This window comes from Arthrobacter sp. UYEF20, assembly GCF_040546335.1.
Taxonomy (GTDB): Bacteria; Actinomycetota; Actinomycetes; order Actinomycetales; family Micrococcaceae; genus Arthrobacter.
This window is the reverse complement of sequence record NZ_JBEPNP010000003.1, coordinates 1-57102: the sequence shown is the minus strand read 5'-3', so window position 1 is coordinate 57102 and position 57102 is coordinate 1. Positions and strand designations below refer to the sequence as shown.

The 57102-nt window shown below is 63.8% G+C and carries 47 protein-coding genes and 4 pseudogenes (1 of these 51 only partly in view); 23 read left to right on the top strand and 28 right to left on the bottom strand.

What is annotated here, in order from left to right:
• Both ABIB26_RS04405 and dcm read right to left on the bottom strand, forming a co-directional pair.
• Positions 1 to 1231: the 5' portion of a type II restriction endonuclease gene (locus tag ABIB26_RS04405; RefSeq protein WP_354239950.1), read on the bottom strand. The gene continues 20 nt to the left of window position 1, outside the view; 1231 of the gene's 1251 nt are visible here — the first part of the coding sequence; the start codon lies at positions 1229 to 1231; the stop codon falls past the left edge of the window.
• A gap of 111 nt (positions 1232 to 1342) precedes the next feature.
• Complete coding sequence (gene dcm, locus ABIB26_RS04400) at positions 1343 to 2593, bottom strand: DNA (cytosine-5-)-methyltransferase (RefSeq protein WP_354239948.1); 1251 nt, start codon at positions 2591 to 2593, stop codon at positions 1343 to 1345.
• A 334-nt stretch (positions 2594 to 2927) separates the two neighbouring features.
• On the opposite strand from dcm, the gene ABIB26_RS04395 reads away from it, so the two are divergent.
• Genes ABIB26_RS04395 through ABIB26_RS04380 form a run of 4 tightly spaced genes read left to right on the top strand, consistent with a single transcriptional unit; the run spans position 2928 to position 10204 of the window.
• Positions 2928 to 4403: an ATP-binding protein gene (locus ABIB26_RS04395; protein ID WP_354239946.1), complete on the top strand. Its 1476-nt coding sequence runs from the start codon at positions 2928 to 2930 to the stop codon at positions 4401 to 4403.
• Positions 4400 to 7138, top strand: a complete 2739-nt coding sequence (locus ABIB26_RS04390; RefSeq protein ID WP_354239944.1) for a Z1 domain-containing protein — start codon at positions 4400 to 4402, stop codon at positions 7136 to 7138. Before ABIB26_RS04395 ends, ABIB26_RS04390 begins: the two co-directional genes overlap by 4 nt.
• The gene (locus ABIB26_RS04385; protein WP_354239942.1) at positions 7131 to 8132 is read left to right on the top strand and encodes a PD-(D/E)XK motif protein; all 1002 of its coding nucleotides are present in this window, start codon (positions 7131 to 7133) and stop codon (positions 8130 to 8132) included. Before ABIB26_RS04390 ends, ABIB26_RS04385 begins: the two co-directional genes overlap by 8 nt.
• Entirely contained in the window at positions 8129 to 10204 is a 2076-nt protein-coding gene (locus tag ABIB26_RS04380; protein WP_354239940.1) for an AIPR family protein, read from the top strand. Before ABIB26_RS04385 ends, ABIB26_RS04380 begins: the two co-directional genes overlap by 4 nt.
• 601 nt (positions 10205 to 10805) lie before the next feature.
• Here ABIB26_RS04380 and ABIB26_RS04375 read toward each other — a convergent pair.
• From ABIB26_RS04375 to ABIB26_RS04365, 3 genes are all read right to left on the bottom strand, one after another.
• Positions 10806 to 12407 (bottom strand): ATP-binding protein, encoded by a 1602-nt coding sequence (locus tag ABIB26_RS04375; RefSeq protein WP_354240412.1) that lies wholly within the window; start codon positions 12405 to 12407, stop codon positions 10806 to 10808.
• Between the two features lie 151 nt (positions 12408 to 12558).
• Positions 12559 to 13710: an SIR2 family protein gene (locus ABIB26_RS04370; protein ID WP_354239938.1), complete on the bottom strand. Its 1152-nt coding sequence runs from the start codon at positions 13708 to 13710 to the stop codon at positions 12559 to 12561.
• Between the two features lie 246 nt (positions 13711 to 13956).
• Positions 13957 to 14223 (bottom strand): hypothetical protein, encoded by a 267-nt coding sequence (locus ABIB26_RS04365; RefSeq protein ID WP_502913621.1) that lies wholly within the window; start codon positions 14221 to 14223, stop codon positions 13957 to 13959.
• Here ABIB26_RS04365 and ABIB26_RS04360 point away from each other — a divergent pair.
• Positions 14213 to 14803 carry a hypothetical protein gene (locus ABIB26_RS04360; protein WP_502913620.1) on the top strand — a complete coding sequence of 197 codons (591 nt, stop codon included), beginning with the start codon at positions 14213 to 14215 and terminating at the stop codon, positions 14801 to 14803. The two genes, ABIB26_RS04365 and ABIB26_RS04360, sit on opposite strands and share 11 nt — an antisense overlap.
• Positions 14804 to 15122: 319 nt before the next feature.
• Here ABIB26_RS04360 and ABIB26_RS23740 read toward each other — a convergent pair whose 3' ends face one another.
• Both ABIB26_RS23740 and ABIB26_RS23735 read right to left on the bottom strand, forming a co-directional pair.
• Positions 15123 to 15581: a hypothetical protein gene (locus ABIB26_RS23740; protein WP_502913619.1), complete on the bottom strand. Its 459-nt coding sequence runs from the start codon at positions 15579 to 15581 to the stop codon at positions 15123 to 15125.
• Positions 15575 to 15769 carry a hypothetical protein gene (locus ABIB26_RS23735; protein ID WP_502913618.1) on the bottom strand — a complete coding sequence of 65 codons (195 nt, stop codon included), beginning with the start codon at positions 15767 to 15769 and terminating at the stop codon, positions 15575 to 15577. The genes ABIB26_RS23740 and ABIB26_RS23735 overlap by 7 nt, the downstream gene beginning before the upstream one ends.
• Before the next feature lie 191 nt (positions 15770 to 15960).
• Between ABIB26_RS23735 and ABIB26_RS04350 the strand changes: the two genes are divergently transcribed.
• The 3 genes from ABIB26_RS04350 to ABIB26_RS04340 all read left to right on the top strand — a co-directional run bounded on the left by ABIB26_RS04350 (position 15961) and on the right by ABIB26_RS04340 (position 18833).
• Positions 15961 to 16851 (top strand): nucleotidyltransferase domain-containing protein, encoded by an 891-nt coding sequence (locus ABIB26_RS04350; protein ID WP_354239934.1) that lies wholly within the window; start codon positions 15961 to 15963, stop codon positions 16849 to 16851.
• Positions 16852 to 17439 (top strand): Cap15 family cyclic dinucleotide receptor domain-containing protein, encoded by a 588-nt coding sequence (locus ABIB26_RS04345; protein WP_354239932.1) that lies wholly within the window; start codon positions 16852 to 16854, stop codon positions 17437 to 17439.
• Between the two features lie 734 nt (positions 17440 to 18173).
• Positions 18174 to 18833: a dihydrofolate reductase family protein gene (locus ABIB26_RS04340; protein WP_354239930.1), complete on the top strand. Its 660-nt coding sequence runs from the start codon at positions 18174 to 18176 to the stop codon at positions 18831 to 18833.
• 282 nt (positions 18834 to 19115) lie between these two features.
• On the opposite strand, the pseudogene ABIB26_RS04335 reads toward ABIB26_RS04340, so the two are convergent.
• From ABIB26_RS04335 to ABIB26_RS04325, 3 genes and pseudogenes are all read right to left on the bottom strand, one after another.
• A pseudogene (locus ABIB26_RS04335) lies at positions 19116 to 19550 on the bottom strand (DeoR/GlpR family DNA-binding transcription regulator); the annotation flags it as partial.
• Positions 19551 to 19589: 39 nt separating this feature from the next.
• Positions 19590 to 20084, bottom strand: coding sequence for a GNAT family N-acetyltransferase (locus ABIB26_RS04330; protein WP_354239928.1), 495 nt, complete (start codon positions 20082 to 20084; stop codon positions 19590 to 19592).
• A pseudogene (locus ABIB26_RS04325) lies at positions 20081 to 20952 on the bottom strand (ribokinase). The gene ABIB26_RS04330 and the pseudogene ABIB26_RS04325 overlap by 4 nt, the downstream one beginning before the upstream one ends.
• A 140-nt stretch (positions 20953 to 21092) precedes the next feature.
• On the opposite strand from ABIB26_RS04325, the gene ABIB26_RS04320 reads away from it, so the two are divergent.
• From ABIB26_RS04320 to ABIB26_RS04310, 3 genes are read left to right on the top strand one after another with little or no spacing between them, the layout of a single operon-like run.
• A complete protein-coding gene (locus ABIB26_RS04320) occupies positions 21093 to 22529 on the top strand; it encodes an MFS transporter (protein WP_354239926.1) in 1437 nt (478 codons plus the stop codon).
• Positions 22530 to 22581: 52 nt separating this feature from the next.
• Positions 22582 to 23631: a nucleoside hydrolase gene (locus ABIB26_RS04315; RefSeq protein WP_354239925.1), complete on the top strand. Its 1050-nt coding sequence runs from the start codon at positions 22582 to 22584 to the stop codon at positions 23629 to 23631.
• Positions 23632 to 23655: 24 nt separating this feature from the next.
• Positions 23656 to 24897: a S8 family serine peptidase gene (locus ABIB26_RS04310; protein ID WP_354239923.1), complete on the top strand. Its 1242-nt coding sequence runs from the start codon at positions 23656 to 23658 to the stop codon at positions 24895 to 24897.
• A 33-nt stretch (positions 24898 to 24930) separates the two neighbouring features.
• Here the strand turns inward: ABIB26_RS04310 and ABIB26_RS04305 are convergent, their stop codons facing one another.
• Positions 24931 to 25719, bottom strand: a complete 789-nt coding sequence (locus tag ABIB26_RS04305) for a GntR family transcriptional regulator (protein WP_354239921.1) — start codon at positions 25717 to 25719, stop codon at positions 24931 to 24933.
• A 406-nt stretch (positions 25720 to 26125) separates the two neighbouring features.
• On the opposite strand from ABIB26_RS04305, the gene ABIB26_RS04300 reads away from it, so the two are divergent.
• Complete coding sequence (locus ABIB26_RS04300) at positions 26126 to 27325, top strand: acyltransferase family protein (protein ID WP_354239919.1); 1200 nt, start codon at positions 26126 to 26128, stop codon at positions 27323 to 27325.
• Positions 27326 to 27426: 101 nt separating this feature from the next.
• Positions 27427 to 27747: a putative quinol monooxygenase gene (locus tag ABIB26_RS04295; protein ID WP_354239917.1), complete on the top strand. Its 321-nt coding sequence runs from the start codon at positions 27427 to 27429 to the stop codon at positions 27745 to 27747.
• 101 nt (positions 27748 to 27848) lie between these two features.
• On the opposite strand, the gene ABIB26_RS04290 is transcribed toward ABIB26_RS04295, so the two are convergent.
• The 5 genes from ABIB26_RS04290 to ABIB26_RS04270 form a co-directional block, all read right to left on the bottom strand.
• Complete coding sequence (locus ABIB26_RS04290) at positions 27849 to 28421, bottom strand: GNAT family N-acetyltransferase (protein ID WP_354239915.1); 573 nt, start codon at positions 28419 to 28421, stop codon at positions 27849 to 27851.
• On the bottom strand, positions 28418 to 28687 hold the full coding sequence (locus ABIB26_RS04285) for a type II toxin-antitoxin system TacA family antitoxin (RefSeq protein ID WP_354239913.1): 270 nt from the start codon (positions 28685 to 28687) through the stop codon (positions 28418 to 28420). Before ABIB26_RS04285 ends, ABIB26_RS04290 begins: the two co-directional genes overlap by 4 nt.
• An 87-nt stretch (positions 28688 to 28774) precedes the next feature.
• A complete protein-coding gene (locus ABIB26_RS04280) occupies positions 28775 to 30043 on the bottom strand; it encodes a Fic family protein (protein WP_354239911.1) in 1269 nt (422 codons plus the stop codon).
• A gap of 130 nt (positions 30044 to 30173) precedes the next feature.
• Positions 30174 to 30608, bottom strand: a complete 435-nt coding sequence (locus ABIB26_RS04275) for a helix-turn-helix domain-containing protein (RefSeq protein ID WP_354239909.1) — start codon at positions 30606 to 30608, stop codon at positions 30174 to 30176.
• Positions 30589 to 31398, bottom strand: coding sequence for a hypothetical protein (locus ABIB26_RS04270; protein WP_354239907.1), 810 nt, complete (start codon positions 31396 to 31398; stop codon positions 30589 to 30591). The genes ABIB26_RS04275 and ABIB26_RS04270 overlap by 20 nt, the downstream gene beginning before the upstream one ends.
• A 208-nt stretch (positions 31399 to 31606) precedes the next feature.
• Here ABIB26_RS04270 and mgtA point away from each other — a divergent pair, with 208 nt between their 5' ends.
• Entirely contained in the window at positions 31607 to 34306 is a 2700-nt protein-coding gene (gene mgtA, locus ABIB26_RS04265; RefSeq protein ID WP_354239905.1) for a magnesium-translocating P-type ATPase, read from the top strand.
• Positions 34307 to 35154: 848 nt separating this feature from the next.
• Here mgtA and ABIB26_RS04260 read toward each other — a convergent pair.
• Positions 35155 to 35820, bottom strand: a complete 666-nt coding sequence (locus tag ABIB26_RS04260) for a CGNR zinc finger domain-containing protein (protein ID WP_354239903.1) — start codon at positions 35818 to 35820, stop codon at positions 35155 to 35157.
• Positions 35821 to 35831: 11 nt separating this feature from the next.
• On the opposite strand from ABIB26_RS04260, the gene ABIB26_RS04255 reads away from it, so the two are divergent.
• On the top strand, positions 35832 to 36926 hold the full coding sequence (locus ABIB26_RS04255; RefSeq protein WP_354239902.1) for an LLM class flavin-dependent oxidoreductase: 1095 nt from the start codon (positions 35832 to 35834) through the stop codon (positions 36924 to 36926).
• A gap of 53 nt (positions 36927 to 36979) precedes the next feature.
• Positions 36980 to 37609 (top strand): cysteine hydrolase family protein, encoded by a 630-nt coding sequence (locus tag ABIB26_RS04250; protein WP_354239900.1) that lies wholly within the window; start codon positions 36980 to 36982, stop codon positions 37607 to 37609.
• Between the two features lie 573 nt (positions 37610 to 38182).
• On the opposite strand, the pseudogene ABIB26_RS04245 reads toward ABIB26_RS04250, so the two are convergent.
• From ABIB26_RS04245 to ABIB26_RS04225, 5 genes and pseudogenes are all read right to left on the bottom strand, one after another.
• Positions 38183 to 39764: pseudogene (locus ABIB26_RS04245) on the bottom strand (alkaline phosphatase D family protein).
• Between the two features lie 121 nt (positions 39765 to 39885).
• Positions 39886 to 41178, bottom strand: a complete 1293-nt coding sequence (locus tag ABIB26_RS04240) for a Wadjet anti-phage system protein JetD domain-containing protein (RefSeq protein WP_354239898.1) — start codon at positions 41176 to 41178, stop codon at positions 39886 to 39888.
• Positions 41168 to 44563: an ATP-binding protein gene (locus ABIB26_RS04235; RefSeq protein WP_354239896.1), complete on the bottom strand. Its 3396-nt coding sequence runs from the start codon at positions 44561 to 44563 to the stop codon at positions 41168 to 41170. The genes ABIB26_RS04240 and ABIB26_RS04235 overlap by 11 nt, the downstream gene beginning before the upstream one ends.
• On the bottom strand, positions 44560 to 45204 hold the full coding sequence (locus tag ABIB26_RS04230; protein WP_354239894.1) for a DUF4194 domain-containing protein: 645 nt from the start codon (positions 45202 to 45204) through the stop codon (positions 44560 to 44562). The genes ABIB26_RS04235 and ABIB26_RS04230 overlap by 4 nt, the downstream gene beginning before the upstream one ends.
• On the bottom strand, positions 45201 to 46643 hold the full coding sequence (locus tag ABIB26_RS04225; protein ID WP_354239892.1) for a DUF3375 domain-containing protein: 1443 nt from the start codon (positions 46641 to 46643) through the stop codon (positions 45201 to 45203). Before ABIB26_RS04225 ends, ABIB26_RS04230 begins: the two co-directional genes overlap by 4 nt.
• A 425-nt stretch (positions 46644 to 47068) precedes the next feature.
• On the opposite strand from ABIB26_RS04225, the gene ABIB26_RS04220 reads away from it, so the two are divergent.
• From ABIB26_RS04220 to ABIB26_RS04210, 3 genes are read left to right on the top strand one after another with little or no spacing between them, the layout of a single operon-like run.
• On the top strand, positions 47069 to 47437 hold the full coding sequence (locus ABIB26_RS04220) for an ArsR/SmtB family transcription factor (protein WP_354239890.1): 369 nt from the start codon (positions 47069 to 47071) through the stop codon (positions 47435 to 47437).
• Entirely contained in the window at positions 47424 to 48404 is a 981-nt protein-coding gene (locus ABIB26_RS04215; protein ID WP_354239888.1) for a TIGR03086 family metal-binding protein, read from the top strand. The genes ABIB26_RS04220 and ABIB26_RS04215 overlap by 14 nt, the downstream gene beginning before the upstream one ends.
• 50 nt (positions 48405 to 48454) lie before the next feature.
• Positions 48455 to 48793: a YciI family protein gene (locus ABIB26_RS04210; RefSeq protein ID WP_354239886.1), complete on the top strand. Its 339-nt coding sequence runs from the start codon at positions 48455 to 48457 to the stop codon at positions 48791 to 48793.
• A gap of 124 nt (positions 48794 to 48917) precedes the next feature.
• Here the strand turns inward: ABIB26_RS04210 and ABIB26_RS04205 are convergent, their stop codons facing one another.
• The 3 genes from ABIB26_RS04205 to ABIB26_RS04195 form a co-directional block, all read right to left on the bottom strand.
• Positions 48918 to 49424, bottom strand: a complete 507-nt coding sequence (locus ABIB26_RS04205) for a type II toxin-antitoxin system VapC family toxin (RefSeq protein WP_354239884.1) — start codon at positions 49422 to 49424, stop codon at positions 48918 to 48920.
• Positions 49425 to 49817: 393 nt separating this feature from the next.
• On the bottom strand, positions 49818 to 50219 hold the full coding sequence (locus ABIB26_RS04200) for a VOC family protein (protein WP_354239882.1): 402 nt from the start codon (positions 50217 to 50219) through the stop codon (positions 49818 to 49820).
• A gap of 10 nt (positions 50220 to 50229) precedes the next feature.
• Positions 50230 to 50667 carry a helix-turn-helix transcriptional regulator gene (locus tag ABIB26_RS04195; protein ID WP_354239880.1) on the bottom strand — a complete coding sequence of 146 codons (438 nt, stop codon included), beginning with the start codon at positions 50665 to 50667 and terminating at the stop codon, positions 50230 to 50232.
• A 256-nt stretch (positions 50668 to 50923) separates the two neighbouring features.
• Here ABIB26_RS04195 and ABIB26_RS04190 point away from each other — a divergent pair, with 256 nt between their 5' ends.
• Positions 50924 to 51127: a cold-shock protein gene (locus tag ABIB26_RS04190; protein ID WP_024365339.1), complete on the top strand. Its 204-nt coding sequence runs from the start codon at positions 50924 to 50926 to the stop codon at positions 51125 to 51127.
• A 174-nt stretch (positions 51128 to 51301) separates the two neighbouring features.
• Here ABIB26_RS04190 and ABIB26_RS04185 read toward each other — a convergent pair whose 3' ends face one another.
• The 3 genes from ABIB26_RS04185 to ABIB26_RS04175 all read right to left on the bottom strand — a co-directional run bounded on the left by ABIB26_RS04185 (position 51302) and on the right by ABIB26_RS04175 (position 53880).
• Positions 51302 to 51610 (bottom strand): DUF1905 domain-containing protein, encoded by a 309-nt coding sequence (locus ABIB26_RS04185; RefSeq protein WP_354239879.1) that lies wholly within the window; start codon positions 51608 to 51610, stop codon positions 51302 to 51304.
• A 2-nt stretch (positions 51611 to 51612) separates the two neighbouring features.
• Positions 51613 to 51963: a DUF6176 family protein gene (locus tag ABIB26_RS04180; protein WP_354239877.1), complete on the bottom strand. Its 351-nt coding sequence runs from the start codon at positions 51961 to 51963 to the stop codon at positions 51613 to 51615.
• Positions 51964 to 52077: 114 nt separating this feature from the next.
• The gene (locus ABIB26_RS04175; protein WP_354239875.1) at positions 52078 to 53880 is read right to left on the bottom strand and encodes an AfsR/SARP family transcriptional regulator; all 1803 of its coding nucleotides are present in this window, start codon (positions 53878 to 53880) and stop codon (positions 52078 to 52080) included.
• Between the two features lie 129 nt (positions 53881 to 54009).
• On the opposite strand from ABIB26_RS04175, the gene ABIB26_RS04170 reads away from it, so the two are divergent.
• From ABIB26_RS04170 to ABIB26_RS04160, 3 genes and pseudogenes are all read left to right on the top strand, one after another.
• Positions 54010 to 54204, top strand: coding sequence for a hypothetical protein (locus tag ABIB26_RS04170; protein ID WP_354239873.1), 195 nt, complete (start codon positions 54010 to 54012; stop codon positions 54202 to 54204).
• 94 nt (positions 54205 to 54298) lie between these two features.
• The gene (locus tag ABIB26_RS04165; RefSeq protein ID WP_354239871.1) at positions 54299 to 54766 is read left to right on the top strand and encodes a hypothetical protein; all 468 of its coding nucleotides are present in this window, start codon (positions 54299 to 54301) and stop codon (positions 54764 to 54766) included.
• Between the two features lie 199 nt (positions 54767 to 54965).
• A pseudogene (locus tag ABIB26_RS04160) lies at positions 54966 to 56588 on the top strand (alkaline phosphatase D family protein).
• The last annotated feature ends 514 nt before the right edge of the window (positions 56589 to 57102 follow it).

The following is a 57102-nucleotide window of genomic DNA, read 5'->3' as shown; positions in this document are numbered from 1 at the left end:
GAGACCCTTGCCGATCTCGGTCCCGGGCCAGCTCGATGAAATCGTCCACACCCATCAGCCAGTGCCGCTGCTCCGGTTTGTATGGTTCGTGAAGGGTCCGAGGGATGACGAGCTGTATCCTGTGGTCCCGCATTTCGTCGGTCTGGGCGGGACTGATCGGGCTTTCCAAGGTCAGCAGATGCTTGTCTTCGATCCGTCTGGCTTCGCTGATGACCTGCCGCCACCGGTCCTTGCATGTGGTCTTGACACCCAGCATGGTCAGATCCGTGTGAGGGAATTTGGGATCGCGGTATTCGTCAATGCTGGGGAAAATGAAGTCCGGGCGTGCCCGGTTCTCCGTCACCGGGTTGAAGGTGTGGCGGACGTCCAGGGCGGCGAAAAGGGCGATGAGCTGGTTTTCCAGCCCCTTCCCGGCCCGGCTCTTGCGCCGGTTGTGCAGGGATAGGGACACTTCAATGAACCTGTCCACGTCCACGTGCCCGTCCCTGTAAAGCGCGTCGAGGGTGTCCGCTGCCAGGTGCCGCTCCAGTGTCCGGAAGAGGATTTCCTCCTGTTCCATCCAGGCCATCAGGACGGTGTCCGGGTCATCGGCCGGGTGCAGGTCAGGCAGGGTGGAGCGGGCGAAGGCCCCGAACTCCGCCGAGGTGGGGAAGCGTGGTCCGAATTTCGCCAGAATCTTCTCCAGCCAGTCATCGTTGGCGGGTTCGACGGCGATGCCGAGCATGTCCAGCAGATACATGGCGGTCAGGCCGAGGCTGTCGTGCCCGCTTTCGAGTCTGGAGCGGACGGAGAAGCCATGGTGTTCGAGCACGTCGGTGCCGAAGAGCCAGTCCAGCTGCGCGGCGATGCTGGAGCCGGCCGGGGCCACGATGAACAGGGCGTCCCCGGTCTTCTGCTTGGCGAGAAAGACCAGGTCGCCGGGTTGGGCCGTTTTCATGGCGTCCACCGAGGCCGGGTAGTACAGGCGGTATTCGGACCGGTTGGGAGTGTTGAGCCGGGCATCGTAGAAGGTCAGCGTGCCGTCCTCGGCGACAGGTTCGGCCGTGTCATCGGTCACCGCGAGGAACCGGGTCGGGATGATCAGCTTTTCCGCCGGCCGTCCGAAGAGTCCTTGGAGTGCCTTGACGCCGTCGAGTTCGTGCTGGTTCGACCTCCGCCCGACCGTTTCGACGGTGCTGAGAATCTTGGCCGCGACGCCGTCAAAGTGATCGGCCAAGTCCCCGAAATCCATGCTTAAATCCCCCTTGTAGTCGTCATTGCCCAGCGCGAGCCGCGGAACCGACCGTACCGCGGCGCCGAGGTTTCCCGGCGCCGCGACACCCGGACTAGGCCGCCGGGCGTGTCAGGCCGACAGGCTCTGCGCCGCCGCAGGCTGGCTGGTGATCTTGATGACGTGGGGGGTCATGATCCGGGCTATTTCCTTCATTACCGGGGTGACGACGCTGTTGCCGAACTGCTTGTAGGCCTGGGTGTCACTGACGGGGATCCGGAAGGTGTCCTCGTAGCCCATCAGGCGGGCGCATTCGCGCGGGGTGAGCCGGCGCGGCCGGTTGCCGTCTTGGGCGACCAGGATTTCCGAACCGTCCTTGTAGTACCGAGCCGAAAGGGTACGGGTGGTCCCGGACGGGTGCACCAGGCCGAAGCCGAAGCCGTTGCCGGCGGCCTTGTGCTTGGCGGCGTAGGCCTGCAGGTAGGTCCACAGGTTCGGGGTCAGGGTGAACTTGGGCTGGACCTCGGCGTTCTCGTGATCGAAGAACCGGTCCTGGTCCCATTCGAGGAACGGCTCGGTGCCGTCGGTCCGGTGCAGGATCGTGTTCAGCTTCGGGCCGACCGGGGGGACTTCCAAATCCTCCCAGCTGAAATCCGTGGGTTCGCGGAAACCGACGATGATGATCCGCTCCCGGTGCTGGGGGGTGAAGTTAATGGCGTCGATGACCTTGGCGTGGACCTCGTAGCCGAGCTCTTCCTGCAGGGTCTCCATGATCACGGCAAAGGTCCGGCCCTTGTCGTGGGAGCGGAGGTTTTTGACGTTTTCGAGCATGAACGCCGCCGGGCGCTTGGCGTTGATGATCCGGGCCACATCAAAGAACAAGGTGCCCTGGGTGGCGTCCTCGAAGCCGTGCAGCCGGCCCAGGGAGTTCTTCTTGCTCACACCCGCGATGGAAAACGGCTGGCACGGGAAACCGCCCAGCAGGACGTCGTGGTCCGGGACCTCATGGGCCGGGAAGGGCTGGATGTCCCCGACGAAGGTGTGGGAGTCCTCTTGGTCGTCCGGGAAGTTCGTCAGATAGGTCTTCTCGGCGTACTTGTTCCACTCACTGGTGAAGACGCAGCGCCCGCCCTGGGCCTCGAAACCCTTGCGGATCCCGCCGATCCCGGCAAACAGATCAATGAACCTGAAATCATCGGCCCCGGAGGCCGGGCGGAGCCCGAGCAGCTCCCGCAGGGCCGGGGCGAGCATCGTCGGGCAGGCCGTCTCGCCGCTCTCCCAACGGGCGACCGTCCGGTCCGAGACGTTGAGCTGGTCAGCGAGCTGACGTTGGGTGTACCGGGCACGGGCCTGGCCGAGGAGCGTATTTGCGTTGTCCATCATGTCCTATCTGGGTTGTTCACCTGACATTCTGTCGCATAAACGACCCAGAGGCGCGTGTGCCACGCCGCCGGGTGTCGAGGAGATATCCACCACGAGCCACTGTACGTTTCACCACCGACAAGATTGCGGCAGAGCCAGGGAAGGCTGGCGGGAGGACCTACGGAGGCATCTAAAGGGCCTGCAGGCTCGGCATCCCAGTGCTCCACCCGGAGCAAGCCCGCTTTGTCTCGGCTGACCTCGGTGCCGGGAAGGCAGTGCCGGCATCTTTCAGGGCCGAGATGGGCGATGTCGCTGCACTGTTATATGTTTACGAAGGATTGAAATTGGGGGAAAAGTGGAATTTGAAGTTGTGCCACCGGGGCCGCAGCTCATGGAGTCTATGAGGGCAGTGGGCTATTCGCTGAAGACGGCCATCGCTGATGTCATCGACAACTCGATCACAGCCAAGGCAACAGCGATTGACATCCGCTTCAGCGCAGAACCGGGTAATACCTTCGTATCGATCAGCGACAACGGGACCGGCATGGATGCCGCCGGGGTGCGCCACGCAATGAAACTCGCCGGCCATGACGCACGGTCCACGAGAAATGCCGGGGATCTTGGCCGGTTCGGTCTCGGTCTAAAGACGGCCTCGCTCTCCCAGTGCCGGGTCCTGACACTGATCAGCAAACGGAACGGAACCCTGGCGGGGGTCCAGTGGAATCTTGACCGGCTGGCCGAGTCAGGCCAGTGGCAGCTGTATATCCTTTCCCAGGATGATCTCTCTAAGCTCACACACACCCGATATCTGGAGGACAAGGCGTCGGGGACTGTCGTCCTGTGGGAAGAAATCGACCTTTCGGATCCCGACCATGCCAGGTTCACCGAAGACTTCACGGCCAAAATGGCTGCTGCCAGGGAACATCTTTCCCTCATTTATCACCGGTTCCTGGAAGGCGAAGACGGGTACAAGCTCAGCATCAGTCTGAATCTGGAAGACATCGAGCCCGCGGACCCATTCCTGACCCACAACAGGGCGACCCAACGAGGACACAAGGAAATCATCCGCGTCGAGGGTGGGGAGATCACCTTCCGGCCCTACACGCTGCCTTTCATCAATAAGATGTCCGTCAAAGACCGGAGCCAGGCACAGGCCAACGGCCCGCTCAGAGACAACCAGGGGTTCTATATTTACCGGGCCAAGCGACTGGTGATCTGGGGAACGTGGTTCCGGCTGGTTCCCCGAGGCGAGTTGGGAAAACTCGCCCGGGTGCAGGTGGACATCCCCAACACCCTCGATCACCTGTGGGCTCTGGACATCAAAAAGTCTGCAGCCAGTCCACCTCCTGCCATCCGGCAGGCGCTGAGACAGGTGATTGATCGCATCATCCAGCCCAGCGAACGTGCGTTCCGGCATAAGGGCGTCATCGACGATTCAAAAGGCAGCATGACGCGTTCATGGCTGGGCCTGAGCAGCAGGGATGGATTCTATTACCAGATCAACCGGGACCACCCTCTGGTGGAAAACCTTGCCGATCAGCTCAATGCCGAGCAGTTGCTTGCCCTTGATACGGCGTTGAAAGCCATCGAGTCCTCATTCCCCGTTACCGACGCGTATGTGAAGCTCAGCGGTGACCAACCGCAGAAGTCACCGGACACGACCGAGACGGCCCTGAAAGACCTTGCCGCCGAATACTGGCGGCAATGGTCGGCAGGTGGGGGATCCGCAGCAGATTTCATCAACGGGTTCAAGGCTGCTGAACAGTTCTCCCGGTGCCGGGACATCAATGCCCTACTGACTGAAGTTACTGAACCGGGAGTTACGAAATGATGCATCTTGAGGACACGCGGGCCCAGGAGTCAGCTCAGCTGGAGCGGATGTTGAAATCACAGCTCGTCGGCGGGGCTCTGACGGAAGAAATTGTCGACAATAACCTGAGCCTGTTGGCCGGCATGTTCGGAAAGCACCTCGGACCCGATGATCTGGCCGGAATTGCCCAGCGGATTCAGGCCTCCATGGGTGTCTCCATGGACCGCGGGACCGTTTTGACTGCCGAAGGCTATGAGCCGTGGGTGAAGCAACAACGCGGCCAGATCGAATGGCAGCGCTGGACCGCCTACCAGGACTGGCTGGTGAACGAAAAGGGCATCTCTCCGCGCGTAGTGAAGGATATGGGCGTGCTGACCGATGACATCCTTGATCTGGTGGGCGATCCCCACCGGGCTGGTGCATGGAACAGGGTCGGCCTGGTGCTGGGTGATGTCCAGTCCGGCAAGACCGGAACCTATCTCGGACTGTTCAATAAGGCGATCGATGCCGGATACCGGCTGATCGTCGTTCTCGGCGGCCACACCGGCTACCTTCGCCAGCAGACCCAGAAGCGTGTCGACGAAGGCGTCGTGGGGATGTCCAAACCCATGCCGGGCTCCAGACTGGGAACGGATGCGACCCCGGAACGCTATGTGGGTATCGGCGTCAACAACAGGGAACTCGTGGGCCGGGTGGCGGCGAGGACGAGCGTTTGGTCGGACTTCAACGCCGCAACCCAGCGGACATCGATGATCCACGTGGGTAACACGCCGGATCAGACCTTCGTGTTTGTCGTCAAGAAGAACAAGTCCATCCTCCAAAGTCTTGTGAACGAGTTCCAGGAACAGACCGGCGCCAACGGAAAACTCGAACTGCCGATGATCTTGCTCGATGACGAATCCGATTATGCCTCGGTCGATACGAGCAAGGAAGACGATGATCCGACGGTCATCAACGGCCTTATCCGGGAGCTGCTGACCAAGTTTGAGCGCAGCTCCTACATCGGGTTCTCTGCCACACCCTTTGCCAATATCTTTATTGACAGCGACGTTGAGGACGATCTGTTCCCGAAGGACTACATCTATGCCCTCCAAGCGCCCTCCAACTATGTGGGGGCGGACAAGGTCTTCAGCCCGGGAGAGGGACATGCAGCCGATCCTGTGGTGAATTTGACCGACGCCGAGGAATTCTTCCCTCCCAAGCACAGGGCATCACTCCCCGTTCCCGGAATCCCGGAGAGTCTGCGGGAGGCGATCAGGACGTATCTGATCGCCAACGCCATCCGTGATATTCGGGGGGATAAAGATGAGCTGAGGGCCATGCTGGTCAATGTCTCACGATTCATCAACGTTCAGGATCAGGTGCTCACCCATGTCACCAGCGAGCTGACTCATCTTCAGAACACCATCGGACTCCACTCCAAGACCTACGCCTCAGGCCAACCCAACCTGGTGCTGGACCAGCTCAAAGAGACCTACACCAGGCACTATGCGACGGCTGGCGTCACCTGGGACAAAGTGCTTGCAGAGCTGCCTTCGGCCGTTGCCGACATCACGCCGGTGGTGATCAACTCATCCCTGAACAAGAGACAGACGTCGGAGCCGTTGAGCCAGGAACAGCGGGCACGGCAAATCGTGGTGGGCGGGGACGTCCTGAGCCGCGGGCTGACACTGAACGGGCTCATGGTCAGTTACTTCTTCCGGCATGCCACAGCGACGGACACGCTGCTCCAGATGGCACGGTGGTTTGGCTACCGCGAAGGCTACGAGGATCTTTGCCGGGTCTGGATCACCGCCGAGCAAGCCGACAACTTCGCTTATATCGACCGGTCCGTGAAAGAACTCCGGGCCGATCTGGTCAGCATGCACAACGACGGGTACACGCCGTCCGACTTCGGCGTAGCAGTGCGCAAGCACCCAGGCTCCATGCTGATAACTGCCCGCAACAAAATGAAGTCAGCAACACAGTGGAAGGTACGTGTTTCCTTCTCCGGGAGGTCACCGGAAACAACGAAACTTTCCGCCAGACCCACCCACGTCAAAAACAACTATGCAGCCGTGGAGGGACTGATTAATGCGGTTGAAACAGACACCACCGCCGCGTACGTGGCCCGGGACAAGACCCTCAGTCATCGTTGGACAGACGTGGACCGGTTGATGGTTGCCGACTTCCTCGGCAAATTCACGGCGCACCTAAAAGACTTCCAGTTCTCCCCGGCCCTGGAACGCCATGTGCGCTCAGGATCAGTTCACGACAGCTGGGACGTGGTCATAATGGCAGGAACAGGGAGGTCCCGAACAGATAAGCCGGCGCGGACCCGGAACATCGGGGCTAGGACCATCACTTTGAACCAGCGGAGAATCGGGTTGACGGACGAGACCTATGCGGTGGCCGGCAGCAGCCGGCGCCTGGGCGGCCGCAGCGATTTTCGCCTGGTCGCCGATGCCCGGGCCGTATCGGACATGGAGAAGAAGTACGCGGAAAACAACACCTCTGCAAACCCGCCGGAGCCCGAATACATCAGGCTTCTGGAGCGGCCCGTCCTCTTTATTTACGGGATGGACCCCGATGAGATAGACGACGAGGGCGCGGGGCACAGAAAGCCGAAGGATCCCGTTGTCGCCATCAAGCTGGCCTTCCCGCACGCGTCATCTGATCCGTCCGATGAGACCGAGGATGTTGAGTACATGATTACCAAATCAATGCTCCGCAAAATAATGGGTCCGGAGGACCTGGACGGTGCATCCGATGAGTAGGCAGATCCCCGAGAGCGTCCTGGCCTCATGGGACGAACTGCTTCACCGACAGGAGGGCCGGCAACGGCTGCTGTCCGTCGGGCACCCACTGAAGATCCATTTCGGGGACGGTGACGCGGGAGAACCCATATTCTTCGTGCGCTCTAGGATCCGGCCGCGGAAACCTGAAATATCGGCCGCTGTCCGGGTGGATCTGGGTCTACGGCACGACGGGGAATGGGCCATGACGTTCACCCTGACGGACATACGCTTCAAGAAGACATTCATGAGTCTGTGCTGGGATCTTGCAGAACGCAGCAAAGACGCTTCCTCTGAAGCCGAGGGGCTGTCATTGTTCGCCGTAGCACTGGGGGAATGGAAGAAGCTGATGACCTTCCACGACTCCGACACCCTTTCACAGTCGCAGATCCGCGGACTGATCGCGGAGATGTGGTTCGGATTCGTCTCCGGCCACATTCATGCCCCCGTGGAGCAGATCCAGGAGGCCTGGCAGGGCCCCCTGGGGAGTGATCAGGACTATAAATTCGTGGACCACGTATATGAGGTCAAATCGGTTCATACGGACTCCACAACGGTCAGAATCTCCTCGGCCGAGCAGTTGGACGCGCCATCCATGAACCTCGTTCTGGTGACCCTGACAGAAACCCCGGTGAAGGTATCGGGATCATGGACCCTAGTTGACCTTATCCGGCACGTGGAGGACCTCCACGCCGGCGACCTGTCAAGCTTGGAACGGCTTACCTTCAAACTGGAACAAAAACTCCGGATTGATAAGAGCAATCCCTACTACGCCGAACACCACTACCTTCCGGTGGACTACCGGGGTTTTACGGTCTCCCCTGACTTCCCCGCCGTACGTTCCTCTGGGATTCCCACTGACGTAGTCGATGTCTCCTACAGCATCAAGATCCCCGCCCTGAACAACTTCTTGACCTTCGCTGCCCCCTCAGACGAATCAATATCCTTTCCCCACCCCGGAGCCGTCAGCCTGTGAACATTGAAGAATTCCACCTGAGCCTCAAGTCCGACGTGCGGGCGCGGGCCGAAGCGGAAAATGATTTCGCCGCCGGCGCCTTCGCCAACCTGATGTCCGAGCGGCTTTCGGACGTCGAAGAAATCGACAACCTTCAGGTATTCCACTATGAAGGCCTGGGCTCTAAACGTCAGAACCTGGCCATCGACGGATTCGACCTGGACGACGCTGACGGCCAGATTTCTCTGGCTGTGGTCGACTGGCGAGACTTCGAAGACATCGCTGTCCTTTCCACTCCGGATGCCAAGAAGCGGCTCAAGTCCCTCGAATACTTCCTCACAGAGTCCGTTCAGAACTTCCTCGAAGACGCACTTGAGGAAAGCTCCGTCGCCTACCAGCTCGCCCGGGACCTGCGCTCGCGCGGACGCAACGTCAGCCGATATCGCCTGTATGTTCTGACCGATGCGTGCACGAGCGACCGGATGAAGGACGTGGTCAGCTCCGAACTCAACGGGGTCCCCATCGAGTATCACATTTGGGACCTGCAGCGGCTTCACCAGATCCAGGAGTCCAACAGTGGCCGGTCAGAGATCGAAATTGATCTTGAGCAATGGCTCCCCAACGGCCTGCCCGTCCTGAAGACCGAGGGCAAAAGCAAGGACTTCGTAACCTACCTCGCATCGGTCCCCGGCGAGGTGGTCGCGGACCTCTACGGCCAGTACGGAAGCCGTCTGCTCGAAAGCAACGTGCGCAGCTACCTCAGCGCCCGTGGCATGGTCAATAAAGGCATCAAGACAACAGCCCTTTCCAAACCGGAAATGTTCCTGGCCTACAACAACGGCATCACCGCAACCGCAACAGCGGTGGCGGTCGACTCCTCATCAGGCATGCCGGTCCTCCGCGGGATCCACAACCTGCAGATTGTCAACGGCGGCCAGACCACCGCATCCCTGTACAACCTGCGGAAAGACACGTCCCCCAAACCGGACCTGTCCGACATCTTCGTCCAAATGAAACTCATCGTTGTCGACTCCGCCAAGGCAGAGGAAATCGTTCCGGATGTCTCCCGCTACGCGAACAGCCAGAACAAGGTCAGCGCAGCAGACTTCTTCTCGAACAGCGCGTTCCACCGCCGTATCGAGGAGCTCTCCCGGCGCGTCGTGGCACCGGCTCTGGCGGGCAAGTCGTATCAAACATACTGGTTCTATGAGCGGACCCGGGGACAGTACCTGAACGAAAAGTCACGTGGCGGCGCTGCACAGGCAAGGGCCTTTGAGGCGCGCAATCCGAAGAACCAGGTGATGACAAAAACGGATGTGGCAAAGTTTGAGCTTTCCTGGCAGCAGAAGCCCCACATCGTCAGCCAGGGCGCCCAAAAGAACTTCATGGCCTTCGCAAACTCCGTGGCGGACACCTGGGAACGATCAGAGTCGGACTTCAACGAGCTCTACTTCAAGAGCGTCGTCGCCCGGGCCATCATGTTCAACACAATCCGCGCGGATATCGCTAAAGCGGAGTGGTATGACAAGGGCTACCTTGCGAATATTGTCACCTACACCATGGCGAAAATCGCCCGTGAAATCGAGAAACAGGGCAAGGGCCATCTGCTGGACTTCAACACGGTGTGGGCGTCGCAGTCACTGCCCCAACCGGTCCGCGATTTTGCTGTCCAGATAGGCAGTTTGGTCCTCGGAGTACTCAACTCTCCCGATAGGCCCGTCAACAACGTGACCGAATGGGCCAAACGTGCTGAATGCTGGAACCTTGTTGAGCAGATTCCCGTCCGCTTCCCAGAAACCTTCATCGGGGCACTGGTCTCTCCGACAAAGCAGATCGACCGTCGGCGTCAGGCCGCCGCTACCCAAAAAATAGACAATGGAATCAACGCAACTATGAAAGTATTGCAGATCCCGCCAACCGAATGGGCAAAAGCCATCAGCTACGGGCAGCAGCACCGCGCGTTCACCGAGAAAGAACTCAGCGTCCTTAAACTTGTTGCCAAGCCAACCCCGGTCATACCCACAGACCGCCAAAGCGCCGTCATCCTCGGGGCGCTGCAGAAAATACAGAACCTCGGATTCACGAAAGTATGAGCCGTCGATAGGCAGATGAATGCCTCAAAATCGCACTTGTACATTTCCGGCCGGGTCCGCATTGTCCTTTGTCGGGAGCCGGCGCTGTCGAAAGCGGCAGCCGACTGAGCCATAAGTTCGATCCCGACGGAATGCGGGTTTTGAATAAAATTATGGACAATGGCTCGACTCGGCATCGGGGCGACGTTAGAAATTAAAGTAACCCCGGCGCCAAGAGGCGAATCAGCCAGGACACAAACAGGCCTACGGCGCAGCCCTGGCATAAAGAGAGGACCCGGTTAGCAACCGGTTACCGATCCGGCGCAAATCCCGGATTCACATATGCGCTGTTATCGGTAATAACCACCGCTTCAGTGCCGTGCAGCTCCACGACGAAGTTCTGGTCAGGAGTAACGCCCGTTGGGTTTCCCGTTAAGGATCTGATGAATGAATTGACCTCTAGATTGACCGGGAGTCGTGAACTGCTCCCAAATATCTGGGGTACACGCTCCGTACCACCACTGAACCCCACCTTTAGGGAACTCAACATAAATGGTCTCGACGTCAGGATCATAGCCCTCCGCCACAATGCGTGTCGATTCAACGGGATGCCATTCAAAGGTCATTGTTTCTCCTGTTCGTAGATGCCCCGCCACCTGGCGACGGCAGGGGTTACATCCCGGGTTCCGTGACCCGTCCGCCAAGAATCCAACGAGGGATCTTCAGCCAGAGGGAGTGGGTCGGGGCGATCTAACAGAGCTCGCGTTGGCAGAACAAGACCTTCCCCACTGATTATTGCTTCACCGGTTCGAAGGGATGGAAGCGTCTCCGCTAATCCAGCGATACTGTCGGGCAACGCCGCGCGAATCTTTCCTTGATCGGCACTGTTGCTCAGCCGTAGTGCAATGATCGTCCCGCACTGAGCTAAAGCTGTATCGGGGAGGTCTGAGGGCCTCTGAGTGACGAGCATCAAACCAATGCCATACTTGCGTCCCTCGCGTGCGATCTTATTCGCCGCATTCTTGGCAATCGGGGCCGCATCATCGCCCAGGTATCGATGAGCCTCCTCGAGCACGATTAGGACAGGACTTGGGCGCCCGATTCCCTCTGAGCCATTCGGCGTACGTATGGCTACATCAAAGAGAAGCTTCAATATGACCCCGATAGCAAGTTCCGCGGCGTCATCGGGGACACCGTTGAAATCAAGGACCGAAACCGGCTTAGTCCCCCCGATCCAAGAATCGACCGCCTCAACCAAAGGGTCGGGGCCTTCCGGAGTACCTGCGGGCTCAAGAAGGAACGCTAAGCGTGGGTCCAGCAGCCCGAGCCTCAGTAGCTCGGGCGTGCTCCCATGTGTGCCGAACAGGGGGTTCTGCATCGGTGGTTTTCCGCCAGGCCCATGCGGAAGATAGGTGTTCGGGGTTAACGTCTCTGCACTCCCCTCCTCATCCAAGCAGACCGACCATGGGTCTTGCTTTTCTCGACGGGTCTCCCGATTTTCCGAATCAAGACGGAGCCATGCTTTCCGGATGTCAAAAGGCACCGGCGTGTCAGCAGTTATGGCACTCGGATCCAGGTCGAGCCACGATGCACTAAGCACAAATTCGCGTCTCGCATCTGCCACCAACGTAGCCCAGGTTTTCTGGGTGGTTGGCCCGCCCGAGGACCCAGCGAAAGCTCGAAGAATATCTGCTGCGGGCAGAGCCCAATAGGGGACATGAAGTCGCGCCACCCCGCTGCCGAGCACTGATCGTACGGAAGCATGGTTTGTTAGGGCATGTCCGTACTCACCGTGACTATCAATAACGACGATGTTTGCGGCCGGCCAGTGTCCTTTGGAGAAACCCTGGAGCAAAGACGCGACGGCACTGGTCTTTCCCGAGCCAGTCGAACCAACAACAGCCGAGTGGCGCACGACGAGCTTATTAACGTCAAGGGCGACCGAAACCGACTCAGAAGACGACAAGCGCCCAACCCGGATGTGAGTAGTTGACGCATGGGGATAGACGGCTTCAAGTTCTTCAGTCCGCGCAAAATGCACTTGATCGTCAAGCCCGGGGTACGAACCAACGCCGCGCCGGAACTGTCGTGTGCCTCGGTCGATTTCACCCAGAAGCTGTACCTGTAACCATCTCTCGCCAACAGACGACGTTTCCTGAGGGCCAGGACCAAGCGTGAGTTCTGATATACCCACAAGAGTGACGGTGGCAATGAGGTCAACCATTCCTTGTGGGAGGCGGACGAGCGAGCCGATCTGGCCTATTTGCTGAAGTTGCCCCTTATAGATTGGGGCAATTCCCGCCAAAGCCGGATCCAGTTCTACGGTAACCTGCGAGCCGAGAACGTGACGTACGCGTCCAACGTAGGTTTCATCCTTAACTCCCATTGGACCCACCAGCATCCGTCAGCTGCGTACTGGCTTCCGGCGCGGAGGAGCTCCGGGCGAGGAAAGTTGCGAGCTGAGCAAAATCGCCTAGATGGCACTGGTCGTCGTTCCAGACGTCTGCCGGCAGTGTTGTGGTCGATTCTGGACGGGACCAGGGTGCTCGGATCCCGCCAATAATGGCCTCTTTCTGAGTTATCACTTGGAGGTTGGGAGTTTTGAGAGCCTTGTCCGCAAGGGACGGAGGTATCTCGGCATAGCAGAACGCTACAACCTCCGACCGAGGCCGACGAGCCACAGCATCAAAGATCAGTTCGTTAAGATGATCGTCGGCCCATGAGTACCCAGACACCAGAAACAGTGTCTCCGGCTCATTCAAAGCGCGCCGCATTCGATCTTGAAGAACCACGAAAGGCATGCGGCGGGATTCCTCATACTTAGCATCCGAGGGGAAAATGGCTGCCAATTCGCCAGCAGGGATAGCCGACCCCAGCCTTACAACTTGGTCAATGGGAGCATCCGTATCCCAAGTCCAGTTCACTGATCCGTGAAGCTTCCAAAGGCGTGCATAGAACGACGGAAGCCACGCGTCGGTGTCTCCAGATGTAGCTTCTACCATGTCCGTTCGGAAGCGGGCCCGGAGGGAACCAACGAAGCCATCGAAGTAAGGAACGCCTTGTGACTCGAGAGCCTGTTCAAGCAGCGAATCATAATTCACCGTGAAAAGCTCGATCGGCTTCACGTAGTCCGCTCGAGCAACCCAGGCTGCCAGGTTACGCACCGGATCCAAGTTGACTTGGTCCGTCGTCAACTCTGTAATGATGAGTCGGCAGATGACCGTGTCTAGATCTTTTGCCTGACTCCCGGTCAAACCATCAACCACATCACCGGCCTCAACCACAGCCTGTATCCTTCGGAGGCGGCTCAGTGCCTGTTCAAGGTTTCTGGTTGACGTGATTCGAATGAATGCCGCCAGCTCATCGCCTTGGAGCCGTGCCTTTATTCGCGCCTGCAGTGTGGCTACGTCTGGCAAACCGCATGCTTTTGAGGTTCCAGCGCCTAAAAAGCCGCAAACATGGCGTGATCGGGTTGCAAGTTTGGCGCTTAAGCCGCCTGCAAATAGAGCAGGGTCATGGGTAGTCATGATGCTGACACTAACGAACTTTTACCTTGGGCCCGCTCATTTGTCAGAAGGCGAGCAAGTCGAGAAGCGAGAAGTAACGTCTTGCCCGTGAACATGGTCCCGCGTGCACCGAGGTTGTGCCTGATCGGCTGGCTCGAATGGCTCAAAGCAAAATCCAGCGTCGCCGCCCGCTACTTCGAACCCGCTATGGAGGACGTACCGACTTCTGGCTCGCGTCCCTGCTCGCTGAGCTGATAAACCGAGGACTCATCGCCGACGTCGGCCGTGCAGGCGGACGCCCCGGCGGCCCATTTCCCGCAGGCGGATGCTGTGGCCACCGTCGTTGCCGGAGATCAGCGGGTTGCACAGGAACCGTGCGGCGGGCGAGGGGAGCTGCTCCGCCTGCAGGCCGTTGATGCCGTAGTCCGGCCCGTGCAGGTTGACCTGCAGGAGCCAGTAGAAGATGTCTTGGCCGCGGTAGCGCCACGGGGCAGGCCGACACCGACAGGTGCACCGTTCCCTGGTGGTCTCCATCGGCTCGAATGCAAGCGCCGACGTGATGCGGCGGAAATTCGCCAACTACCACCAGCCCGTCAGCGCGGTCCTGCCGCTGGTCCGGGGGCAGCTCCACAACATCGCCGTTGGCCACTCCGCCCACGTGAGCAAGGCCGGCTACATCGCCGCCGCCCCGTATCCGCGGCTGGGGGAGTGCACAGCGGTCTGGCTGTCGTGGCTGGACGACGTCCAACTGCTGGCTCTGGACGAAACGGAGCCCAACTACCGGCGGATCCAGCTCGACGGCGAAGCCTGCCCGCTCGTGGCGGACCATGGGGAACGTCCGGAGGAGTTTTCGCTGTTCACCTCGCGCTGGGGCGTGCTGACCGATGGCGACGGCGGGAAGCTTCCCTTCCTGGACCAGCCTGCCCTCTTCGGGCTCCTCGCCGGCAGCGGCACCGGGGACCTTCTGGAGGAGGGGAAGTCCGTGTTCGACGGGCCGCCGGAGCTTGTTGCCGAGCAACTCGCGATACCCGCGGTCCAGGCCTGGGCCAGGGAATGGTTCAGCTCGGCCGGCTTCGCCGCGCCGGTGGACTTCGACGTGCCTTGGGCGGGGTAGCCACCCCTGTGGAACGTCGCCTTCACCGGGAGGCGCTGTTCCCGGCGATGTGCTGCGCCAATGTACTCGGCATCGCGGCCCACACCCGCCGCGATGGACGAGCCGTGCCCGGTCAGCCACGGCAGCCCGACGGCGTACAAACCCGGGTGTGCGGTGACGCCGCGGTGGTGCCGGGGGTAGCTCCATTCGTCCAGCACCGGGATGTCCAGGATGCTGAAGTCCAGCGGTAGCCCGTGGCCCAGAGGACCGACGTGACGGTGGTGGCTTCGAGGTTCAGCCGCGACGGTTCCGAAGGAAGCCAATCGTCCTTGCGCGGCGGCTACGGCTCCGGCGCCGACATGCCGGTGGCGGCAATATAGCTGTCGAACATCGGCTTCATCCGCTGGCAGAACGCCGCCTCCACCAGGCCCAGGCGTTCCGGAAGGTCATCACTGAAGACGGGGTCGCCGTCGTCGGCTGCTTCCAAATGGCCGTGCAGCCGGACGCCGCGGCGGCCGAGGTCCCGCAGGTGGATGTCGTGGCCGCCGGCGGCGCCGGACGCCAGCGGGTTGCAGGCGAACCTCGCCGCGGAGGATGGCAACTGCCCCACGGTGAGGCCGTTCAGTCCGTAGTCGGGACCGAATTGTGCCAGCTGCATCATCCAATAGAGAAGGTCCTGGCCGCGGTACCGGCGCGGTGCCTCCGGGCACGTGGACACCGCCAGATGGATTTCGCGGCCGACAGTAAGCAGTTCCTCGGCGATCTGGCCGCCGGACTGGCCGGTGCCAACGATCAGCACGGCACCCTCGGGCAGTTGGCCCGGGTTGCGGTAGCTGTCGGTGTGAAGTTGCAGGATGTGGCTAGGCAGTTGCGCCGACAGTGCGGGATTTTCGGCTTCTGGTAACCGCCGGTAGCGAGCACCACGTTCCGGGCCCGCCAGCTGCCCTGGGTTGTGGCCACGTTTAAGCCGCCGCCCTCCGTGGGCAAAATACGCGTGACATCCGCACCCGTTCGGACAGGAGCGTCGATGATCTCCGGATACTGCCGGAAAACTTTGGCTGTCGGGAGTGCGGCTTACGGACCTTGGTATATGTGAGAGAGGATGCCCTCGTCAGTTCTCAGCTTCCTATAAATGTCCGCGGCGTATGGCAGAATCGGCATTCGAATTTAGGAGAAGCATGGTCACCACTGTTGAAGAGCACCGCAATTGGGTAGCTCAGGGTTCTGTAGACGCCTCTAGCCGCACCTACACGTCAGTCAAAACGGCTCTTGATCGGTCAGCCGAACTGAGGAGGTTTGAGTACGAGGTGTTCCTGCAGGGCTCCTATGCAAACTCCACCAACACTCGTGGGGACTCTGATGTCGACGTCGTCGTAATGCTGACTTCCGCATACATGCCGGAAACGTCACGGCTGAGCGGCGCAGAGCAACAGAAATACGAATCTGACCGCATCCCTGGAACGACCTCGTCACGAGATTTCCGGGCAATAGTTGAGCATGCGTTGCACAACTATTACGACGCTGGGTTAGTTGATCCCAAAAACAAGTGCATCAAGGTCAAGAAGCGTGACGGCTACGTCGACGCCGACGTAGTGCCGGCCATACAACAGCGACTTTTCACAAGCTATCCGTCGACCTACGGCGCCGGTTTTATCGAAGGCATCTCCATCACTCCACTGCGAGGTCCGCGGATCGTGAACTATCCGAAGGAGCAGATCAAGAACGGTCAAGCGAAGAATTCGAGAGCGGGTGGGAATTACAAGGCAACTGTTCGGCAGGTGAAAAAGCTCCGTAGGAAAGCTGTCTCGTTGGGACTGCTCGGAGCGGATGTTGCGCCAGGGTATCTTCTCGAATGCTTGGTCTCTAACGTCCCCGACGAGTTGTTCGTGAATAATCCATCCGACAGGTTGTACAGGGTGTTGGCATACCTGCATAACTTCAGTGCTAGCGGCCTGCACGACGCCATGTGGTCCGGTGATCAGGTCCATAAGCTTTTCGTCAATGACCCGGGCGACCACAACCAGTACACGGCTGAGCGCATATTGAACGTTCTTTGGGATCTGCTCTAAATGCACGCATACGCAACCGGGTCGAGAACTGAGGCCTACAGCTTTCTCGCCGTGATTGCCGTCGTTCTAGCCATCGTCGTCAACGCGGGTGTTGACGCCACGGGGTTCGATTACGGTTGGATTGTCAGTGCGCCCTCCGTTGGCGGCTTTTTCGTGATCCTGCTGCGAGTCTTTGATACAGCGGCGTGGCGGTGGCATTGGGTCCGTCGGGTCGGCGTGACTTCCACGCCGATAGTTGAGGGGATTTACGAAGGCACGCTTCGCTCTACGTACCAAGGAGTGGAGATGCCAGTGCGGCTGAAGGTAGAACAACGTTGGCTACGAATTATCATCCGGTTTCAGGTTCTCGACCCTCAGACGTCCGAATCTCGTTCAGCAGCCGCTGCCGTCACCGACGAGGGACATCATGATGCTCGGTTAATCTATACCTACTCGAACCAGATCCGCCATGGGATTGCAGACGATGACATGAACGACCACGACGGGGCAGCCGATGTCGTCCTAACCCCGGACGGTCACATTCGTGGCCGCTATTTCAATGCGCGAGGACGGCAAGGCGTTTTGGAACTCACGCGGGTGGGGAGCTGAATTTGGCTCGGATTCAAAAATCGCAGTCGTTCTGACCTTCGTTGTCGTCCGTCCGGAGTCCGCTCTAGTTCCCTATCGCGAGCACCTTCAAGATGCCTGAAAACCAGGTCACGCGGTTTTTAGCCTGTTGGCATCCAAAACCTCGATGAGCGGTAAGTGCTTGCTATGACGCAACGCAGTTGAGGCATACGACCTGCGGACAGCCGACTCCTTCTCCCAGTCCGACTCGGTGTCGCGAAATCCCTGCGTTGCGTATCCCATGCATTTCGAGACATGTCTCCGGTGTTGCAGATACGGCGACCCCGCGTGCTACCCGCCCAGCCCCGGTCGATGCGGACCGATGCTTCGGGGCAAGCCAAGGCAGGGCAGCTGTAAGAGCCGTCCTGCCCGTGGTGCGTACGGGTGTTCCCTGCTATCGGGTTTCTTGTTGCGTTGGAGTGCAGGGTGGTTCCGTGCGCTTGCCGGACGTGGGTCCGGCAGTCCTACGTGCCTGCGCGGGCTCGGGGAGCCCGCGAACGGGCCGGAGACTACTTGTAGCAACGGCGCGGGTCCTCGCCGAGTGACCCCGCGTTACTGGTCAACGCGCCGCGATGTGCCCCTCCACGTATTCCGCGTCAGCCCCGACCAACGCACTGCGGAGGGCGTTTTCACACTGGCCTAGGAGCGGCGGTCTTGAGTCGTTGGGTTCGAGCACCATAAAGTGATCGCCAACGGCTAGCACTCCAGGAGATGACATGTCCCTCGTCCGCGTGCATAACTTCTCAATTTCCCTCGATGGCTTCGGCGCCGGTGAGGGCCAGCAACTCGAGACTCCCTTCGGTCACGCAGGCTCACGGCTGATGGAATGGGCTTTCGAGACGCGGACCTTCCGCGCCATGGGCCTCCACGGGGAGTCGGAGGCATCCTTCGGCGTCGACGAGGCGTTTGCCAGCCAGTGGGGACCGGGGATCGGCGTGGAGATCATGGGACGCAACAAGTTCGGCCCTCAACGCGGTCCCTGGGAGGACGAGGAATGGAAGGGATGGTGGGGCGATAACCCCGTCTTCCACACCCCCGTCGTTGTTCTGACACACCATCCCCGGCCGGTACTCGAAATGGAAGGCGGAACAACCTTCCACTTCGTCGACGCCGACCCCGTCACCGCGCTCAAGCAGGCCCGCGCCCTGGCCGGCGACCTCGACGTCCGAATCGGCGGCGGCGTCAGCACGATTCGACAGTTCCTCGAGGCGGACCTGATCGACCACATGCACATCGTCCTCGTGCCGATAATCCTGGGCCGGGGCGAACGGCTCTGGGATGGACTCGAAGGACTCGAACAACGCTTCGAAATCGAAACGACCCCTTCTCCAAGCGGTGTTTCCCATCTGGTCTTCACTCGTCGCTCCGCCCGGTAGGCCGAGCACGACCGTCCTCGACGACCGTCCAGCCACCAGGAGCAGATGGTCGGCACGCCCCAGATAAATTCCGGCTACGGCGCACATGCCGAGCGGGAAGATGACGCTCCAGAGGCCAGGCTCGTAGGACTGGGGCACACGATGGATCCGGTGCCTCCACCACCTGGCCGCGGGGAGCACGGGGAGGAGCCACGAGGCTGGCGCTGCCTCTGTCGGCGGAGATGGACCGGCGGAGGCTTTCGAGTGAACCGACATTGCTGAGAAGCCCGGCCACCTTGACACGTGGTCGGCCTCGCAGATGCCGTCCTCGGCGGTCACGGCGTCGGCGCCCAGGAATACGCGGTCAAAGCTCATCCGCTTCAGGGCCGCCTCTGCCAGCGGGCCCACGAAGCTTTGGCTCAGGTTCCGCAGCCGGCCGCCCAAGCAGTCCACCTCGATGCCGTCCGAATCGGCCAGCTCCTGCAAAGGTGTTGATCCCCGGTGTCGTCACAGACAGCCGGTCAAAGTCACGCAGCTCGTGCGCCAGGGCACCACAGTGGAGCCGGCGTCGAGCAGGATGTTCTCGAAGGGCCGGATCATGGAAGCCGCCCAGCGGGCAATGGCGTGCTTTTGTTCGAAGGCTTCGCCGGTGTGCTTGTGCTGCCGCAGTGATGCCTCGGGGTGGGCGCCGAGGGCCATGGCGCCGCCGTAAGTCCGGGCCAGCCGCTCCTGCCCGTCAGGGCTTGTCACTAAGGGTTCAACGAGAGCACCTGCGGGCTACAGGTCCAGCCGGAACACCCAGAGCAGTACGTCCTCGCCGGGCACGTACCAGTCGCGGTCCGGAACCCTTCGGAAGCCCAGGGATTCGTAGAGACCGTGTGCCCGTTCCATAAACGTCGCACTTGTGATGCTGATCCCGCTGATGTCCGGTAAGGACTGCGCATGATCAATGACCTGGCGGACTACAGCGCGCCCAACCCCACTGCCTTGGACGGCTGGATCAACGGCGAGCATCCTGAACTCGAGCTCATCGTCGCGAGCGATCTCGCTGTAGGGCTGGCCCGCGAAGGTTAGCGTCACTGCCGCGACCACGTTGCCGGAGGCTTCGGCCACCCACACCTCGGCGTGCTCGGCCCGGTGCTCCACGTTGTCCAGCACACTCATGTACGGGTGGTCGGCCGTGAAATGACCGGCGCGGAGGTACGCCTCCCGGGTGATCCTCCGGACCTCCGGATAGTCAGCCGATCCTGCAGGCCTGAAATCCAGGTTCACTGGCAAGCAACCGCGGCTTCAGTGGCCCGGGCAATGTACTTCTCCAGCGGAGCCAGGGCCGGCTGGGAAGAGGGATCTCCCACCGCATCCGCGCCGACAGCGTTCGCCACCGCAAGCGCGCGGTCGTAAGGAAGCCCCGCCCGGAGTGCCAGAACCAGGGCCGCGCAAAAAGCGTCTCCCGCACCGATGGTGTTCGCCACCGTCACGGTCGAAGCGGGAGCCTCTGCCACCCGTCGCCCGTGTTCGAACATCGCCGATCCGTCCTTCCCGTATGTCACGGCGACAAGCTTCGCCTCTGCCAGCGCAGGGATCAGCTGGTACTCGGTCTCGTTGACGATCACCAGGTCGCAGCGCTCCAGTAGCTCCGCCGGCAGGTCCATGGCCGGGGCCGCGTTCAGGACGAAGAAGCCCGTCGAGCGCCGGGCCGCTTCCAGCACCACAGGAAGACCCACCTCGAGCTGGCACAGCACTGTTTCCTCGGCAGAGAACTCCACGCCCCCAGCGAGAACCTGGAGTTCGCGCCCGGGCACACCACGATCTGGTTCTCGCCGTCGCGGTCCACCACGATCAGCGCCGTGCCGGTCGCGCCGCCGTCGAGCACTGCTACACCGGTGGTGTCCACTCCCGCGCCGGAAAGGGACTCGACCATCAGGCGGCCCTGGGCGTCGTCGCCAACGGCGCCGATCATCCGGGCGCTCCCGCCCAGCCGGGCGGCGGCAACGGCCTGGTTGGCTCCCTTGCCGCCAGGCTGCTGCTGAAGAACACCGCCGCCGATGGTCTCCCCGGCGGTGGGAAGCCGGTCCGTGGTGGCGATGATGTCGAGATTGATGCTGCCGACGACGGTGACGGCAGGAAGGCGAGTGCTCATGAAAAGTCCTATCAGGTCGAGCCGGAGGCGGCTGGATTAGGAAATAGTGTACGGCATGGTTGTACTTGTGTGTCATACATGGTTGTATAACAACTCACATCCTAAAGGCAGGGCCCACCTGCAGAACAAAGGAGTTTGATGTGAACACCCCAGCAACAGTTGCCACTTCGCCGCCAGCCGCCGTCGCAACCCAAACGGGCGAGGACCAAACTAAACTCGGCGGCCGCCGCGCCGCGCTGCTGATTTCCACCCTGCTGCTCGGCGTGCTGTCCTTCCAGCTCAACGCCAGCATGGTCACCCCGGCGCTGCCGCAGATCGCGGCATCCTTCGGCCAAGGACCTGAGAGCGCAGCCCCCGTCCAGTCCATGTTCTTCCTCGCCGGCGCCATCGCCGGGCCCGTCATCGGACGCTGGAGCGACTTCATTGGACGCCGCGCTGCCTTGCTCCTGGTCCTCGGGATCATGGGTGCGGGCACCATCCTCTGCATCGCCGCCCCCACCCTGCCGCTGCTCATCGCCGGCAGGTTCCTTCAGGGAGTATCCAGCGCGGTCTTCGCGCTGGCCTACATCGTCCTCAGCGAAAACCTGCAGGCCCGCGTCTTCGGCACCTCCGTGGGCATCATCGCCGCCATCAACGGCGGCGTCGGCGGCGCGGATGGCTACGTCGGCGGCCTCATGGCCGAAACCCTCGGCTTCCGGTCCATCTTCGTCGTCGTCCTCGTCCTGACGGCCATCGCCGCCGCCTGCATCATCAAAACCGTCCCGAGCGGACGTCCCCAGGGAGTGCGCGGCGCCATGGACTGGTGGGGCGCGGGATCCCTGTCCGTCTTCCTGGTCTTCATCACCTACTTCGTCTCCGGCGGCTCAGCCGCCGGCTGGACCGCCCCCAGCACCCTGGCGCTGCTCGCCGGCACCATCGCCTCCTTCACCGCCTTCTGGATGATCGAGAAAAAGCGGAAACACCCGCTCATCGCCGTCCACCACCTGCGCTCCCGCCAGGTCTGGCCCGTCATCGCCACCACCGTCCTGACCCTCGCCGGCATCTTCGCCATTATCAACTTCACGGTGGTGCTGCTCAGCCAGGACACCCACCACGGCTTCGGGCTCAGCGCCTCCCTGTCCGCGCTGCTGTTCCTGACCCCCGCCGCGCTGATCGGCGTCTTCGCCGCACCCCTGGCCGGCTGGCTTGCCGACCGCCGCGGCTGGATCAAAACCCTCCGGGCCGGAACCGGGCTGAGCCTGGCCTGCGCCATCGCCGCGGCCACGTTCTCCGACAACCAGATCGCCGTCCTGATCGCCATCGCAGCCCTCGGCATCTTCTACAACGGCCTCTTCCTCACCGCCATCAATGGACTCTCCGTCCTGCTCTCACCCAAGGAAGCACCCGCCGCCCTGCCCGGCATCAACGGCGCCTCCTTCGGCATCGGCGCGAGCCTCGGCGTGGTGCTCGTGGCACCGTTCGCCGCCCAGGCCACGTCCGCCGGCTACACCACCGCCCTCTGGATTTCGGTCGCCATCACCGCGGCCGCCTTCCTCGTCAGCCTCTTCGTCGCGGCACCCAAAGGCGAAAAGCTCTGATCCGACGCCGTCCAGCAACACGTCCAGCACCAACGAAACGAGAGACCCAGCAATGACCATGCCCACCCGCCACCCGTTCTACCTCGACTGCGACACCGGAATCGACGACGCCCTCGCCCTGGCCTACCTGCTCGCCTCCCCGCAGGCGGACCTTCGGGGGATCGGTACCGTCAGCGGCAACGTCAGTGCCGCCGTCGGCGCCCGGAACACCCTGGACCTGCTCCAGCTCGCCGGGCACGCCCACATCCCCGTCGCGCTCGGAGCCCACGACCCGCAGTCCGGCGCCTTCCGCGGCGGGGCGCCATGGGTCCACGGCGAGAACGGCATCGGCGAGGTGGCCCTCGAGACCGCCGACGCCGAGCTGGCGCCCGGAACCGCCGCCGAAATGCTGGTGCGGCTCGCCCACGAACACCCCGGCCAGCTGCGGATCCTGGCCATCGGGCCGCTCACCAATATTGCCGAAGCGCTGCGGTTGGACCCGGAGTTGCCACGGCTGGTGCAGGACGTCACCATCATGGGCGGTGCGGCCTTTGCTCCCGGGAACATCACTCCCGTGGCCGAGGCCAACATCGCCAACGACCCCGAAGCCGCGGCGGACGTGTTCGCCGCCGACTGGAACGTGACCCTGGTGCCGCTGGACGTGACCATGTCCAGCGTGCTTGAGGAGAGCCACCGGCAGGAACTGCTCGCCGCGGGCCATCCGGTCCCGCAGGCACTCGGCGACATGCTGGGCTATTACTTCCGCTTCTACGAGAGCCAGTTCGGCCGGGCCTGCTCGGCGATGCACGACCCCCTCGCGGCGGCCCTCGCGGTGGGGGGCGTCAGTGCGGCGGTGGCCCCGGTGGTGACGGTGGACGTCGACACCACCGACGGTCCCGGCCGTGGCCAGACCATCTGCGACCTCCGCGGACGGTACATGGATTACCCGGAGCAGCCCGGCGCCCGCTGCCGGGTGGTGCTGGAGCTCGACGGCGAATTCGCGCCGCACCTGGTGGAGGTGCTGCTTTCGGCGTGGCCGTCTTCCAGTCCGCGGAACGGTTCCCCGGCGTGGGCGGACAGCGACGCTGCTGCGGGTCTTTGCCGACTGCCACTATCCAGATAGTGCAGGTTGAAGCAGGATAACCACATGAAAAAAATTGTTATAGCTAGTTTCGCAGCGCTAATGATGGCGTTTGGTGCCATCACGTTCGCGTTCCCGAGCAACGCAGCGACCCAGTCATCACCCATTACGAGGCAGATCATGGTTAAATTCCGCGACAGTCGCGCGGCTGCCGGCGTACTACGCCAGCATGGCCTCAGCGAGGGCCCTGGTATCGGCAGCACCGGCGCTCAACTCATCAAAGTACCGACCGGTAGAGAACATCAACTTATCGAAGCCTTGAGCCGGAACCCGGCAGTTGAGTACGCCGAGCCGGACGAGCTGGTTACTGCCGCTACAACTGACGAGTATTTCCCTCGCCAGTACGCTCTGCAAAACAACGGCCAGTCATTCACGAACACCGCCAGCACCTTATCTGTAGCCGGGGGCACAGCAGACGCTGATGTCGACGCCGTCGAAGCGTGGAACGTCACGACAGGTAGCGGCATCAAAGTCGCCGTTCTCGATTCAGGTGTCGCCAGCGACAACGAAGACATCACACCAAAGGTTGTTGCACGCGCCAACTTTAGTAATGGGACACCCGGTGAAGACAACTACGGGCACGGCACGCACGTGGCCGGTATTGTCGCCGCCACCGCCAACAACACGGTTGGCGTTGCCGGTGTGTGTCCGGGATGCACCATCCTGGACGGCAAGGTCCTCAACGACAGCGGGGTTGGATCCAGCTCAGCTCTGGCGAACGGTATCAACTGGGCCGTCAGTAACGGTGCGAAGGTTATCAATATGAGCCTCGGCGTGCGGGCGTCACGCACCCTCGAAACTGCCGTCAACAACGCCTGGAGTAAGGGTGTGGTGCTCGTTGCCGCAGCAGGCAACGGCGGTAACCAGACCAAGATCTACCCAGGCGCATACCCCAACGTCATTGCCGTCGCCGCTACCGACAACACCGACGCCAAAGCATCGTTCTCAACCTACGGAGCCAGCTGGGTGGACGTCGCAGCACCCGGAGTCAATGTCTACTCAACGTTCCCGAACCACACGTTTGTCCTCGGGACGCAGAACAAGCGCTCTTTCGGTTACGACGTCGGCAACGGGACCTCAATGTCCTCACCCATCGTCGCTGCAACTGCCGCGCTTGCCTGGAGCTCCCACCCTGGCGCCACGAACACATCCGTCCGCGCAAATATTGAATCGACCGCCGACAAAATTCCTGGCACCGGCACCAACTGGGCCTATGGCCGCGTGAACGCAGACAGGGCCGTCCGGTAGTTTGGGGACCTTAGCTTAAACGCGCCTGTGCGCTTAGGACTGGAGCGACTGCATCACCGAGAGGTGGCCCGCCCGGTCCGGGATGAGGCATTTGGCCAGGTAGAAGGGCCGGTTCGCGTGCCTGACGTACTGCGTCAGCACGAGGACCGGATCCGGGGCGCGCAAGTCCAGCAGCTTGGCCCGGCTGGGCCCCACCTGGCTCAGGCTGATCTGGCATTCACCGGGCCCGAGGACCCGGCCGAAGCGCTTGTTCAGGCTGGCAAGCAGGGTGCTGCCGCCGTCGTCGTCGATTTCCAGCGGCGCGGCGGCAGCGGAACTTTTGCCCAAGCTCACCGGCAGGGCCGAGATGTTTTCCTGCAGGTGGGCGATGGCCTCACCGTCGCGGATCAGGACCGACTCCCACAGCCAGCAATCGGCGCCGGGCTCCACGCCCACGCCGGGGGCGACGAACTCTGAGGCGGGCTGCCGCTCCCTGAGAACGCGCTTGATCTCGATGTGCTGCCCGGGGCCGCCGAGGACTTCCTCGAAGGGGCGGATCCGCTCGATTCCGATGCGGGGGAGGGTGTCGGCGACAAAGCGGCCGACGCCGCGGCGGGCCCGGATGAGACCGTCCTCTTCGAGCAGCATCAGGGCTTCGCGGACCACGGTGCGGCTGACCTTCATGTCCGCGCCGAGCTCCGTTTCAGTGGGGAGCATCGAGCCGGGGGTCAGCAGGCTGTTGCGGATGGCCTCGGCGATCCGGGAGTACACCGCAACCCGGAGCGGCGAGCCGGGCTGGGCCTCCACCGGCTGGGACAGGAACCGGACGGCGTCCTCGTGCACGTTTTGCCTCGCTTTGTGGTGTTCGGAAAATCCAGCCTACTCCAGTGTGTGACGCGTTTGTTGGACAAGGGCAGCCTCAGGGAGGTTCCCGCCGGTCAGGGGAGCGGCTGCCGTTCGCCGACGCTGACGGCGCCGTCGGGCCAGACGTAGTCCCTCCGTCGTTGTTCTATTCTTTCCTGCTGACCTTCAACCAGACCTTCACCGACTTCAACGTCCCGGTGCCGTCTCGCTGGCAACGCTCCGGGCAGTACTCGCGCAGCCGGTCCCGCCACGCGTTCGACTGCCCCTTTGACCGGGATCGTGAGGTGCCGCATCCTTGGAGCTCAGCAGCGGGGCACCGAGGCCGAGCGCCTTCGTTTAGGGCAGCCGCCGCACCCTAATGTAACGGACTGGTAACATAGTGCTGATGGGGTATCAGTCTGGTCAAACACGAGTCACGCAGCTGGACGGCCTCAGGGGGATTGCCGCCCTGGTGGTTGTCGCCTGCCATGTACTGTCAACCCTGCCGGGACTCGGGAGTGTTGTATCTGGCAACCGATCCGTGGGACTCAGCACGGCGGGGATGTGGGCTGTATTCTCGCCGCTGCACGTCCTCTGGAACGGCACTCCGGCGGTCCACGTGTTTTTTGTGCTCTCCGGCTTCGTCCTGGTCCTGCCATTCACGAGACCCGGGGCCGTCGCCAGCTGGGCGCCTTACTACGCCAAGCGTTTTTTCCGCCTTTACATACCGGCCTGGGCGTCCCTGGCGGTGGCCGTTGCGTTGATAGCGATCATTCCCCGGTCGGCGTCGCCGTTGCAGAGCCCCTGGGCGGACATGTACGTGATCGATCCAAGCGTGGGCCAGGTCTTCAAAGACGCACTGCTCCTGCTGAACGCGAGCACCATCAACACCCCGCTGTGGTCCCTCAAATGGGAAGTCGCATTCTCCCTCCTGCTCCCGGCGTACGTCATCATCGCCCTACGTTGGAGACGCTTCTGGCACGTGAAAATCGGCCTTGCACTGCTGCTGGCCGTGGTGGGAGCTCTGCAGCACCTGGAGTGGCTGTCCTATCTCCCGATCTTCGCCATCGGGGCCATCCTCGGCACTGAACGTGAGCGGATCCGTGAACTGACCCAATCCTGGCCGCGCTTCGTCTGGTTCTTCGTGGCCGCCGCGGGTCTCTTCCTGGCCAACGCGGAATGGATCAGCCCCGAGCAGCCTATCCCCGGCGTCGAGGCCGTTGTCACAGTCGGTGCGACGCTGATCGTCTTGCTGTTCGTGTCCTGCAGGTCGGCCAAGAAGCTCGGCGACACGGCGATCGCGCAATGGCTGGGACGCGTTTCCTTCAGCCTCTACCTGGTGCACCTTCCGATAATTCTTGCCGGCGTCACCTTGCTGAGGTCAGTCTCGCTTCCGCTGGCGCTCGCGGTCTCCGTGGCAGCCTCGTTCGTGGTTGCCGAGCTGTTCTACCGCTACGTGGAACAGCCCGCCCAGCGGCTCTCGATAGCCGCAGGCCGTGCCGTGCAGTCCCGGATCCGCCGGGAAGCCCGCGCCGACGGCCCACCGATCCCACCCGCGGCGGAGGCGACTTCGAGGCACCTGGTGAAGAGCTCGGCAGGCACCTGAATTAGCCTGCGATCCCACCCCGCGATGGCCCGCTTGGGCGGACGGCTCATCCGGGGCAGACTTCTTGGGTACCCACATCAGCGCTGGAAGGCAGGAACCCGATGATCTTCATCGTCGTCAAATTCAACGTCAAACCGGATTGGACCGACCGCTGGCTGGACCTGACCCGCGACTTCACCGAAGCGACCCGCAAGGAACCGGGCAACCTGTGGTTCGACTGGTCCCGCAGCGTGGACAACCCGAACGAATTCGTGCTGGTCGAGGCGTTCCAGGACGACGCCGCCGGCGACCACGTCAGCAGCGAACACTTCACCCAGGCCATGAAGGACATGCCGCAGGCCCTGGTGGAAACCCCGCAGATCATCAGCGAAAAAATCGGTGCGGACAGCTGGGGCCGGATGGGCGAACTCACCGTCGTCTAGGCAGGCAGGCTGACGGTCCGGTAGCACCACGCGCCTGCGCGAATATGGCGTTCGACGCGGCGGCGGGCGGTGCAGCGAAAAGCACCTCCCGCCGTCGGGCTTTATCGGATGGCGCCCGTTCTGGTGTGCACGAAGGACCGGTCTCCGGCTGAGCCGAGGTACTTCCTGGCCGTTGCGACCTTCATATAAAGCCTCACGATGCCGCCCCCGATGGAAATAAACCCGTGGCGCGCGTACCACCCGACCATGCCGGAGCTGCTGGCGTCGACCACGATGGTCTGGCCCCCGCCGAGCTCCGAGGCTTTCATGATGGTCTCCAGTGCTGCACGCAGAAGCTGCCAGCCCCACTGGTTGACTTTGTCGCCATGCATGGAGCTGTCGAGTGCAAGCTTGGCCAGCAACCAGGCTGTGGCATTTCGCAGTACTTTCCGCTGGAGCGGTTTCGGCAGGTCATCCCGGACCACAAGAGTCGGGCAGATGGCGAAGTATCCTTTGACCTGCTCGTCGCTGCCTGGATGCATTCCGAGCAGAAGGTAAACCACGCACGATCCGGACTCGATGCTCTGCAGAGCGTGCTCGGTGAGCCACTGGTTGTAGGCGGCTTCGCCACAGCCAAAGGCCCCCCGGTCATACCCGGGGGCCAGCTTCGCAGTGCGAAAAGTCCGTTCGCTCATCGACCGATAAGCCGCGGAAGCTTGGACAGTGCCGCAAGTTCCACGGACTCGTCAGGAACGTCGAGAGACGCCATCATGTCGTCGAAGACCTCAGGGGCCATGAGAGTGGCGTCCGAGCGCGAGATGACTTTTTGTGCAGCCTGTCGGGCAGCATCGGTTACGAACGCAGACTTTGTCACGTGGAGAAGTTCCGCAGCTTCTGCGATGAGCCGATCTGTGGCCTCATCCGTGCGCAATTCCAGGCGACGTGATTTCTTGATTGCCATAGTTTGCACCTCCACGGTTTAACGTACGGTATTTGTACGGACGTAGGTAGCGGACATATGTGCGGAATCCGGGGGATCTGTCACCGTTCAGCTGCGAGTGCGGCGTCCAGCACGCTCGGCGAAGCCATCCAGGGCTTCGAGCATTTCCGGCGCCCGCCAGAACCGGCCTTTCTTGAACTTGTTCACGCCGACGACGATGCCGGCTTCTTCGAGAGCGTCCAGGGCCCGCTTCTGGCGCCTGTAGTCCAGGCCCAGCTTGCTTTCCAGGACCTCGGCGTTGACCACCGGCTGCCGGGCCAGCAGGTCCAGGACCGGCCAGACAGCGGAGTCGCCGCGGGCGGCGATCCTGGCGGCCCATCCTTCGGTGATGGCGACGACGTCGTTGGCGAGCCGGGCTCCGTTGTCGATGGCACGGAACGACGCTTCGGCGGTGACGGTGATGATCGGCTCGGGGTCGCCGGACCGGTAGGCGGTGAGTCCTTCGTGGTACGCCCCTACGTTGGCAACCAGGCCGGCTGAAACGGGGACCGTGACGTGGGAGGCGACCCCGCGGTGCTTGAGCATGGCGTGCAGCAGGGCCCGGCCGGTGCGGCCGTTGCCGTCGGTGAACGGGTGGATGGTCTCGAACTGGGCGTGCGCGATGGCGGACTGGATGATGGCGGGCATATCGGTACGGCGGGCGTAGTCCATGACGTCGGCCATCAGCTCCGGAACCCGCGTGTGGTGCGGCGGGACGAATTCCGCACCGATCGGACTGACCGTGCTGGTGCCGATCCAAACCTGTTCCTCGCGCCAGTGGCCGGCGACGTCGGTGTCCCGGGTGCCGTCCATCAGCGACCGGTGCATGTCCAGGATGCTGTCGGGAGTGAGGTGGTGGGCGGCGGCGAGGGCGGTCTCCATGGCACGGACGTTGCGGACGACAAGGGTGGCATTCGCACGGTCTTCGACCCCGAGCTCTGCCTCTCCCAGGCTGCGGGCACTGGCGGTCAGGTTCTCGATCTGGGAGGACGCGGTGGATTCGCTTCGCAGCAGTAAGGCCGCGAACGGTCGGAGGTGTTCGCCGTAGCGTTCATCGAAGCGGCTGATCTCCTGAGCTGCCTCTTCGGCCAGGGCGGCGACCCCGGGGGAAGGGAGGTAGGCGCTGCCGGCGATCAGCGGCGGGAGGAACGCCTCGTATGGCTGGCCGGTCATGCCGGACAGGTAACTGGAGGCCCGGAAGGCGTCGTCCTTGCGCTTCCACTCGTGGGTTTCGTACTCGGCGGCAGGCCAGCCGGCACGCGTAGCACCCAGGCTGATGTCTGGTTCGGCGTTCCGGATGTTCCCGGAGGTGCCGTCGGCGTGACGCGGCTGTTCCATGCCGACCTCTCTCTGTCAGGGTCCAAAGTGGATTCTGACATTTATACCGCGAAATGTCAGAATCTTGCAAGGATTCTGTCATTTTAACCCCCCGGCTGGACCATTCACGCTGCGCGCTACCGTCAGGCGTTCAGCGCAAGGTGGCCAGCCGACGTGCACGAATGAGCACCATTGCGGAGGGGACGACCTTGCCGGTCAGGTACGTGGACAGGCGCGATTGGGAGGTACCGAGCCGGGAGGCGAATTCAGCGCGGGACAGGCCGCTGCCCTCCAGGGCTCGGGTCAGCTCGAGGACGACCGCGAGGCGTTCCCCGGCTTCTTGCGCGACAGTGGCGTTGCGGAGGAGGTCTCCGAACAGGTTCGCCATGGCCGGGTTTTCAACGGAGTCAACGACTTCGCGGATCTCTGCGGCTACCTTGCCGCGGGGATCCCGGCTCAAGGCCTGCGCGATCCGCCGCCAGTCCCGGACGTCTCCGCGCTCAACAGCAGCCAGCAGGCCTTCGAAGCCCCACGACTCGACAGGGTCCGAGGGATCAATATCGAGATTACGGAACTTCAAGGCCATCGTCGTTCCCTTCCACCATGGCCGCAGCAAGTGAGCGGCATACCGCGATCGTCGAATCCCAATCGTGCCATCGGGCGGCCAGCCCCTTGTAGTTGCTCAGCTGTCCGGTGGTCCGCGAGTCCTTGGGTGCCGGGTTGGCCAGCTGCCTGATGACCTGGGTGGTGACCGCGGCGCCGTCGGCGTTCTGGTCTGCGTAGTACTCGTCCATCCGGCCTAGAACCCGGGCGGCCGCGGCGATGCCCAGTCCGTCGGCCAGTGCGGCCACGTCAAGGTAGTCGCGGGTCTGGTTGCGCTTCGTGATCAGGAAGGCCTTGATCCGCAGGGTTTCCTCGTTCGTCGGGACGCGGACGGTCGCGCCAGACGCGAGCTGAACGTCGACGACTTCCAGCGGGCGCCGGCGGATCAGCTGCCGCAGGCCGGTTTCGATGCCGCCCAGCTCACCCAGGATGATTTTCCCCGGCGTGACCCTGTTGGTCGCCCACCCCTGGTCGGATTCGACGGCGTCCAGAACGACCTCGAAATTATCGCGAAGCCCGGCGAGAACATGGTCGTGGTCATATGAGGCACGATGCCCGGCGTAGAGGGCCGCCGCGCTTCCGCCTACGAGGATGGCGTCGGGTATGAGCTGCTGCAGCCTTGCAGCGGATTCGAGCACTTCGGCGAGGTCCGGATGCAGGTCTGCGCGGGCATGGAGCGTGATTTCAGGCTCGGAATGTTCGGTGTCCGAAAATTGGCCCCGGTTGCCTGTCTTGCCGCCGCGGGCATGCTGGGATGCGTCAAAATGTGCCATAAACAATTTTATCACTTCTGATAATCGGAGGAAGATTGTCTTTGCCTCCGCCCCGGCATGGAACGAGCAGATACACCCGTTTGGGCTAGACGCAAGTTTTCCGGGTCGGCGCGGACCATGATTCGGCCCATGTCCCAACCACCCAGCTTCGCGCCGTACTCTTAGCCGTAACCCGACTACGAATATCGACGTGTCCGAACGGATCCGCATGTCAGACCTCAACGTCCAGGACCGGCGCTCCCTCCACGTGCCCATCACGGACGCCGCGAGCCTGGCCGCTGAGCAGGTGCTGGGACGCCTGGAATCCGGCCCCGCCGGGCTCTCCGATCAGCAGGCAGCAGCGCTCCTGGCCGAACTGGGGCCGAACGCCGTCCGCACCCACCAGGCCAACGGCTGGGCGGTACTGGGCCGGCAGTTCGCCAGCCCCATCCTGATCCTGCTGCTGATCACGGCCGGGCTGTCCCTCTTCCTGGGCGATGCCACCAACTCGATCGTGATCGGCGCGATCCTCCTGGTCAGCGTGGGGCTGGGCTTCACCAACGAGTTCCGGGCAGAGCGGGCGTCCGAAGCCCTGCACTCCCGGGTCACCCACCGCGCCGTGGTGCTCCGCGGCGGAACCACCACGGAAGTGGACGTCACCGCCCTGGTGCCCGGCGACGTCGTCCATCTGAGCCTGGGCGCCATCATCCCGGCCGACATCCGGCTCCTGAGCACGAAGAACCTCCTCTGCGACGAAAGCATCCTCACGGGGGAGTCCCTGCCGGCCGCCAAGGACCCGGTGCCGGTGCCGGCCGGCTCGGCCCTGGGGGACCTCGCGTCCTGCGCCTTTATGGGCACCGTCATCCAGTCCGGCGGCTGCACCGGCGTGGTGGTGGCAACCGGCGGCCGCGCCGAATTCGGCCGGATCGCGCTGGGCCTCGGCGAACGGCAGCCCCAGACCGAATTCCAGCTCGGGCTCAAGCGGTTCTCCTTCCTGCTGCTGCAGGTGGCCATCGGGCTCACCTCGCTGATCTTCATCGCCAACCTGCTGCTGCAGCGCCCGCTCATCGAATCACTGCTGTTCTCCCTGGCCATCGCCGTGGGCATCACGCCGCAGCTGCTCCCCGCCGTCGTCAGCACCAGCCTGGCCACGGGCACCCGGCAGCTGGCCAAGCGGAAGGTGCTGGTCAAACGGCTGGTCTGCATCGAGGACCTGGGCGACATGGACATCCTGGTCACCGACAAAACCGGCACCCTCACGGAGGGGCGGATCAGTTTCACCGGCGCGCTTCCGGTCACCGGTGACGTGTCCGACGCCGGCCTGCTCACCTTGGGGCTGCTGGCCACCGAGACCGACTATGCCGAAGCCAAGCTCTCCTCCGCCGGGCAGAATCCGCTGGATGCGGCCCTCTGGGACAGCCCCGGTGCGGCCGGTTTTGATCCCGCACGCTTCGAGCGCCTGGACCTGATCGACTTCGACCACCAGCGTCGGCGCACCAGCGTGCTGGTCCGGGAGGCCGGCGGCCCCGCGCGCCTGGTCACCAAGGGCGCCCCGGAGGACGTCCTCGCCCTCTGCGGCCCCACCCCGCCTGCCGTGCAGTCCGTGCTGGATGAACAGTTCGAGGCCGGCTCCCGCGTTGTGGCGGTGGCCACCCGCCCCGCCGCGGGGCTGGGTCAGCTCACCCCGGCCGACGAGCACGATCTCACCCTGGCCGGCTTCCTGATCTTCCTGGACCGGCCCAAGGCCAAGGCCAAAGCGTCCCTGGACCAGCTGGCGGCGCTGGGAATCTCGGTGAAAATCGCCACCGGGGACAACGCCAAAGTGGCCGAGAAAGTTTGCGCGGACCTGGGCGTGGTGTCCGGGGGGACGCTGACCGGCTCAGACGTAGACGCCTTGTCCGACACTGAGCTGGCCGCCTCCGCCCGGACCGCGACCATCTTTGCCCGCGTCTCGCCCGAGCAGAAGGCACGGATCATCAAGCTGCTGCGCCAAAGCGGCGGGGCAGTGGGCTTCATGGGCGACGGCGTCAACGACGCCCTGGCCCTGCACAAAGCGGACATCGGCATCTCCGTGGACAGCGCCACCGACGTGGCCAAGGACGCCGCCGACGTGGTTCTGATGGACAAGGACCTGGGCGTCCTGGCCGAAGGAGTGATGGAGGGCCGGCGGATCTTCGCGAACACCATCAAATACGTGCTGATGGGGACTTCCAGCAACTTCGGCAACATGTTCAGCGCGGCCACGGCGTCCGTGGTGCTGAGCTTCCTCCCTATGCTGCCGGGCCAGATCCTGCTCAACAACCTGCTCTACGACACCGGCCAGCTTGCCATCCCGGGCGACCGCGTGGACAAGGAACAGCTCCGGGCTCCTTCGCACTGGAACATCGCCTTCATCCGGCGCTTCATGTTCCTCTTCGGGCCGATCAGCTCACTGTTCGACTTCGCCACGTTCGCCCTGATGCTGTTCGCGTTCCATGCGGTGCCGGGGGAGTTCCGGGCGGGCTGGTTCATCGAATCCATCGCCACGCAGACCCTCATTATTTTCGCCATCAGGACCCGACGGGTGCCGTTCCTGCGCAGCCGCCCTTCCGTTGGCCTGATGGTCGCATCGCTGGGCGTGGTGGCCGTGGGTATCTTCCTGCCGCTGTCTCCGCTGGCGGGTGTGCTGGGCTTTGACCCGCTCCCGGTCCCGTTCTTCCTGGCCCTGCTGGGAATGATTGTGGTGTACCTGGTCCTGGTGGAGTTCGCCAAGTCCTGGTTCTTCTCCCGGGCCGCGCAGCAGCTCCCCGCCCTCACCGCGCCCGTCCGCCGTCGGCACGAAACCCACCACATCGCCCGCCGCGCCGCCCGCTTCAGCGCGCCAGCGGCAGTGACGGCGCCGGGGCATCCCGCGCGCCGCAGTCGCAAAGCGGCAGCCGCCCGCTCCTGAATGGGAGGCCAGGGCAATCAGCGACTGCCACATCTTTCCATCGGGGCGCCGGGCAGCCATCACCCGTCGCTTCGAGGTACTTTCTGGCCGTTGCGACCTTCATGTACAGCCTCAGGCTATCGCCGCCGGTGGAAATAAACCCGTGTTGCGTATACCTGTGGACTTCAACGCTTGGTGGCGGCATTTTGTGATCGCTCGGTGTCACAATCCCAGGCTTTGAGTCGTCTTGCATGGCAAGACTTATGAGACGCGGGGAGGTTGCGCCTGGGAAACTTCCCCGGATATAAATCGGGCAGGGCATTTGGGCATCAGCCCACACCTAGGCGAGAATTTTGAGGAGGGTCCGCCCTTCCATCGACCCTTTATTGGCAAGCGGCAATGCCAGACTTCCGGGTTGTCAGGGCGCTGGTGAGGTTGACGGCGGGTAGATCCTTCCTGGATGTAACCGCCGGATAAGTCCAGCACCTCTCGTGCCAGGGCGGCGAGAGACGAGGTGTTCCTGCCCGAATCTTCGGCCCAGTTGCATAAGCGCATCGCTAACTCGCTGCCATTGAGGCGGAGACGTCTGATGGTCCATTTGTCGCCGCCAAGCCAACTGCCGCTTTCCAGGAGAAGCAAATCTGCGTGTCGCGGAAGGCATCCGATGACAGGGCAAACGTCTCAGCGTCGTCCCGGTTATCGTCCAGCACCTTCGGACCCTGAGCCATGTGCTCTCGTGCGTGCGCCTGCCATTGTGCGCCGGGCCGTTATCCGTGAGAAGGATCCTGCGGGCGCATAGATCCGCGATTACGGGCCTGAGTGCGCGTCTTCCACCGGACCGAAGGTTGGCTTCGGCAGCAGCACATGATTCATGCGCTGTGTATCGCGCGTTTGCGTGAGTAGGCGCGTGCGGCGCGAACTCGGTCGCCGCAACGGGTTGAGCACCATTGCCGTCGTGCGTGGGTGCGGAGGAAGAATCGTTCACACGAGTCCGCTTCACAGGACACGAGCAGCGATGCTTGGTCGCCGCTTAGCAGCGAGGCAGCATCATCGGCCATGACGGCCATGACGTGTTCGACGACCTGTGTCACGGGATGGTCGGCGCAACGGGTGAACCCCGCCGCCGGGTCGTATCGCAACAGCAGCGCGCCGGGGGCGCAGGTCAACGCACGATTAACAGCATGCACGGCCGCTGCCCTGGGGACGTCTCCAGTGGTGTGCGCAGCGAAGAGATCGCGCAGATCTGCGCGCAGCGCTGCGAGTCTGCCCTGGCAGTGCTCGTGCAGCACAGATTCCGGTGCGATGAGATCACGTGCCATCAGCCAAGCCGCTGCGGCCTCAGGGGTGCCTATCTCGTCGTAGCGTTTGCCTCCGGGTAGTTCGCTTGCGCTGTTGACCAGCGCGACGCAGGGATGCTCCTCGGCGCCTGGTACGGCTGCTAGCAGTGTCTCCGACATGGTTCTCATGGTATCAGTTTCATTTAAGCATGAGGCAACTGCTACGCTCCAATCACGCCAAAAAGCATTTTTTTCCATGAGGAGCTTGTATGAAGTTCGTACTACCATCTGGCACGGCCCCGTTCACGCTGTCCGTGCTCTCCGCGGGCGGCACCGGCGTCGGGATGACTGCTGAGGAGGGGCTCGCGGGCACGATCTCGCTGGCACGGACGGCGGACCAGCGGGGTTTTCACCGGTTCTGGATGTCTGAGCATCATGCGATGGGGGCGACCTCGGTGTCGTCACCGCCGTTGATGGCTGCCCGCCTCATCGCGGAGACGACGCGCATCCGCCTTGGCGCCGGAGGGGTAATGCTGCCTAACCACTCCCCGTTGCTGATCGCCGAGCAGTTCGGGATGCTGGAGGCTCTCGCCCCGGGCCGGATCGATCTCGGGCTAGGACGTGCCCCAGGCACTGATGGGGCGACTGCTGCGGCTCTGCGTCGGGGCCCGGATGCCAACGACGGATTCCCACAGCAGGTGCTCGAGTTGCTCGGGTTCCTGGGTGACGAGTTCCCTCCCGGACACCCGTACCGGCAGGTCCACGCGGTGCCTGGCCCCTGGCAGGCAATGGAAAACCGGGTGCCTGCGGCCCTGACCGCTCCGGAGGTGTGGGTGCTGGGCTCCTCGCCATACTCAGCGCAACTGGCCGGGCAGTTCGGCCGACCGTATGCGTTCGCGTTGCAGTTCGGCGACGCTGACATCGACATGGCAATGCGTCTCTACCGTGAGAGCTTCCAGCCATCCACTGTGCTCGCCGAGCCCCACACCCTCGTCAGCGTGCCTGCGGCGATCAGCGACGACCGGGCTGAGGCGAAAAGGCAGGCGGCAACGTCGGCGATGGCGATGCTGCGCATGTTCAAAAGCGAAGGCTACCTGCTCCTGCCCCCGGACGAGGTCGAGGCCTACCAAGCAACAATGCACGAGCGGCAGATCCTCGACGCCTACACCAACCGCACTTTCCATGGCACCGCCGCTGCTGTCGCCGACCGTCTCGAAGCCCTGCACGAGCGCACCGGTGTCGACGAGGTGATGCTCGTCGTCGGCGGCCACTCGACAACCCTCGACCAGCGCGGGATCACCTTGATCGCCGACCACTATGCACTGCCCCACCTGGAGGCACCGCTTTCGGCCGCCGCGCAATAGCACCCATACCAACATTGCACATGTTCACACCAACCCCATTTAAGGAGAACGCCATGACCGCACCGCACCGAGCCCTGATCGTCATCGACGCCCAACAGGAATACTTCGACGGACTGCTCCCCATTCAATACCCGGCCCGCGATGACTCTATCGCCAGCATCAAGACCGCGATCAACACCGCCCAGCAAACCGGAACACCTGTCGTGCTCGTCCAGCACGAACTCCCGGCAGAAGCCCCGGTGTTCGCATCAGGATCGGCGACCTGGCAGAACCACCCCGAAGTAGCCGCCCACGAGAACGCCGCAGCCAAGCGCATCAGCAAGCAGTTCTCCAGCATCTTCGCAGACACCGGCCTCGAAGCCTGGCTGAGTGAACAAGGCATCGACACGATCACCCTCGTTGGGTACATGACAAACAACTGCGTGATCGCCTCCGCCGCGGCCGCCGAGCCCCTCGGCTTCGCCGTCGAAGTCCTCTCAGACGCGACCGGAGCAATCGACCTCGCCAACGACGTCGGCACCGCGCCCGCACGCCAAGTCCACGAGACCCTCATGGCGCTGCTGCACTCGAACTGGGCCGCCGTCACCGACACCGAGACCTGGACCACAGCACTGCGTACGGACGCGCCGCTGACCAAGAACGACCTCATCACCTCCGCCGCACAAGGCCGCAGCACCCTGTAGAAAACCCAGGTACGCCCCCGGTGATGCCGGCCGGGGGCTTATGTGCAGCTCGTGGGGTTCTTGCCGAAGATCTGCCTGGTTGTCATCCGGTAGCTGAGTTCGCCGGAGAGTGCTTGTGGCGTGACCCAGACCTTGTGGCCTTGGCACGCCTCGAACATTTGATTCCACCCAGCACTGCATTGATCACGTCGGCCGGAAGGCCACGACGCCGGCCGGCGCAGTGAAGTTCCGTGTACAGAAGCATGGAGGCAATCAGGTGGTCGCCCTCTGCTGCGCTCCTTGTAAGGTACTCAGCAACGTGGGCCGATTCAGTCTCCTCGACCACCAGTTTGAGAGCCGCGGACGTGTCGACGTAAACGATCAACGGTCGCCACGCAGATCGGCGATTATCTCCAAGGTCCTGGCGCTGCCATTAACGCGCGGCAACGATTGGAAGTCGACGGCCTCCTTGGCCGCCAGCCGAACGTTTCCGGACAGCAGCAGGCGTTCGAACGGAGACACCGACGGCGGTATCAGCGTGGCGGCGATTTCGCCGTTGTTCGTGACGTCGACGGAGCCGCTCCTGTGCTGACGCTACGCGCGGGGCTGCAGCCCCGGGACGCCGTCGTTGATCTGAAACGATGCCTTGGTGCTGACCGGGGATCCCGGCCTCGTGACGTAGTCCAGCACCCGAAAGTCCGCTTGCAGGGAGTCCCTGGTGATCCGGGTATTCACATAGCCGCGCTGATTGTTGTAGAACTTCAGATGCGGGTTCCACGCCATGGGCGGATCGACCGTGGAACCCGAACCGTTGCCCGAGGACGTAATGGACGTGCTCACCAGTTCCGAGCGACGCCGGATCCTTGTAATCGACCTTGAGGTCGTTGGCGCGGTGCCGGTGCACGTCCCCGGTCAGCACGACGGCGTTGCGCACGTTCGCGTCCATCCAGCCCTGGGTAATCCGACGGCGCGATGCAGCGTAGCCGTCCCAGCCGTCCATGGACACGTCGTCGATATTGACGGCCCGGTTGCGGTCGCGCTCGGCGAAGAAGACCTGCTGGCCCAGAAAATCCCAGCGCTGGGTGGAATTCTTGAAGCCGTCCAGGAGCCACTTCTCCTGCTGGGCGCCGGTGATGGTGCGGTGCTCGCCCAGCCGCCGGGTCACGTTCTTCCTCCAGCCGTCGCCGGCGAGCTGATCGTCCCGGTACTGGCGGGTGTCCATCATATGGAAGTTGGCCAGCTGTCCCCACTGGATGGTGCGGTAGATCTTCATGTCCGCCCCGGCCGGAACTGAGGATGCGCGCAGGGGCATGTTCTCGTAGTAGGCCTGGAACGCCGCGGCGCGGCGCAGCCGGAAGCGCTCAGCGGTGTCGTCCATCTCGGCCGGGTCCCTGTTCTCAGGAATTTCGCCCGCATAGTTGTTGTCGACCTCGTGGTCGTCCCAGACCACAAGCCACGGTGCGATCGCATGCGCAGCCTGCAGATCGGCGTCGGACTTGTACTGCGCATGGCGCTGACGGTAGCTCTCAAGCGTGACGGTCTCCGGTCCGTCGAGATTGCGGCGGTCTCTGCCGGCGACGAGGCGGTTGCCGTTGCGGCGCTCGTACATATAGTCACCAAGGTGCAGCACCAGATCCGGTTGGTCCTGGGCCAGGCGCGAGTAGGCCGTGAAATAGCCATCCTCATACTTTGCGCAGCTGGCAAAGGCCATCGCGAGCGCTGCCGGGGTCTCATGCGGTGCGGGGCTCGTGAGCGTCCGGCCGGTGGGGCTGATGTGACGTCCGCTGCGGAAACGGTAGAAGTACTCGCGGCCCGGCTTCAACCCCCGCAATTCCACATGGACCGAGTGGGCGTTCGCAATGTGGGCGTATTCAACGCCCGTGGCCACCACATTCTGCATAGCGGCGTCTTCGGCGACCTGCCAGGCCACCGGGACACTGCGGGAGGGCATCCCGCCGAGGCCGTCTTCGGCGAGGGGGTCGAGCGCCAACCGGGTCCAGAGCACGAAGCCGTCCGGCCACGGCTCGCCTGACGCCATGCCGAGTATGAACGGGTCTGTCCGGAGCCCGGCATCCTCTGCGGTTGAGGTGCTGGTCACGGAGGCCCCCGGCAAGGCGACGAGGATGCCGGCACCGAGGCCCGCGGCAATCAGGGATCTGCGAGAAATACTTTTCATGAATCAAACGCATTCAACCAATTTTGACGGGTACCGTTACCCGATGTGTAGCCATTGTAGGCGGCGTCCTCCCCGTTGGTGCCGGGGCCCACGTACATGTTCAGACCGGCCGCTGTCAGCGTTAGGGCAGGAGCCGTTCCAGCGCCCAGTCCCAGCGGATCAGCTCCTGCTCGAGGCGCACAGCTGAACCGTAGTCATCATTGCCCAGCGACTTGAAGACGATCGCTTCCTCGTCCGTCAGCCTGGTCAGTGCGGCCCGCGACGGGGACGGTTCGCTGCCCCAGGCGTCGCGGTGCGCGAGCAGTGTCGCTTCGTCCATCAGCACGCTGGCGACGTGCGGATGTACCGCGCGGAGCTGGTCGAGGATCCGGAAGCCGTGCGTGTCCAGGTCGCCCCAGTAGACGACCTCGCAGCTGCGGAGCCACCCGGCGTCCCGCAGAGACGAGAATCCGTACCCGCCGCCGTAGATTGCCAGCGTGCCAGGATGCTCGGGGAGGGCCAGAAAGTTCACCAGGTTTTCGGTGACAATCACGCGTTGGACCGGCAGGTTCAGGGTGCTGAACGCCTCGGCCGTGAGGGTCAGGTCCCGCGCGTCGCCCAGCAGCGTCGTCACGGGGTCCAGCGCCCGGAACCTGACGAGCTCGGGCGGGTGCAGGAAGCCGTGCCGCGCGGCGAAGCGCGCCGCCGGTGTCCGTGCCGGTGCCTGGCCCAGCAACGACCCCGGCTCCGCGGCCACGTCCGGAAGGACATCATCCGCGGCGGTGTCCGTGCCGGTGTCCGTGAGGAGGGGCGGGCCTGCCCGCAGTTCCTCTGCCAGCTCGCCGATCACTTTCCGGTGGTGCTCGATGAACTTGGTGTGCACTCCGGGCAGGCTGAGCTGCCGCACATAGATGCCAGGGTCCGGATTGTCCCGCAGCCAGAGAGACACCCGGGCGGCGGTCAACGCGTCACCGCCCAGTTCCAGCAGCTGCAGCGGACGTTTCAGCGCCCACGCTCGGAAGGCGGGCTCCAGCGCAGACAACTCCTCGGCGAGCCCACGGAACCGGGCTGCATCCCGCGTCCTGCCGACGAAGGCAATCTCGTCCTCCACCGTCTCGAACACCGCCGCGGCGGGCAGCAGGTTGGATCCGATGGTGGTGCGGCCCACCTCCGCTGTCTCCATGGTGAAATGACCCGTGGCGGCAAACAGCTCGGCGGCCCACGCCCGGGCCGCGGCATAGTCACTTCGGAGCGTCGCCGCCGTCGGACGCTTCAACGGACGACGGCGCGGGTAGGCGTCGGAAGGCTCCAGCAGTTCGCGCAGCTGCGTGCCGCTGCCCCACGCCTTCAGTGACTGCGCGCGCAGGTCAGCCAGTGTGGTCCAGCCCTGTCCCCGCCCGCCCTGAGCCCGTCCCGATGACGCCTCAGCCGGCACGCCGGTCGCGTTCGTCCCGGTATTCCTGGATGGTCATGTTGCGCAGCTGGGAGTCGTCGCCGTTGGTGTTCGCCACGAAGCCGACATGGGCCACAAACGGTTCGATCACATGGATTTTCTGCAGGGGAGTGACGATCAGCAGCTGGAGCTTCATCCGCTGGAAGAGCTCCAGGCCGTAGCGCGCGGACTCATCGGAGCCGCGGCCGAAGGCCTCATCAATCACGACGAACCGGAAGCTGCGGCCGTTGCCGGAATTCCTGCCGGAGCTCTGCCCGGAGCCCAGGCCGAACTGGAAGGCCAGCGCGGCGGCGAGGATGGTGTAGGCGAGCTTTTCCTTCTGGCCGCCGGATTTCCCGCCCGAGTCGGTGAAATGCTCGAACTCCTCGCCGGTCTCGGTCCACTTCTCCGAGGCGGAGAACGTGAACCAGTTCCGCACGTCCGTGACCTTGGCTGTCCAGCGTTCGTCGAGGGTGGTGTAGCCGTCGCGGCCCCGGAAACGCTCGATCAGCCTCGCCACCTGCAGGTACTTCTGCTCCGAGTACTGGTCCTCGTCGCCGATGGTGCCCTCCGAACAGGCCCGCAGGTCCATGCCGAACTGGCGTACGTCCAGGTCCGTGGTGTTCTGGTGCTCCAGCTGGATGTGGCGGCCGGCGTTGTACTCAATCCCGGCCAAGGAGAGGTTGATTTCGCCGATCCGGTTCACGATGTCCTGCCGGCGGCTGTCCAGGAAGGCGTTGAACGCCACCACCTCGTGGATGGTGTTCTGGTTGAGCGAGTCCTTGAAATGGGCTTCGAACCGGGGCAGGTCGTTGCTGACCAGCTGCTCCAGGAGCCGGTTGTAGTCCCCGGCGGCCTCGAGGGCGGCGTCGATTTCGGTGGTCTCGTTCGGGTATTTGTTGCGGAAGTCAGCCATCAGCCGCACCGTGGTTTCCGCCGTGCGGGCGATCCGTTTGACCAGCGCGTCGATGATGTCCGTCAGCCCGGCACGCACCGTGCTTTCCACCGCCGCGGTGTTCTTGTACGTCAGCGGCTTGTCCCCGAGCGCCTCGGCGGTGAGCTTTGCGACGGCGGCCAGCACGCCGGCGTCGTCCGTCAACGGCTGCTCAGCCAACACGGAAGCGCATTCCTCGATCGCGGCGGCGATCTCCTTGGCCGCTTCCTCGTTGGCGCCGATCCGTTGCTGGAGTTTGTTTGCCTGGTCCTCCAGGCGCCCCAGCCGGGAGGACATCTCTGTTTCCCTGGCGGCCAGCTGCTGCAGGACATCGCTGGCGGACTCGAGGTCGGTTTTCTCTTGTCTGAGGTCCTCGATGCGGCGTGCGGTGAGCTGCCAGCTGATCTCGGCGAAATCCGCCACCGACCGGACCGTGCCGAGCTGCTGGTTCTGCCTCCCCAGCGCGCCGAGGTAGTGGTCCACCTTGCCGAGCCGGGCGGTGTTGCCCTGGAGCTGGCCGCGGACCTCATCCTGCTCGGCGAGGAAGCGGGTGACCTTGTCCTGGTTGTCCCAGCCGAGCACATAGTTGCGCCGGTCGGCCAGGTCCCGGCGGTCGTCCTTCTCATGCCGCCCGCGGCCGCCCTTGAGCTGGCCGTTGAGGGTCAGTGCCTTCGGGTAGCGGCGGAAGTCCTCCAGATTCTCGCAGCAGAAGTAGTCGAACCGGCCGCTGAGCTCGTCGAGCAGGAAACTGCGGAACGGGGTGCCCTGCTTGATGGCGATCTTGGCCGCCAGCGTTCCCGGTTCGGCGGCCTTGGGGGAATACGAGTCCCCGATCTTCAGATACACCAGCCGGCCCCGGAGATTGTTGGCATCCACCCAGCTGCTCACCGCCTGGTAATGCTCCGAGGGCACCAGCAGCGAGAGCGCAAAACCGTGGAGCGTGCGTTCCGCGGCGCCCTCCCACTCGGCCTCGCCGTCGCGGACCCGCAGCAGTTCGCCGGCGTACGGCAGCGCGTTCTCCGGAATTCCGGTTCCCTCACACAGCCGACGGCGGAGCTCCAGTTGGGGCCGCGGCAGCAGGTTGGGGCGGGACTGCAGGCTGGTCAGTTCGGCGCCGATCTCGGCGCCGCGCTCGGTGAGCGTTGTCCGCTCGATGGTCAGAGCGGTCCGGCTTTCCTGCAGCCCGCGGGAGTTCTCGCCGAGCTCCGCTTCCACCTCGGTGAGCCGGGCGCGGTTGGCATCGAAGAGGACCTTGTCCTCCGGGGCCTGCAGGCCCAGGCCGGCGGCCGCTTCGGTGTAGTTCTCGAAGCGCGCCCGCTGGGTGCGTGATTCCTCGGCAAGGCGGGTGGCCTCGGCGTCGATGGCGGCCAGCCGGCCGCCGCCGTTGCTGCGGATGTCCTCCTTGACGGCGGAGAGATCGTGGCGCAGTTGGGTGACCGCCGTGGACAGCTTGCTGCCGTCCTCGCGCAGCCGGACTCCGGTGCCCGCCAGCTCCGCCTGGTGTGCCAGGCTCAGCTTCAGCCGCTGGTCCGTGAACCAGGGGTGCAGCTGGTCCCGCTGCGTCCGGGCCAGCTCATCCTCACCGGCCAGCCGGGCGTGCTGGGCGGAGCCCTCCTTGATGGGCGTCAGCAGGGCGATCTGGTCCTTGGCCCGCAGCACGGCGTCGTGGGCTTTTTTGAGGTCGTCGAAGTGGTGGATGAGGTTGCCGATCCGTGCCGCCACATCGTCTTCCTCGAGCATGTTGGTGCGCACGAAGTGGGTGATGTTCTCCACCTGCTTCATGGACACGGTGCGGTGGAACAGCTCCATGGCCTGGTTCCCGCCGATGCCGAACTGCCGCTTGAACGCCGCGGCGTAGGGGTCGAACGAGTCATGGACGGTCACGCCCGCGGCGCGGAGCTTCTTTTTCAGCTTCGCCGGATCCTGGCCGAAGTTCGCAAAGTCCGCCGCGATGGACTGGTCCGACTCGGCCAGCGAGTAGAAGCGGTTGGGCTGGCCGGCCTCCTGCATGGCCCAGAGCGTGACGGCCAGGGTGACCGACTTGCCCAGCACCGCGTTGTGGAAGACGCCGAGCACCACGGTGAGCGTTCCGGTCCCGCGCAGTGCCACCGGCTTGGAGTATTCACCCCCGGCGCTGCGGGCGCTCTTGTGGAAGCCCCGGACGTAGGACATCAGAGTGCGTTCCTTCTTCTGCGCGCCCGCGGCCTTGTTGTACTCGATCCGGTGCGCCGGAAGCAGCAGGGTGGTGATGGCATCCACCACGGTGGATTTTCCCGAGCCGATGTCACCGGTCAGGAGACTGTTGGCGCCGTCGAGCCGGAACGTCCGGACCCCCTGGTGGAAGGTGCCCCAGTTGAGCAGCTCCAGACGCTGCAGCCGGAAGCCCGGGGGAGTACCGGCGTCGTCCGCTTGTTCATCCAGACTGAAAAGGCCGTCCTGCAGTTCCGTCGTCATTTGCTTTCCACCTCCGTTGCCTCGGTGCCTGGCCCGGTGCCGGCGAGCGAGGAGCGGTAGTCCGCCAGCCGCGCGTCGAACTCCTCCAGCCACTGAGCGTCCACGTACGCCTTGAGGATGCGGGCCACCTCGTAAGTTCCCGCCTGTCCGCGCAGTTTCCGCAGGAAACCCAGCTCCACCACTTTCTTGATGTTGGCACCGAGCTGGTCCAGGATGCGGGCCTCGTTGCTGGACTCGGGCAGGAAAACCGAGACCATGTCCGCGATGTCCTGCTCCGTCATGATGAGGCGGAGCTCGCTGCTGTTGGTGTCAAACTCCAGCATCCGGCCGCGCAGCAGGGCCAGCAGCAGGCTGACGTTGAAGGTCAGCTGGCGCCGCGGGATCAGCCGGGGGAGGGTGCCGTCCGGGTCCTCGCGCGACTTCAGGAACGCGTAGCCCTCGGATTCGTCGAGGATCAGGTCCAGCCCCAGCACGGCAACATAGTCGCGGACATGCGAGGCCAGGCCGATCAGCGACTGCCAGATTTTCTCGTCCGCCTCGGCGTAGACCACGCCCTTGAACAGCCGGGTGACGACGCCGGGAAGTTCCTCCGGCGTCCTGGTTTCCGGTGTCATGGTCTCCAATGCTTCGGCGGGGTTCATGCTGGCCTTCCAAAAATGATCTGGTCGATGGTGGCCTCGCGGATGCTTCCGTCCGGCAGTGACCAGGACAATTGCTGCGTGGCCTCGGGGTTGATGTCGGCCCACTCGGTCTCGGTGGCGAGCTGGTAATAGGCAACGATCTCGGCCAGGCCCTGCGACAGCGGATACGCATCCGTAATGTCCGCGAGGGTGGCCTGCTCCGCGTGCGCCAGGACGGCGTCGATGTTGGATTTGAGCCGCTCCGTATCCACGTGGAACTGACTGAACAGGGCGCCGGCGTCCACGTCCGTGTCATCGGCGGCAACGACGTCGTCGTCCACCATCACCTTCCGGCTGGGCTCATACAGGGGACGTTCGAAGGGCAGCGCCACGTCCACGGACGGCGCGGCGACGTCCATGAAGACGCCCGACGGCGGCGCCTCCCGGGTGCCCAGCGCGCCGGACTCGATGCGTCGGATCAGCTGCATGATGCGTTTGTTTTCCAGGAACACCTTGTCGTCGAGGAGACGGCGCATCTGTTGGGACAGCTGGCGGACCGTCGCCTGCGTCTGTTCGACGGCGGGCAGCCAGTCCTGGTGGAGGTTGGTCACGGTGTGCAGGTTGTCCAGCCGGGACAGCGCCTCGATTTGGGTGGCGCGCTGCAGCAGGTCCCGCAGCTCGGTGCGCAGCTGCGGGGACATGAGGTAGTCCCAGAACCCCTGGAACGTCCGGCCCTGGAGCGAGCTGCTGATGTCCTGCTGGTTGGCGAAGATCGAGGCGAGCAGCTCGCCCTGGGACCCGTCCCAGGTGGCGATCTGTTCGCGGACCTGCCGGTCCAGCCGGCGGAAGTTTTGTTCGACTTCGCGGAAGTCAGAGAGCAGGTCCTTGGCCAGCGCAGTCAGCTGCTGGAAATGGTCCAGTGCTTCCGGAGCGCTCATGACCCGGACGTTTCCGTCGCGGATTCGCTGCATCTCGGCGTCGATCCCGTCCCGCTGCCGCTGGAGCTCGGCAAGGCGCACCTCCGGGTCCGTCTCGGACTGCTGGACGAGGGCCTTGAGGACGGCGAAAATGCTGGTCAGCCGTGACTGGGTGGCGACGAAATCCCTGCCACGCAGGCTCTCCACCCAGCGGACCACGTCCTCGGAGGCGGCGGTGAGATCGTAGCGGGGCTCGTCCTGTCCGGTTATGTAGTACTTGCGTAGCCAGGCTCGTTCCGGTGCGGCCCAGTCGTCCAGGTACTCCGCGGCCGGGCGCGGGAACTTGTCCTCGCCGTAGGCATCCCGCAAGCCGAACAGCACATCATCCAGGGTGTCAATGAGCTGCTGGCGGCCGATGTTCCGCTGATTCGGCCCGGTGAACGCGGCCATGAAAAACGACACCGCCAGCGGAGCGTTCTGGGCGCGGAGCAATGACCATCCCGCGTGGTTTTCACGCAGCGAATTGATTGCGTAGTAGTCCATGGTGTCCTTGGTTGCGGTGGATCCGGTCTGGCCGGTTTCCCTCTACCTAAGCTACCTGCAACCGCCGACATTTTCTGTGGAGGAGAAGTCGCTGTCCCTATGTTATTGCCGGGCGGTTACTTGGCCGTCGTAGGGTCGTGGCTACCCAGTGGAGGCGGGTATGGCCTTGGTTGAGGATCCGTTGCTCAGGGTCACCAGTCGGTATCCGCCCGACTCCAATCCAAGAATGCCCTCGCGGACATCCGGATGCCGGGCCAGGGAACTCATGCCGGTGCAAGAGCCTAGGCCTGTGGACTTCACGCTATACCGGGGCATATTGCGCGGTCCCCGTGATTCCGGGATCGACGAAGAATGGTTCACCTTCGGGGTGCGGGCCCTTGCGCAATGCGTTAGCGTCCACTAACGTATTGCGTGTGTTGGATGCCTTGGAGATTGCCGCGGAGCCGAACCGGCGGCGGCTGCTGCATCTTCTGGCACGCCAGGAACAGGCGGTCGGGGAGCTGGCCGCTCACTTCACGGTGAGCCGCTCTGCTGTCTCCCAGCACCTGCTGTTGCTGGAGCAGGCCGGTCTGGTGGCTGCCCGAAAAGTGGGGCGGAACAGGTACTACAGGCTCGACCCCGAGGGCATGGGCCGGCTTCGTGATCTTGTCGAACAGTTCTGGACTGACGAACTGGATCTGCTGGCATCCGATGCCGCCGCACTGGCCCGACAGCGTCACGGACCTCCGCAACATCACACGACCCAGTCGGATACTTCGCTTCAAGTCAAAGGATCTTCAAATGAGCTTCGATAAAACGATCCACCTGCCGGTCGGCGCCGACGAGGCGTTTGCCCTCATCACCGAGCCGGAGCGTCTGCGCCGCTGGCAGACGGTAGCTGCCCGGGTTGACCTTCGGATCGGCGGCGAGTACCGCTGGACCGTCACCCCCGGCCACCACGCGGCCGGCACCTTTCAGGTGATCGAACCGGGTAAACGCATTGTCTTCACCTGGGGCTGGGAATCCGGAATGGACCTAGCACCGGGCGCGTCCACCGTGACCATAACGCTGGAGCCCGATGCCGGGGGCACCTCGCTCCGTCTGGTGCACGAGGGACTCACTGCCGACCAGGCCGCGGCGCATGCAGAGGGCTGGAACCATTACCTCGACCGCCTGATCGCGGAAACCACTTCGGCCTCCGGTGCCGGCCCGGACGAGTGGTCCGCGGCCCCGGATCCGATCGATCACTTCAGCGCCGCCGATGCATCGCTCGCCGTGCTCCTGGGCGTGCTGCGGAAGCTCACTCCGGAAGATCGGGAGAAGGCCACTCCCTGCGAAGCATTCAACGCCCATGAGCTGCTCGAGCATCTGGCCGGTTCGCTGAAGCACATCGGCGCCGCACTCGGCGCGGACCTGACAGACCACGCCGAAGCAGCACCTGAGGTGCGCATCGCCGGGCTCGCCCAGCCGACACTGGAAGCCTTTACGCGCCGCGGTATCGAAGGCACCATCAACATGGGTTTCGCAGAACTTCCCGCCACGGTGGTGGCTGGCATCGTCAACCTGGAGCTGCTCGTTCACGCCTGGGACTTCGCGAAGGCCACCGGCCAGGAACTCGTCGTATCCAACGTCGTCACCGACCACGTCGAGGCCCTTGCCATGGAGACCATCTCCGATCAGGTGCGCGCCAGCGGCAGCTTCGCGCCCGCGTCCCCGGTTGCCGAGACCGCCGGAAGCCTCGAGCGCCTGATCGCGTTCACCGGCCGCACGATCGCCGCCTGAAGCTTTTCACGCACGAACCCCGTCACAACAACCACGAAAGCAGGAACGACATGTCCAAGTACGTCTTCATTTACCACGCCCCGATGACCCCCGCCGAGGCCGCGCCGCCGGCACCGGAAGACATGGCCGCCGTCATGGAGCAGTGGAACGCATGGGGCGGCAAAGTCGGCGACGGTCTGATCGACTTCGGGACCCCCTTGGCCAACGGAGTCCGCGTTTCCACCGGCGGAGCCACGGCACCGAGCCAGCGTGAGGTCGCGGGATACAGCATCATCGAGGCCGAGAATATCGAGGCAGCCGTTGAACTCGCAAAGCAGCACCCGCACCTGAACATGCCGGGAGGCTGCGAAATCGAGGTCCACGAGGCCCAGCAAATCCCCGGAATGTAGCAGCGCTTCAACCCGATTCCGCAGCTGTGTCCGTCGCTGCCCCACGGCAGCGGCGGACACCGCAACTTCACAGAATCCGGACCCGAGCCGCACGTTCACCCTGAAAATCAAAGAGTTCAAACCGTCAGCCCGGCTGGCGTGGGGTGGCGCGCTCGGTACCCGCTTCCACAGCCTCGCGGAAACGATCCGGCGTCAGGCAAAGATTCCTTCGGGTTACCGCACAGTCAGTCCCGGCTACCGGCGGAGGGAACGCCGCGGCCAGGGACAGGACGTTGAGGCCGGCGTCCACGGCGGCGGCCAGCAGGCCGGCGTCGTAAGCGACCAGGACGTCGGCCTGCAGCCGGATCGCCACTGCCAGATGGATGGCATCCGCGCTGCGCAGCCCGCCGGGCAGGGCGGCCGCGTACATGAGATCAGAGCGCGCCAGATCCAGCAGGTTGATGCTGCCCAGTACCGAATTGACCAGCCCGCCGGGGAAGCCGCGGCGGTGCGCTGCGCAGTGAAGTTCCGTGTACAGCAGCATGGAAGCGACCAGCTTGTCACCGTGGGCAGCCGCCGTTGAGGGGTACGTGGCGGCGGCGGATGATTCCCTCCCCTCCACCACCAGTTTGAGGACAGCCGAGGTGTCCACATAGATGATCAACGGTCCCCGCGAAGCTCGGCGAGGACTTCTGCTGTGCCGGTGGACGTCGCGACCCGCGGCAGCGATTGAAAGTCAACGGCGCTGGCGGCCGGGCGGACCAGTCCTGCCAGCAGCAGCCGCTCGAAGGGGGAGAAGGACGGCGGGATGAGGGGGCGGCTATTTCGCCGTTGTTCGTGACATCAATGGTTTCGCCGTTTTTCACGCGCCCGGATCCTGCTGCTCTGGTTGCGCAGTTCGCGGCGCGGAATGGTTGTCATGGCTGCCTCCGTAGCAATCGTAGCAACCGGGTGCCGGGGCCGGAGGGCCGGGCAGGACGCGCCGGGGATGTCTCCGTGGGCCCCTTGGGGCACCCGCGGCGACATCCCCGGCGTCGTTCCCGTGTCACGCCTGGTTGATGCGGATCATGTTGCCGGAGGGGTCGCGGAGGGCGCAGTCGCGCGGGCCCCAGGGCTGGTCGATCGGTTCCTGGAGGACCTCGGCGCCGGACGCGCGGAGCGTCTCGAACGCGGCGTCAAGATCGTCCGTGTTGAACACGAGCATGGGCATGACACCCTTGGTGAGCAGCTCCTGGATGGCATCCCCGTCGGCCTGGGAGCGGCCGGCGTGCGGAGGGGACAGGACGATCTCAAGGTCGGGCTGGGCCGCGCTGCCAAGGGTGACCCAGCGCTGTCCGTCCGAGCCGACGTCGTTCCTGACCTCGAAGCCAAGGGCGTCGCGGTAGAACGCGAGGGACTCGTCGAGATCGTTGACGGTGACGTGTGCGTACTTCAATGAAATGTTCATGTCTCCCACGCTATGGCAGTGGTTTCGGGAACGCTTCTTCAATCCTGCTCGGCTTGCGCGCGGGCCGCGTGCGCTGCCGGGCAATGCACGACGGCATGGCCTTCACCGCGTGGTGCTCCCGGGCCCGGTAGGCGCTGGGCGTCATGCCGACAATCTCGGTGAACCTGGAGCTGAACGAGCCCAGCGAGGTACAGCCGACCTCCATGCAGGCATCCGTCACGCTGGCACCGGCCCGCAGCAGCGCCATGGCGCGTTCGATCCGCCGCGTCATGAGGTAGTTGTACGGCGCCTCGCCGTAGGCCGCCTTGAACTGGCGGGAGAAGTGCGCCGGGGACATCAGGGCGCCGGCGGCCATGGTGGGCACATCCATTGGCCGGGCGTATTCGCGGTCGATCAGGTCTCGGGCCCGGCGCAGGTGCGCCAGGTTGGCCAACTCCTGTGGTGTCATGCCGCCATTTTATTTGTTGACGTCCCGCGAACGCCACCCGTGCCTGCGCCGTGCCAACCGCGGTGGTAACGCCGTGGTAACTCGTCCCGCAAATCTCCTGTAGAGTTGATCCTGTTGTTGTGTTTATGCAGTTTCGTAGTTCAGGCAGTACGCATGGTTGAAAGACCATGTTCTTCTGAAGTAGCGGTTGAACACCCCACACCGGAGGACCCGAAAGTCGGGACTTTTCCTCCACCTTCACGAAGGACAAAAAATAATGGCTACTGGTACCGTCAAATGGTTTAACGCTGAAAAGGGCTTCGGCTTCATTTCCCCCGATGACTCCTCACAGGACGTCTTCGCACACTACTCCGCGATCGCCTCTTCCGGCTTCCGCTCCCTCGAAGAGAACCAGAAGGTCTCCTTCGAGACCGAGCAGGGCCCCAAGGGCCCGCAGGCCGTAAACATCCAGGCTCTCTAAGACTTAGTTTCTAACTAACTCTTCTGAGTCCGGGGCCGCAAGGTTTCGAGCAGGGCCCGTCATTGACGGGCCCTGCTTTTGTTAACCCGGGAGTACCGTTTCGGGGTCCCAAGGGGTCCCAAGTAGCTCGCAATTGTTGCCGTTTTGAGCCCCGAAAACGACAACAACTGCGAGCTACTTGGGGGCGGGCAGCAGCTCGAGTTCGACGTCGACCTCGTCCCCGGCGCTGATGCCCGCCGCGGCCCTGATGTCCTTCTTGACGGGAAGGACGTACGAGTTGCTCTTGCTGTCGGGGAAAAGCGACGTGGACCAACGCTGCGCGGCGATGGAGGCCGTCACCTTGACCGAACCGAATGCCTTGCGGAACGGAGCGGCGTCGTCCCGGAGCTCCTCGGCCAGGTCCTGGGGCAGCGTGATGAAATGCCACGCCGATTCCCCGGGATACTGCCACAGCTCCCCGCGGAAGGAGTACGACGGCGTCACATTCAGCCGGCGTCGCTGTAGTCGAAAAAGACCTCGGCCGGGGGAGGGCCCTGCAGCATTTCTGCCGTCAGCCCGTGCAGGCTCACCAGCTGCTCCCGGAACCAGACATCGAAAGGGTCCTCCGACGTCGCGAGCGTCTGGTACGCTTTCGCGAGATCTTCGGCCTCATGGAACAGGCAGACGAAATCCCCTTCCGGCGTCTGCATCAGACTGGCCACCTCCCGGGCCACGCCCATGCGCTTCCACGACCGTACCTGTTCCTCCCAGCGCGGGCCCTTGATCTCCTCGACCATCGCCTTCCATTCGTCCAGTTTCCCGGGCAGGATCGGCGCGAACCACGTGATGCATTCCATGACAGAGTTCCTTTCACGCAACGGACAGCACGGTGCTAATCCCATCGGTACAGGAGCATGGTAGTCCCGTGCACGACGCCGGGACAGGGGTTCCGGAATCGCCTCCTGACCTGCTCAACCACCGTGGCGCTGCGCCAGGAACGCCGTCAACGCCGGGTTGTCGATCTCCCTGGCCAGCCACGGCACGGCCTGGGCGGCGGCCTCGTCCCCGAGCACCGCCCGATGGGACTGCGCCCGGACCACGAACTCGCGCATGCCGCTGCGGCTGGCCAGCGCAGCCAGGCGTTCCACGAATCCGGAAGCACGGGGCGAGCCCGTGGCGAGGGCGACTTCCGCCGCGGTGTCCAGCAGCCGGGCCGAGTACCAGAGATACCACGGCGTGGGTTCCAGGCCTCTGTCAATCCAGTGTTCGGCGGCCGCGAGGTCGCCGTGGGCCAGGAACAGCCGGGCTTCGGCGCCGGCCGCCAGTGCCATATAGCAGTGGTCGCCGGCGAGCTCGGCCATCACCCAGGACCGGTCAATCAGGGCCGCGGCCTCCTCCAGCCGGCCGGCGGCAAGGTAGGTTTCGCCGCGGACGCCGGCGACAAACGGTTCGAACGCGGTCCAGTATTCGTCCGCCACCCAGTCCTGCGCCCGGTCCAGGGAGACGGCCGCCGGTCCCAGCTCGCCCCGGAGCAGGTGGACTCGCCCCAGCAACGCCTCGCTGAACGCCTGCTGCCGGCGGTTCCGGACCGCCATGGCGAGCCTTCCGGATTCGGTGAAAGCCGTCACCGCGTCCTCATAATGCGCGGTGTCCGACGCCAGCATGCCCTGGATCGCCAGGATTCTGGCCTGCTCGTCCGGGATGCCCTCGGCCGCAACCATCGCCCGGTCCAGCCAGCCGGCCGCGCGGTCGGGCACGCCACGCTGGACGGACAGGTAGCCCAGCTCGCGGAAGGCCGCAGCGGCAGTGCGGGAGACGCCGTCGGGCGCTTCCGCTGACAGCGCGCGGTGCAGGAAGTCGGCCACCTCGGCACCGCGGCCGCCCGCCTGATGGATCAGCGCCCCGGCCCGCGTCACGAGCGACTCGGCGAGCAGGTGCCGGTCGGCGGTGCGCTGGGCCAGTTCGACGGCGAGCCGCAACTGATCGAGCGCCCGGTCGACGGCGCCTGCCGAGAGTGAGGCGCTCCCGGCGTCGAGATAGGATCGTACGGTCGCTGGGTTCGCGGGGATCCCGGGGGCCGCGGCAGGACCGGCATCCGCGAGGGCCCGCCGGATTTCCGCGGGGAGCGGCAGGCCAAGCTCCCGGTGGTACAGGTTCTCGAATGTGCTGACCTGCTCGCGCGCCCGCCGGTGCTCGCCCTGCGCCACCAGGGCCTTCACCAGGACGGCGGCGCAGTCCGCGTTGAAGGGATCCCGGCGCAGTGCCTGCGAGCTCAGCTCGACGGCCTCGGCCGGAGTGCCCGAGGCCAGGGCAGCCAGCGACGCTTCATAGAGCAGCGACTGGACACAATTTTCCAGCCGGTAGCGCTGGTCCGCCAGCCAGGAGTCAAAGACGGGGCTGTCCGCGAAGGAGAGGCCCTCCAGCAACTGGCCGTCGAGCCTGAGCGGGTCGATGTCCGGGCTGGTGGCGGAGTCGACGAGCTCCAGGGCATCGCAGCGCCAGGGCGGCAGCAACGCCAGCCGCAAGGGGTCCCCGGCTATGGACACGCCGCCAAGGGACCGGCGCAGCTCGGATAGGTTCCAGCGCAGGGCGCCCAGTGGATCCGCGGCATCCGGAAACAGCAGCGTGGCGGTGCGGGAGCGGCTGGTGCCATCCGGTTGCAGGGCGAGGTAGGCCAGCACGGCCCAGGCCTTGCGGCCTCTGGGCTGCGGGTGAGTGGCGTCAGGGGACTCGATCGCGGGCGGACCGAGGAGCCGGATCCACGTCTCGGCCATAAGACTCATGCTACGCCGGGGGAATCGGCGTCGCAGTGCAGGCAGCGGAAGATTCACACGCTTGCTCACACGGCTGCTGAACAGACTGGATCCATCCAATCCGCACAACAACCTGAGGTGAATCTAAAAATGGCACTCCTCATTGTCCTGCTCGCCGGAATCGTGCTTGTCTCCGGCGGTGCCACGTTCCGTGCAGTGCTCAAGGACGGCCACGGCCACACCCCCGAGGTGCGCTCGAATGCACCGTGGACGGCCGGTGATCTGCCGAGCGAACCCTACACGGCGGCCCCGAATAGGATCCCCATGGCGCTGTGGCTGCGATAGGCCCGCCAGCAGCCGTCGTCGAGTCTGGACACCGAAGAGGGGCGGTGGGATTCTGGTCGCAGGCGCCATCGGCGAGGGAGGCTGGTAGCAGGTCATGGATGAAGCACCGGATACACGTCAATTGCTGTCCACCCGCATCGAGCAGAAGCAACAGGCCGTCCGCTCCTACCTGGGGCGGGAACGGCCACGGCGGAACAAGCTCTCCAACATCAGCGTCGTGGGCAGTGCCCTCGCCGCCATGCTGACCGCCGGTCCGGCCTTCGGAGGCACGGGCTTCACCGAGGCACTGCAGGGGATCTTCTCGCTGGGCGACGATTCGGTAGTGTGGCGTGTCCTGTGCCTCCTGGCCGTCCTGCTGTCCGTCGCCGCCGCGCTGGCCACGAATTTCGCCAATTCACACTCGTTGTCGGACAGGGTCAGCGCAGCAGAGACAGTGAATGCGCAGCTGGAAGGGCTGCAGGACACGTTGAGTTTTGGCCACATCGCCGTAGACGACGCGCTGAAGCTCTACCAGCAGTATGTGGCCCAGGTGGCGTTCGTGGACGAAGTGGCTTCGCGCTGATGCCGGACTCCGCTGACGCGAGGAACCTTTAACCCGGGTGAGCTTCGACGTTAACCCGCATGCGCTTCGACCCCGAAGGGTTTCGATTCAGCCGGGTTTTGATTCAACCGGGTTTCGACCCCGCCGGGTTCCGGCAAGGTCACTGAGCTGTTCACGCCGCCGTCGCCGCAGGTTCATGCGGGCGGTCAAGGATGAACCCATGACTGCTTTCACCCGCCGAACCATCCTCAAAGGTGCCCTGGCCGCTGCCGGTGCCGCCGCCGTCGTTCCCGGAACGGCGCAGGCGGCCAGGCCGGCCGGCGTCGCCCTGGTCCGGAACCGTCTGCTTCTTCCGTCCGGGATCGCCACAGGTGATGTCACCGCCGATTCCGGCGTGCTGTGGTCCCGCGCGTCGGGGCCCGGACGGCTGGTGGCGAGCCTGCTGGCCGTCGCCGACGACGGATCCCCGCTCCGCGGCGGCCGCGCCTTCCAGCGGGTGCTGCGGGGGAGCGCCGCCAGCGAGGCGACGGACTTCACCGCCAAGATCAACGCACGGCATCTCCCCGCCGGCACTCGCTTTGCCCTCACGATGCATTTCGAGGATGCCGAAGGCAACGCCGGCGAAACTGCGGAAGGTTCCTTCCGCACCGCTCCCGGCCGCGGCGGCGTCAGCATGGGCAACCCACCGCGCCGGCAGAGCTTCGTCTGGAGCGGTGACACTGCCGGCCAGGGCTGGGGCATCAACGAGCAGATCGGCGGGATGCGGGGCTACGCGGCCATGCACTCGACCCGCCCGGACTTCTTTATCCACTCCGGCGACACCATTTACGCCGACGGGCCCATCACCGCGCAGGTCACGGAACCCAACGGCAAAATCTGGCGCAACCTCGTCACGGAGGAGGTGTCCAAGGTGGCCGAGACGCTCAACGAGTTCCGCGGCAGGCACCGCTACAACCTGATGGACCGGAACGTCCGCGCCCTGTACGCGGAGGTCCCGGTGATTGCCCAGTGGGACGACCACGAGACCCACAACAACTGGTACCCGGGGCAGCTCCTCAGCGATGACCGCTACACCGAGCGCCGCGTGGACGTGCTCGCGGCCCGGGGCCGCCAGGCGTGGCAGGAGTACCAGCCCATCGCGGAGCCGGGCGGCCGGTTCAGCGACGGGAGCGCCGGTTTTGAAGCAGCCCGGATCTATCGCAAGATCTCCCGCGGCCCCCAGCTGGACATTTTCTGCCTGGATATGCGCACGTTCAAGGACGCCAACACAGACGGCAAGGAAACCCGGCTGACTCACATCCTCGGTCAGGAGCAGGCGGACTGGCTGATCAAGGAAGTCAGCCGGTCCACAGCCACCTGGAAGGTGATCGCCGCCGACCTCCCGCTCGGACTGATTGTGCCGGACGGGCCCGTGAACCAGGAATCCCTCTCGAACCGCGACGACGGCGCCCCCTTGGGCAAGGAGCTCGAGATCGCCGGGGTGCTTTCCGCATCAAACGGCACCGGGTGAAGAACGTGGTCTGGCTGACTGCCGACGTCCACTACTGCGCGGCCCACCACTACTCTCCCGAGCGCGCGGCGTTCCACGATTTTGACCCCTTTCTGGGAGTTCGTGGCCGGACCCATCAACGCTGGCAGCTTCGGACCCGGCACCCTGGATGGCACCTTCGGACCGGAGCGGGAGTTCTTCAAGGCCGGCAGCTACGCCAACGAGTCCCCGCGCAGCGGCGAGAGCCAGTACTTCGGCCACGTGGACCTCGGCGATGACGACGTCTTCACGGTCAGCCTGCGTAACGCCAACGGCACGGTGCTCTGGAGCAAGGAGCTACTCCCGGAGCGCTGACCCCGCGGCAGTGACCCGGCGTCGGTGACCCAGCTCATAGAATCCGGCTTTGCCGGAAAGTCCAAAGTGCGGGATCCGAATGGGGTCGGATTCCCCGCCGTTATTGGGTTCTCCGGGCCGCAGGACCGCCTTCGGGGTGGATTTGCGCGGGGTCCAGGGGGCGTGTAAAGTCATTCGAGTCGCCGCCGCTGAGTGGCGACCAACCCCCACGAAATAGAGAAGCAATTTTTTCTACGCATTGGCGCAGATATCAGGAATTGCTTCACATTTTGCTGGGCGGATTCGTTCCACTGGTAAATTTCGAGAGAATATCCCGGATTTGCAAAGTGGAAATGAATGAAATAAGCTTTAGATATCGCAGCGAAGAAAAGCGAAACACGGAATTCATTGAAAATGGATTGTTTCGGCAAGTATTCGAATGTGTCTGTTGTTTGAGAACTCAATAGTGTGCCAAGTTTGTTGATACCAATTTATTTATATGGATTGGTTGAATGTGCCGGATCGTGCCACCCCG

Bases quoted from the DNA above. Each gene is read 5' to 3' on its own strand.
- dcm (WP_354239948.1), bottom strand. From the start codon at position 2,593: ATGATGGACAACGCAAATACGCTCCTCGGCCAGGCCCGTGCCCGGTAC.
- ABIB26_RS04390 (WP_354239944.1), top strand. From the start codon at position 4,400: ATGATGCATCTTGAGGACACGCGGGCCCAGGAGTCAGCTCAGCTGGAG.
- ABIB26_RS04385 (WP_354239942.1), top strand. From the start codon at position 7,131: ATGAGTAGGCAGATCCCCGAGAGCGTCCTGGCCTCATGGGACGAACTG.
- ABIB26_RS04375 (WP_354240412.1), bottom strand. From the start codon at position 12,407: ATGGTTGACCTCATTGCCACCGTCACTCTTGTGGGTATATCAGAACTC.
- ABIB26_RS04370 (WP_354239938.1), bottom strand. From the start codon at position 13,710: ATGACTACCCATGACCCTGCTCTATTTGCAGGCGGCTTAAGCGCCAAA.
- ABIB26_RS04365 (WP_502913621.1), bottom strand. From the start codon at position 14,223: ATGGAGACCACCAGGGAACGGTGCACCTGTCGGTGTCGGCCTGCCCCG.
- ABIB26_RS04350 (WP_354239934.1), top strand. From the start codon at position 15,961: ATGGTCACCACTGTTGAAGAGCACCGCAATTGGGTAGCTCAGGGTTCT.
- ABIB26_RS04345 (WP_354239932.1), top strand. From the start codon at position 16,852: ATGCACGCATACGCAACCGGGTCGAGAACTGAGGCCTACAGCTTTCTC.
- ABIB26_RS04340 (WP_354239930.1), top strand. From the start codon at position 18,174: ATGTCCCTCGTCCGCGTGCATAACTTCTCAATTTCCCTCGATGGCTTC.
- ABIB26_RS04315 (WP_354239925.1), top strand. From the start codon at position 22,582: ATGACCATGCCCACCCGCCACCCGTTCTACCTCGACTGCGACACCGGA.
- ABIB26_RS04310 (WP_354239923.1), top strand. From the start codon at position 23,656: ATGAAAAAAATTGTTATAGCTAGTTTCGCAGCGCTAATGATGGCGTTT.
- ABIB26_RS04300 (WP_354239919.1), top strand. From the start codon at position 26,126: ATGGGGTATCAGTCTGGTCAAACACGAGTCACGCAGCTGGACGGCCTC.
- ABIB26_RS04295 (WP_354239917.1), top strand. From the start codon at position 27,427: ATGATCTTCATCGTCGTCAAATTCAACGTCAAACCGGATTGGACCGAC.
- ABIB26_RS04290 (WP_354239915.1), bottom strand. From the start codon at position 28,421: ATGAGCGAACGGACTTTTCGCACTGCGAAGCTGGCCCCCGGGTATGAC.
- ABIB26_RS04285 (WP_354239913.1), bottom strand. From the start codon at position 28,687: ATGGCAATCAAGAAATCACGTCGCCTGGAATTGCGCACGGATGAGGCC.
- ABIB26_RS04280 (WP_354239911.1), bottom strand. From the start codon at position 30,043: ATGGAACAGCCGCGTCACGCCGACGGCACCTCCGGGAACATCCGGAAC.
- ABIB26_RS04275 (WP_354239909.1), bottom strand. From the start codon at position 30,608: ATGGCCTTGAAGTTCCGTAATCTCGATATTGATCCCTCGGACCCTGTC.
- ABIB26_RS04270 (WP_354239907.1), bottom strand. From the start codon at position 31,398: ATGGCACATTTTGACGCATCCCAGCATGCCCGCGGCGGCAAGACAGGC.
- mgtA (WP_354239905.1), top strand. From the start codon at position 31,607: ATGTCAGACCTCAACGTCCAGGACCGGCGCTCCCTCCACGTGCCCATC.
- ABIB26_RS04260 (WP_354239903.1), bottom strand. From the start codon at position 35,820: ATGGAAAAAAATGCTTTTTGGCGTGATTGGAGCGTAGCAGTTGCCTCA.
- ABIB26_RS04255 (WP_354239902.1), top strand. From the start codon at position 35,832: ATGAAGTTCGTACTACCATCTGGCACGGCCCCGTTCACGCTGTCCGTG.
- ABIB26_RS04250 (WP_354239900.1), top strand. From the start codon at position 36,980: ATGACCGCACCGCACCGAGCCCTGATCGTCATCGACGCCCAACAGGAA.
- ABIB26_RS04235 (WP_354239896.1), bottom strand. From the start codon at position 44,563: ATGACGACGGAACTGCAGGACGGCCTTTTCAGTCTGGATGAACAAGCG.
- ABIB26_RS04230 (WP_354239894.1), bottom strand. From the start codon at position 45,204: ATGAACCCCGCCGAAGCATTGGAGACCATGACACCGGAAACCAGGACG.
- ABIB26_RS04225 (WP_354239892.1), bottom strand. From the start codon at position 46,643: ATGGACTACTACGCAATCAATTCGCTGCGTGAAAACCACGCGGGATGG.
- ABIB26_RS04215 (WP_354239888.1), top strand. From the start codon at position 47,424: ATGAGCTTCGATAAAACGATCCACCTGCCGGTCGGCGCCGACGAGGCG.
- ABIB26_RS04210 (WP_354239886.1), top strand. From the start codon at position 48,455: ATGTCCAAGTACGTCTTCATTTACCACGCCCCGATGACCCCCGCCGAG.
- ABIB26_RS04200 (WP_354239882.1), bottom strand. From the start codon at position 50,219: ATGAACATTTCATTGAAGTACGCACACGTCACCGTCAACGATCTCGAC.
- ABIB26_RS04195 (WP_354239880.1), bottom strand. From the start codon at position 50,667: ATGACACCACAGGAGTTGGCCAACCTGGCGCACCTGCGCCGGGCCCGA.
- ABIB26_RS04190 (WP_024365339.1), top strand. From the start codon at position 50,924: ATGGCTACTGGTACCGTCAAATGGTTTAACGCTGAAAAGGGCTTCGGC.
- ABIB26_RS04180 (WP_354239877.1), bottom strand. From the start codon at position 51,963: ATGGAATGCATCACGTGGTTCGCGCCGATCCTGCCCGGGAAACTGGAC.
- ABIB26_RS04175 (WP_354239875.1), bottom strand. From the start codon at position 53,880: ATGGCCGAGACGTGGATCCGGCTCCTCGGTCCGCCCGCGATCGAGTCC.
- ABIB26_RS04170 (WP_354239873.1), top strand. From the start codon at position 54,010: ATGGCACTCCTCATTGTCCTGCTCGCCGGAATCGTGCTTGTCTCCGGC.
- ABIB26_RS04165 (WP_354239871.1), top strand. From the start codon at position 54,299: ATGGATGAAGCACCGGATACACGTCAATTGCTGTCCACCCGCATCGAG.